At 63.9% G+C, this 56000-nt stretch carries 55 protein-coding genes (2 of these 55 only partly in view); 37 read left to right on the forward strand and 18 right to left on the reverse strand.

Translation table 11 applies throughout. The features are described from left to right. From AC0L20_RS27355 to AC0L20_RS27370, 4 genes are all read left to right on the forward strand, one after another. A protein-coding gene (locus AC0L20_RS27355) for a YciI family protein (RefSeq protein WP_473293838.1) crosses the window boundary here: on the forward strand, positions 1–314 show its 3' portion. 133 nt of this gene lie to the left of the window's left edge; the window shows 314 of its 447 coding nt (coding positions 134–447); the start codon falls outside the window, past its left edge; its stop codon occupies positions 312–314. Beyond that, positions 311–673 carry a hypothetical protein gene (locus AC0L20_RS27360; protein ID WP_473293839.1) on the forward strand — a complete coding sequence of 121 codons (363 nt, stop codon included), beginning with the start codon at positions 311–313 and terminating at the stop codon, positions 671–673. The genes AC0L20_RS27355 and AC0L20_RS27360 overlap by 4 nt, the downstream gene beginning before the upstream one ends. Positions 674–767: 94 nt before the next feature. Next, positions 768–1508, forward strand: coding sequence for a TetR/AcrR family transcriptional regulator (locus AC0L20_RS27365; protein WP_473293840.1), 741 nt, complete (start codon positions 768–770; stop codon positions 1506–1508). Between the two features lie 120 nt (positions 1509–1628). After that, entirely contained in the window at positions 1629–2114 is a 486-nt protein-coding gene (locus AC0L20_RS27370; protein WP_473293841.1) for a DUF2852 domain-containing protein, read from the forward strand. Positions 2115–2320: 206 nt separating this feature from the next. Here the strand turns inward: AC0L20_RS27370 and AC0L20_RS27375 are convergent, their stop codons facing one another. After that, positions 2321–3484 carry an acyl-CoA desaturase gene (locus tag AC0L20_RS27375; protein WP_247431731.1) on the reverse strand — a complete coding sequence of 388 codons (1164 nt, stop codon included), beginning with the start codon at positions 3482–3484 and terminating at the stop codon, positions 2321–2323. 314 nt (positions 3485–3798) lie between these two features. Between AC0L20_RS27375 and AC0L20_RS27380 the strand changes: the two genes are divergently transcribed. Continuing rightward, a complete protein-coding gene (locus AC0L20_RS27380) occupies positions 3799–4566 on the forward strand; it encodes a serine acetyltransferase domain-containing protein (protein ID WP_473293842.1) in 768 nt (255 codons plus the stop codon). A 35-nt stretch (positions 4567–4601) separates the two neighbouring features. Here AC0L20_RS27380 and AC0L20_RS27385 read toward each other — a convergent pair whose 3' ends face one another. After that, positions 4602–5120, reverse strand: a complete 519-nt coding sequence (locus AC0L20_RS27385) for a DUF2231 domain-containing protein (protein WP_027570338.1) — start codon at positions 5118–5120, stop codon at positions 4602–4604. Beyond that, positions 5117–5275, reverse strand: a complete 159-nt coding sequence (locus AC0L20_RS27390; RefSeq protein ID WP_473293844.1) for a hypothetical protein — start codon at positions 5273–5275, stop codon at positions 5117–5119. Before AC0L20_RS27390 ends, AC0L20_RS27385 begins: the two co-directional genes overlap by 4 nt. 267 nt (positions 5276–5542) lie before the next feature. Between AC0L20_RS27390 and tolQ the strand changes: the two genes are divergently transcribed. From tolQ to AC0L20_RS27450, 12 genes are all read left to right on the forward strand, one after another. Next, complete coding sequence (tolQ, locus tag AC0L20_RS27395) at positions 5543–6259, forward strand: protein TolQ (RefSeq protein WP_007596319.1); 717 nt, start codon at positions 5543–5545, stop codon at positions 6257–6259. Positions 6260–6302: 43 nt separating this feature from the next. Next, positions 6303–6752, forward strand: coding sequence for a protein TolR (tolR, locus tag AC0L20_RS27400; protein ID WP_018453789.1), 450 nt, complete (start codon positions 6303–6305; stop codon positions 6750–6752). Between the two features lie 3 nt (positions 6753–6755). Continuing rightward, entirely contained in the window at positions 6756–7715 is a 960-nt protein-coding gene (locus AC0L20_RS27405; protein WP_473293845.1) for a protein TolA, read from the forward strand. Positions 7716–7756: 41 nt separating this feature from the next. Further along, positions 7757–9103 carry a Tol-Pal system beta propeller repeat protein TolB gene (tolB, locus tag AC0L20_RS27410; RefSeq protein ID WP_007596313.1) on the forward strand — a complete coding sequence of 449 codons (1347 nt, stop codon included), beginning with the start codon at positions 7757–7759 and terminating at the stop codon, positions 9101–9103. A gap of 242 nt (positions 9104–9345) precedes the next feature. Then, positions 9346–11676 carry a putative bifunctional diguanylate cyclase/phosphodiesterase gene (locus AC0L20_RS27415; RefSeq protein ID WP_456768023.1) on the forward strand — a complete coding sequence of 777 codons (2331 nt, stop codon included), beginning with the start codon at positions 9346–9348 and terminating at the stop codon, positions 11674–11676. 163 nt (positions 11677–11839) lie between these two features. Beyond that, on the forward strand, positions 11840–12604 hold the full coding sequence (locus tag AC0L20_RS27420; RefSeq protein ID WP_247465093.1) for an N-acyl amino acid synthase FeeM domain-containing protein: 765 nt from the start codon (positions 11840–11842) through the stop codon (positions 12602–12604). Between the two features lie 283 nt (positions 12605–12887). Next, the gene (gene pal / locus AC0L20_RS27425) at positions 12888–13376 is read left to right on the forward strand and encodes a peptidoglycan-associated lipoprotein Pal (protein WP_007596304.1); all 489 of its coding nucleotides are present in this window, start codon (positions 12888–12890) and stop codon (positions 13374–13376) included. A gap of 183 nt (positions 13377–13559) precedes the next feature. Beyond that, positions 13560–14618: a tol-pal system protein YbgF gene (ybgF, locus tag AC0L20_RS27430; protein WP_473293846.1), complete on the forward strand. Its 1059-nt coding sequence runs from the start codon at positions 13560–13562 to the stop codon at positions 14616–14618. Between the two features lie 73 nt (positions 14619–14691). Then, complete coding sequence (gene tilS / locus AC0L20_RS27435) at positions 14692–15744, forward strand: tRNA lysidine(34) synthetase TilS (protein WP_473293880.1); 1053 nt, start codon at positions 14692–14694, stop codon at positions 15742–15744. A 280-nt stretch (positions 15745–16024) separates the two neighbouring features. Continuing rightward, positions 16025–17947 (forward strand): ATP-dependent zinc metalloprotease FtsH, encoded by a 1923-nt coding sequence (gene ftsH, locus AC0L20_RS27440; protein ID WP_007596301.1) that lies wholly within the window; start codon positions 16025–16027, stop codon positions 17945–17947. Between the two features lie 289 nt (positions 17948–18236). After that, positions 18237–19451, forward strand: coding sequence for an ABC transporter substrate-binding protein (locus tag AC0L20_RS27445; protein ID WP_473293881.1), 1215 nt, complete (start codon positions 18237–18239; stop codon positions 19449–19451). Positions 19452–19602: 151 nt separating this feature from the next. Next, the gene (locus tag AC0L20_RS27450; protein WP_473293847.1) at positions 19603–20256 is read left to right on the forward strand and encodes an Imm21 family immunity protein; all 654 of its coding nucleotides are present in this window, start codon (positions 19603–19605) and stop codon (positions 20254–20256) included. Positions 20257–20338: 82 nt separating this feature from the next. On the opposite strand, the gene AC0L20_RS27455 is transcribed toward AC0L20_RS27450, so the two are convergent. Beyond that, entirely contained in the window at positions 20339–21820 is a 1482-nt protein-coding gene (locus tag AC0L20_RS27455) for a hypothetical protein (RefSeq protein WP_473293848.1), read from the reverse strand. A gap of 298 nt (positions 21821–22118) precedes the next feature. Between AC0L20_RS27455 and AC0L20_RS27460 the strand changes: the two genes are divergently transcribed. Beyond that, the gene (locus AC0L20_RS27460) at positions 22119–22283 is read left to right on the forward strand and encodes a Flp family type IVb pilin (RefSeq protein ID WP_456768028.1); all 165 of its coding nucleotides are present in this window, start codon (positions 22119–22121) and stop codon (positions 22281–22283) included. Between the two features lie 190 nt (positions 22284–22473). On the opposite strand, the gene AC0L20_RS27465 is transcribed toward AC0L20_RS27460, so the two are convergent. Beyond that, entirely contained in the window at positions 22474–23964 is a 1491-nt protein-coding gene (locus tag AC0L20_RS27465) for a hypothetical protein (RefSeq protein WP_473293849.1), read from the reverse strand. Between the two features lie 294 nt (positions 23965–24258). Between AC0L20_RS27465 and AC0L20_RS27470 the strand changes: the two genes are divergently transcribed. Next, the gene (locus AC0L20_RS27470; RefSeq protein ID WP_027520003.1) at positions 24259–24939 is read left to right on the forward strand and encodes a TetR/AcrR family transcriptional regulator; all 681 of its coding nucleotides are present in this window, start codon (positions 24259–24261) and stop codon (positions 24937–24939) included. A gap of 150 nt (positions 24940–25089) precedes the next feature. Here AC0L20_RS27470 and pyk read toward each other — a convergent pair whose 3' ends face one another. After that, positions 25090–26526 (reverse strand): pyruvate kinase, encoded by a 1437-nt coding sequence (gene pyk, locus AC0L20_RS27475; RefSeq protein ID WP_456768030.1) that lies wholly within the window; start codon positions 26524–26526, stop codon positions 25090–25092. Beyond that, entirely contained in the window at positions 26523–27116 is a 594-nt protein-coding gene (locus tag AC0L20_RS27480; protein WP_027570349.1) for a DUF1036 domain-containing protein, read from the reverse strand. The genes pyk and AC0L20_RS27480 overlap by 4 nt, the downstream gene beginning before the upstream one ends. A gap of 179 nt (positions 27117–27295) precedes the next feature. On the opposite strand from AC0L20_RS27480, the gene AC0L20_RS27485 reads away from it, so the two are divergent. The 3 genes from AC0L20_RS27485 (at position 27296) to AC0L20_RS27495 (ending at position 28553) form a co-directional block, all read left to right on the forward strand. After that, a complete protein-coding gene (locus tag AC0L20_RS27485) occupies positions 27296–27598 on the forward strand; it encodes a DUF1244 domain-containing protein (RefSeq protein ID WP_007596287.1) in 303 nt (100 codons plus the stop codon). 209 nt (positions 27599–27807) lie between these two features. Further along, on the forward strand, positions 27808–28080 hold the full coding sequence (locus tag AC0L20_RS27490; protein ID WP_007596286.1) for a DUF2312 domain-containing protein: 273 nt from the start codon (positions 27808–27810) through the stop codon (positions 28078–28080). 59 nt (positions 28081–28139) lie between these two features. After that, a complete protein-coding gene (locus tag AC0L20_RS27495) occupies positions 28140–28553 on the forward strand; it encodes a DUF1801 domain-containing protein (protein ID WP_473293850.1) in 414 nt (137 codons plus the stop codon). Between the two features lie 15 nt (positions 28554–28568). On the opposite strand, the gene AC0L20_RS27500 is transcribed toward AC0L20_RS27495, so the two are convergent. From AC0L20_RS27500 to AC0L20_RS27510, 3 genes are all read right to left on the reverse strand, one after another. Beyond that, positions 28569–30191 (reverse strand): peptidoglycan L,D-endopeptidase MepK, encoded by a 1623-nt coding sequence (locus AC0L20_RS27500; protein WP_473293851.1) that lies wholly within the window; start codon positions 30189–30191, stop codon positions 28569–28571. Between the two features lie 289 nt (positions 30192–30480). After that, positions 30481–32658 (reverse strand): L,D-transpeptidase family protein, encoded by a 2178-nt coding sequence (locus AC0L20_RS27505; protein WP_473293852.1) that lies wholly within the window; start codon positions 32656–32658, stop codon positions 30481–30483. Positions 32659–33005: 347 nt separating this feature from the next. Next, a complete protein-coding gene (locus AC0L20_RS27510; RefSeq protein WP_473293853.1) occupies positions 33006–34499 on the reverse strand; it encodes a sigma-54-dependent transcriptional regulator in 1494 nt (497 codons plus the stop codon). A gap of 127 nt (positions 34500–34626) precedes the next feature. On the opposite strand from AC0L20_RS27510, the gene AC0L20_RS27515 reads away from it, so the two are divergent. From AC0L20_RS27515 to AC0L20_RS27565, 11 genes are all read left to right on the forward strand, one after another. Further along, positions 34627–36564: a M3 family oligoendopeptidase gene (locus AC0L20_RS27515; RefSeq protein WP_473293854.1), complete on the forward strand. Its 1938-nt coding sequence runs from the start codon at positions 34627–34629 to the stop codon at positions 36562–36564. Between the two features lie 253 nt (positions 36565–36817). Further along, a complete protein-coding gene (locus AC0L20_RS27520; protein ID WP_473293855.1) occupies positions 36818–39847 on the forward strand; it encodes a patatin-like phospholipase family protein in 3030 nt (1009 codons plus the stop codon). Between the two features lie 142 nt (positions 39848–39989). Next, positions 39990–40142, forward strand: a complete 153-nt coding sequence (locus AC0L20_RS27525) for an aa3-type cytochrome c oxidase subunit IV (protein WP_007596280.1) — start codon at positions 39990–39992, stop codon at positions 40140–40142. Positions 40143–40279: 137 nt separating this feature from the next. Then, entirely contained in the window at positions 40280–41407 is a 1128-nt protein-coding gene (locus AC0L20_RS27530; RefSeq protein WP_473293856.1) for a Re/Si-specific NAD(P)(+) transhydrogenase subunit alpha, read from the forward strand. A gap of 11 nt (positions 41408–41418) precedes the next feature. Then, positions 41419–41736 carry a proton-translocating transhydrogenase family protein gene (locus tag AC0L20_RS27535; protein WP_007596278.1) on the forward strand — a complete coding sequence of 106 codons (318 nt, stop codon included), beginning with the start codon at positions 41419–41421 and terminating at the stop codon, positions 41734–41736. A gap of 42 nt (positions 41737–41778) precedes the next feature. After that, positions 41779–43176, forward strand: coding sequence for an NAD(P)(+) transhydrogenase (Re/Si-specific) subunit beta (locus tag AC0L20_RS27540; RefSeq protein WP_473293857.1), 1398 nt, complete (start codon positions 41779–41781; stop codon positions 43174–43176). Positions 43177–43333: 157 nt separating this feature from the next. Next, the gene (locus AC0L20_RS27545) at positions 43334–44131 is read left to right on the forward strand and encodes an alpha/beta hydrolase (RefSeq protein ID WP_473293858.1); all 798 of its coding nucleotides are present in this window, start codon (positions 43334–43336) and stop codon (positions 44129–44131) included. Then, positions 44085–45566, forward strand: coding sequence for a sodium:proton antiporter (locus AC0L20_RS27550; protein WP_473293860.1), 1482 nt, complete (start codon positions 44085–44087; stop codon positions 45564–45566). The genes AC0L20_RS27545 and AC0L20_RS27550 overlap by 47 nt, the downstream gene beginning before the upstream one ends. Positions 45567–45616: 50 nt before the next feature. Continuing rightward, positions 45617–46714 (forward strand): calcium:cation antiporter, encoded by a 1098-nt coding sequence (locus AC0L20_RS27555; RefSeq protein WP_473293861.1) that lies wholly within the window; start codon positions 45617–45619, stop codon positions 46712–46714. A gap of 34 nt (positions 46715–46748) precedes the next feature. Next, positions 46749–47033 carry a cupin domain-containing protein gene (locus AC0L20_RS27560; RefSeq protein WP_473293862.1) on the forward strand — a complete coding sequence of 95 codons (285 nt, stop codon included), beginning with the start codon at positions 46749–46751 and terminating at the stop codon, positions 47031–47033. A gap of 92 nt (positions 47034–47125) precedes the next feature. After that, positions 47126–48082 (forward strand): hypothetical protein, encoded by a 957-nt coding sequence (locus AC0L20_RS27565; protein WP_473293863.1) that lies wholly within the window; start codon positions 47126–47128, stop codon positions 48080–48082. A 27-nt stretch (positions 48083–48109) separates the two neighbouring features. Here the strand turns inward: AC0L20_RS27565 and AC0L20_RS27570 are convergent, their stop codons facing one another. Further along, complete coding sequence (locus AC0L20_RS27570; RefSeq protein ID WP_473293864.1) at positions 48110–48760, reverse strand: tetratricopeptide repeat protein; 651 nt, start codon at positions 48758–48760, stop codon at positions 48110–48112. Positions 48761–48885: 125 nt separating this feature from the next. After that, entirely contained in the window at positions 48886–49200 is a 315-nt protein-coding gene (rpsU, locus tag AC0L20_RS27575) for a 30S ribosomal protein S21 (RefSeq protein WP_007614218.1), read from the reverse strand. Between the two features lie 260 nt (positions 49201–49460). On the opposite strand from rpsU, the gene aqpZ reads away from it, so the two are divergent. Further along, positions 49461–50183, forward strand: coding sequence for an aquaporin Z (gene aqpZ, locus AC0L20_RS27580; RefSeq protein WP_247401078.1), 723 nt, complete (start codon positions 49461–49463; stop codon positions 50181–50183). 37 nt (positions 50184–50220) lie between these two features. Here aqpZ and AC0L20_RS27585 read toward each other — a convergent pair whose 3' ends face one another. Both AC0L20_RS27585 and purE read right to left on the reverse strand, forming a co-directional pair. Beyond that, positions 50221–51327 (reverse strand): 5-(carboxyamino)imidazole ribonucleotide synthase, encoded by a 1107-nt coding sequence (locus tag AC0L20_RS27585; RefSeq protein ID WP_473293865.1) that lies wholly within the window; start codon positions 51325–51327, stop codon positions 50221–50223. Beyond that, positions 51324–51812 carry a 5-(carboxyamino)imidazole ribonucleotide mutase gene (purE, locus tag AC0L20_RS27590; RefSeq protein ID WP_473293866.1) on the reverse strand — a complete coding sequence of 163 codons (489 nt, stop codon included), beginning with the start codon at positions 51810–51812 and terminating at the stop codon, positions 51324–51326. The genes AC0L20_RS27585 and purE overlap by 4 nt, the downstream gene beginning before the upstream one ends. Before the next feature lie 141 nt (positions 51813–51953). Here purE and AC0L20_RS27595 point away from each other — a divergent pair, with 141 nt between their 5' ends. Continuing rightward, complete coding sequence (locus tag AC0L20_RS27595; protein ID WP_473293867.1) at positions 51954–52718, forward strand: GGDEF domain-containing protein; 765 nt, start codon at positions 51954–51956, stop codon at positions 52716–52718. Here AC0L20_RS27595 and AC0L20_RS27600 read toward each other — a convergent pair whose 3' ends face one another. The 3 genes from AC0L20_RS27600 to AC0L20_RS27610 form a co-directional block, all read right to left on the reverse strand. After that, on the reverse strand, positions 52719–52970 hold the full coding sequence (locus AC0L20_RS27600; protein WP_027570367.1) for a hypothetical protein: 252 nt from the start codon (positions 52968–52970) through the stop codon (positions 52719–52721). Between the two features lie 22 nt (positions 52971–52992). Next, a complete protein-coding gene (locus AC0L20_RS27605; RefSeq protein ID WP_027519981.1) occupies positions 52993–53199 on the reverse strand; it encodes a hypothetical protein in 207 nt (68 codons plus the stop codon). A gap of 118 nt (positions 53200–53317) precedes the next feature. Next, positions 53318–53524 carry a YdcH family protein gene (locus tag AC0L20_RS27610; protein WP_027519980.1) on the reverse strand — a complete coding sequence of 69 codons (207 nt, stop codon included), beginning with the start codon at positions 53522–53524 and terminating at the stop codon, positions 53318–53320. A 327-nt stretch (positions 53525–53851) separates the two neighbouring features. Here AC0L20_RS27610 and AC0L20_RS27615 point away from each other — a divergent pair, with 327 nt between their 5' ends. Further along, a complete protein-coding gene (locus AC0L20_RS27615) occupies positions 53852–54031 on the forward strand; it encodes a YdcH family protein (protein ID WP_007596254.1) in 180 nt (59 codons plus the stop codon). Between the two features lie 165 nt (positions 54032–54196). On the opposite strand, the gene AC0L20_RS27620 is transcribed toward AC0L20_RS27615, so the two are convergent. Beyond that, positions 54197–55300, reverse strand: coding sequence for an NAD(P)/FAD-dependent oxidoreductase (locus tag AC0L20_RS27620; protein WP_473293868.1), 1104 nt, complete (start codon positions 55298–55300; stop codon positions 54197–54199). Positions 55301–55502: 202 nt separating this feature from the next. On the opposite strand from AC0L20_RS27620, the gene AC0L20_RS27625 reads away from it, so the two are divergent. Next, positions 55503–56000: the beginning of a sensor domain-containing protein gene (locus AC0L20_RS27625; RefSeq protein ID WP_473293869.1), read on the forward strand. The gene runs 2187 nt beyond the window's last position; only the first 498 of its 2685 coding nucleotides appear in the window; its start codon is at positions 55503–55505; its stop codon lies beyond the right edge, outside the window.

The raw sequence follows: 56000 nt of genomic DNA on the forward strand, positions 1-56000 counted from the left end.
TCGACGGCCTGCACCCGCCCTCGATGGGCGCGCGCGTCTCGTTTGCGGCCGGCAAGCCGATCGTGACCGATGGTCCCTTCGCCGAGGCCAAGGAGGTGCTGGGCGGCTACTGGATGATCGAGGTTACCTCGCGTGCCGAGGCGATCGCCTGGGCCAAGCGGTGTCCGGCCGCACCGAACGAAATCATCGAGATCCGTCAGGTGCAGGAGATGAGCGACTTTCCGCCTGACGTGCAGGAGGCCGCCGCCGGTTTCGGCGACCTCAAGAAATGGCCGCAGCTTCGTCCATCCATCATCAAGGGAGAGAACCGATGAGCACCGACACCTATCTCGCCGTTTTCCTCGGCAGCAAGACCAGCTCCAAATGGGCCGCATGGGATGCGATGCCCGAGGCCGAGCGCAAGGCGAAGGAGCGGGAGGGCATGGCGGCCTGGAAGGGCTGGGTCGAAAAGCACCAGGGCGCGATCCAGGCCATGGGCGGGCCGCTCGGCAAGACCAAGAAGGTCGACGGCAAGGGCCTTGCCGACATCGCCAACGAGATGGGCGCCTTCACCGTGGTGCGCGCGGCATCCCATGAAGCCGCGGCGAAGATGTTCGAGAACCACCCGCACTTCGCGATTTTCCCCGGCGAACGCGTCGAGATCATGCCGGTGCTGCCGATCCCTGGCGGCTAGACTTCGGCGGCCGTGCCGGACCCGGAAGAATACGGCCGATCAACCCGGCCGCCGCTAGTGACGTTCACCGCCGGCTCATGTAAAGGTCGTTCACATGAGCTGGCGCAAGGAGACGCGCCGCGCCGAGCGCGGCTATCACCACGGCAATCTGAAGGAAGCCCTGTTGCAGGCCGCCCTTGGATTGATCGCCGAGAAGGGCGCGGCCGGCTTCACCTTTGCCGATGCCGCGCGCATGGCCGGCGTCAGCGCGGCGGCACCGTACCGGCATTTTCGCGACCGTGAAGAACTGCTGTCCTCGATCGCGCAGCGTGGCTTCGAGCAGTTCGAAGCGCGCCTGACCGCGGCCTGGGACGACGGACGGCCCGACACCGTCACGGCGTTCGAGCGTGTCGGCAGGGCCTATCTGGCCTTCGCCCGCGAGGAGCCGGCGTTCTACAATGCGATGTTCGAATCGGGCGTGCCGGTGGATTCCAATCCGGCGCTCCAGACTGCCAGCGAACGTGCTTTCAACATCATTCGTGCCGCGGCGGAGCGGCTTGCCGCGCTGGCGCCGCCGGGCACCCCGCGGCCGCCGGCGATGATGATGGCGCTGCACATCTGGTCGATGGCGCATGGCGTGGCCTCGCTGTTCTCCCGCGGCGATGCTGCGCGTCGAAAGCTGCCGATGTCGCCGGACGAGCTGCTCGAAGCCGAGGTGCTGATCTATCTGCGCGGTCTCGGCTTCCCGACCGATCGCCGTCCCCCGGCGAAAAGCGCCGAGCCGCCGCCGGTGCCACCGGAGGCATCCTCCGGTTCGGGCGTGCCCCCCGGTGGTCCCTGGGGCAAGCCGAAATAAAGTTACCCAAATAATTCCCCCGCCCTGTCAGGCGGTCGGCTTGACAAAATCGCGGGATGATCTACCTATGTAAATGTTATTTACATTCACAACGGCGCTGATGCCGTCATGGAGAGGGAAATGGCCTACACCGCTGATGTCAATCGATGGCGCGGCCCTTCGGACCAACACTACGAGCGCCCCCACATGCTCAATACGCCCTGGCATCCCGGCTGGATCGCCGTGACCATCCTCGGCTTCATCATCTGGTGGCCGATCGGACTTGCCCTTCTCTTTTTCACACTCGGGAGCAGAAGAATGTCGTGCTGGAGCAACCAGGATCGCTGGCAGAACAAGATGGAGCGGATGCAGTACAAGATGGACCGTATGCGCGGCCGCACGGAGCGCCACGGTTTCGGCTTTGGCTTCGGCCCGCCCTCGAGCGGCAACCGCGCCTTCGACGAGTACCGCACCGAGACATTGCAGCGGCTGGAGGAAGAGCAGGTCGAGTTCAAGAACTTCCTCGACCGTCTGCGTCACGCCAAGGACAAGGAAGAGTTCGACCAGTTCATGGCGCAACACAAGACGCGCCCGACCCCGCCGCCGACCGACCAGCAGCAAGGTTGATCTCAAGGTTGATCTCGGGACTGACGCCTCTCAAAGCCGTCAGGCGCATGCCCCCAAAGTCCTGATGGCCCCGAGCCGCCCGCCTGCGCAACCCGCAGGCGGGCGGTTTGGTTTTGGGAATGCGCCTCAGGCTGCCGCGACCGTCCGGATTGCCTTGGTTTGGAAAAGTCTTGGTCTGGAAGTCTGGTCCAGAGAGAGAGACTTGGTCAGCGCGCCGTGGCGAGCTGCGCGCGAACCGACTCCAGGAAGTGTTCGTAGGCGTAGTCCACGATCTCGTTGAGTGATCGCGTTCGCGCGAACATCGCCTTGGCCTCGGCGAGAAACTCCTCGCGGGTCGGAATCTTCGGCAAATGCAGATGCGTCAGTGCATCGACGCCTTCATGCGCGCGACCGAGGATGTCATGCAGCGTCGGCAGTTGCAGCTGGGCCAAATCGGCTCGGCGGAGCGCCGACGAGATCGCATGCGCCAGTGTCTGCGCATCGAACCGTCCGGCAAGCTCACGGGCCGCCCGGTTGATGACGCGTGCGCCAAGCGGCTGCTCGTTGCGCAGCACCTGCTCGGGCGGCGACTTCATGTTCCAGACGATGCCGAACCAGGACAGCACCTTCAGGATGTAATAGGTGACGTCGATTTCCCACCAGCGAAAACCTTGCCGCACGCTGCTTTGGTAGGCATGGTGATTGTTGTGCCAGCCCTCACCGAGGGTGAACAAGGCCAGCAGCCAATTGTTGCGAGAATCATCGCCGGTCACGTACCGCTTGCGTCCATGCACATGGGCGAGGGAGTTGATGCAGAAGGTCGCGTGATAAACCAGCACGGTGCTCCACAGGAAGCCGACGACGAGGCCGGACCACCCGCCAACCAGGAAGCAGAGCGCAGCCAGCGTAATGGCCGGCAGCAGTTCCAGGCGATGCAGCCACATCAACTCCGGATAGGCAGCGAAATCGCCGACCTTCACGAGGTCGGTGCCATCGTGCTCCCGGTAAAAAATCCAGCCGAGATGGCTATAGAGGAAGCCTCGATGACGCGGTGAATGCACGTCGTCTTCGGTATCGGAATGCAGATGATGATGTCGATGCTTGGCCGCCCACCACAAAACGCTTTTCTGCGCGGTGCTTTGCGCAAGCCAGGCCAGGATGAACTGAAACACCCGGCCGGTCGCGAAAGCCCGATGGGAGAAATAGCGGTGGTAGCCCGCTCCGATTGCAAACATGCGGACGACATACAGCGAGGCGCAGATCGCGATGGCCTGCCAGGTCACGCCGGTCCAGATGGCTGCAACGCAGCCGAGATGGACCAGCAGGAACGGCAGGGCGGAGGGATACATGATGTCGTCGTGTTGGTCGTCGGCGGAAGCGTTGGGCGACATGGATTGGCGTGACCTTGGATGACGGGGATCCGGAGTCGCTTCGGCAGCACTGAGGGCCGCTGTGTACGACAAACCCGGGGGTGGCGGACCGCTGCGGGGCTTCGAACGAGATACTTTGCCTGAACAACCCGGGCCAGCGCGGCAGCATGATCCTGAGACCATAGCTTCGGCCGGGAACTCGACTTCGTCCATATATATGATCCCGGGCGCCTGGCATGCAAGCTCGTAGCCTCACGGGGAGCGTGGCGCGCGCGCGGCCGACGCTCTATATCCGACAGCGAAAAGGAAGCGTCAAAACATCGCAGGCGGCAACGATGACGGAAGCTGCGATCACGCCGAGCGAGACCCTCTGGCAGAAGATCCGCGACGAGGCGCAACGCGCAGCGGCAGCCGACCCCATATTCGGCCGGACTCTTGGCGGTCTCATCTTCGCCCATGACGATTTTACCGCCGCACTGTCGGACCTGATCGGACGCCGGCTTGGCGACAGCGCGGCTGAACGCGAGCGCTTCACGACATTTTCCCGCGACGCCTTCAATGGCCAGCCGAATCTGATCGAGGCGGCCGGCCGCGACTTGCAGGCCATCGTGCTCCGCGATCCCGCCATCACCGGACTGTTGGCGCCGCTGCTGCATTTCAAGGGCTACGTCGCCTTGCAGGCCTGGCGCGTCTCGAACTGGCTCTGGCATCACGACCACCGCGACGCGGCGCTGCTGTTTCAGAACGAGGCGTCTAACGTCCTGCAGGTCAGCATTCATCCGGCGGCGAGCTTGGGATCGTCGGTGTATCTCGACCACGCCACCGGCATCGTGATCGGTGCCGATGTGGCGATCGGCGACGAGGCCACCATCCTTCAGAACGTCAGCATCGGTCGCGGCACGGAACTGCCGGCGCGCTCGCCTCGCGTTGGTCGCGGCGTGTTCATGGGCTCCGGCGCGACGATTCTCGGCAACGTCAGAATCGGCGATTTTGCAAAGATCGGCGCCGACACCGTCGTGACGAGCGACGTGCCCCCGGGCTGCACCGCAGTCGGCAATCCGGCGCGGCTGACCAATTGCCCCGAACCCGCTTCTGCGGCCTGACTCGCCCTCAAGTCATCAGGCGACGTGCTCCTCGTTCAGGCGGCGCGGCGGTGGCGCTCGCCGCCATGATGCGGCGTGACCGGCTCCGAACTGGTCTGGCCCGGCGCGTCCAGCACCGCGACATGATGCCGGTAGACCATTTCCCAGCCCTTCCATCCCGTGAACAGGAGGATGCCGACCACGATCAGCGAGAGCGCCACGCCCCACGGCTTGACCGCAGCCTCCGCGCCTTGCGCATAACGGAGGTAGAAATTGATCAGGGCCAGCACGACCGCCGCCAGATTGCCGACCATGTGATACCAGGCATCGTTGAGGCTGCGGATACGGGCGTCGCTGAAGAAGTCGGTGAAGCCGGCCACGGCGGCAACGAGCGCCATGACGATGCCGGCGCCGATCAGCCATATGGCGGCTCTGGCCCAGAAGCCGTCGCCGGTTCCGATGAAGGCGAGATCGGCGATGGGCGCGCCGACCAGGAAGGCGACGGGGAACGGGATGATCATGGGGTGGAGCGGATGATCGCCGATGGCGGCAGTCGACTTGGGGTTGATACTCATGGCAAAACCTCGCGAAAAGTGATTTTCCAGACAATTTTTCGGGCGAGGGCTGGTTCCTCCAACGTGATGTCAGCAACAGCCGGGGCCGGCAGCTTGCCAACCGCCTGCGCCCGCTCGCTTTCCGGCAGCCAAATCCGCCTGCGGTAACCCAGCATTAACCATCGCCGGGCTCTGGTAATTGCGGACAATCGCGCCCAGAGCCCGAAGTCTGAGCCTTGGGGTCGGGCCCATAGTTTTGACATCTTGGCAGGGAATGCAGGCGGCTGGCTTTGGACGAGCCCTGCACCCCAGAAAGACAAGGCTTTGAGCGGGCTTGCCGGCCGCGCCGGTTCTAGCGCGGCTATTGGGGAACCGGCGGCCATTTGCTGCCGGGACATTAGGTCGGGACATCAGGTAACGATCGCCTTGAGAGGATACTGCTTATGAATCCGGCCGACGTGGCTCAGTCAGCCCTTCCGGTTGCCGCTTCCGCGGACGTGTCGCTGATCGCGCTGTTCTGGCAGGCTCACTGGATCGTGAAAGCCGTGATGCTGGGGCTTCTCGCCTGCTCGGTGTGGGTCTGGGCGATCGCCATCGACAAGATCTTCCTGTTTGCCCGCACCCGTCGCTCGATGGACCGTTTCGAGCAGGCTTTCTGGTCCGGCGAGTCGATCGAAGATCTCTATCGCACGCTCTCTGCCAAGCCGACGCATTCCATGGCGGCCTGCTTCGTCGCCGCGATGCGCGAGTGGAAGCGTTCGTTCGAGAGCCAGGCCCGCTCGGTCGCAGGCCTTCAGATGCGCATCGACAAGGTCATGAATGTCTCGATCGCCCGCGAGGTCGAGCGGCTGGAACGCCGGCTGCTGGTGCTCGCCACCGTTGGCTCGGCAGGCCCGTTCGTCGGCCTGTTCGGCACCGTCTGGGGCATCATGTCGAGCTTCCAGTCGATCGCGGCGTCGAAAAATACCTCTCTGGCGGTGGTGGCCCCCGGCATCGCGGAGGCGCTGTTTGCGACCGCCGTCGGCCTTATCGCCGCCATTCCTGCCACTATTTTCTACAATAAGTTCACCTCCGAGGTGAACCGGCAGGCCCAGCGGCTCGAAGGCTTCGCCGATGAATTTTCAGCCATCCTGTCGCGCCAGATCGACGAGCGGGGCTGACGGACGGCATGTATAGTGTGAAGGGCAATTTGGGCACCAGACCATGGGCATGAACGTTGCGAGTTCGTCCGGAGGCGGTGGACGCCGTGGCCGGCGCAAGCCGGTCGTGGCCGAAATCAACGTCACGCCGATGGTGGACGTGATGCTGGTGCTGCTCATCATCTTCATGGTGTCGGCGCCGATGCTGACGGTCGGCGTGCCGCTCGACCTGCCGCAGACCCAGGCCAAGAGCCTCGAAAACAACGACCAGAAGCCGATCCAGATGTCGGTCGACATCAAGGGCAAGGTGTTCATCAACGACGCCGAGATCGCGATCAACGAACTGATCCCGAAGCTGAAGGCGATCACGGACGCGCGCGGCGGCCTCGAGGAACGGATCTATCTGCGTGCCGACAAGAAGGCGGATTACGGGACGGTGGCCAAGGTGATGGGCCAGTTGTCCGGCGCAGGCTTCAAGAAGCTGGCCCTCGTCACGGAAGCGGATCAGGGGTAAGCGGTGAAGGTGAAGGTCGACAAGACACTCGTTGCGTCGATTGCCCTCCACGTCCTCGTGCTGGGATGGGGGCTCGTCACCTTCAGCAGCAGGGCTTTCGTGCCGGCCGAAGAGTCGCTGCCGATCGACATCATCTCCACCGACCAGCTCGCGCAGATGATGTCGGGGCAGAAGACCGGCGACAAGAAGGAGCCGAAGCCAAAGGTCGAGAAGATTGCGGAAGCCAAGCCCGAGGAAGACGCCGTCGGCAAGGTCACCGAGAAGAAAGAGCTGATCAAGACCAACTCGACGCCCGAACCGCCGCCAAAACCCGTCGAAAAACCGGTCGAGAAGAAGCCCGAGCCGCCCAAGCCCGTGGCTGAGGCGAAGCCGAAGGAAGAGCCGAAGCCACAGGAAAAGAAGCCTGATCCGGCCAAGGAAGATCCGATCGCCGAGCTGCAGAAAAAGCTCGAAACCAAGAAGCCGCCGCCCAAGCCGCCGGAGCAAAAGGTCGCGGCCGTGCAGCCGCAGCAGCTGCCCAAGCCCAAGGAGCGCAGCTTCGATCCCGCGCAGATCCAGCGCGATCTCGACAAGCGCGCGGCGACCCGGCACGAACTCGCCGGCTCGACGCTGAATGCGTCGGCCTCGCTGGGATCGACGAGCGGAACGGCCGCCAACAACATTGCGACCTGGCGGGGGGCATTCCAGGGGGCGGTGAAGCGCTGCTTCACGCCGACCTATAACGGGCAGGATGCAGATCAATACGAAGCCGACATCGACATCCCCATGAAGATCGACGGATCGCTCGCGTCCGAGCCGATCGTCGTCGCGGTGAGGGGACCGTCGCGGTCGATCGCACAGGCGGTGGCGGAGAGTGCCAGACGCGCCATCGTGCAGTGTCAGGTCTATTCGTTCATGCCGAAGCAGCAATACGAGAGCTGGAAGCTCATTCCGATGACTTTCGGCCTGAAAGACATGTTGTGACATCCGAACAAAAGAATTTTGCGATGAATGACGTTCGATCGATGAACCGCCGCCGCTTCATGACCCTGACCGGATCGACGCTCGCAATGCTGGGGGGCGGACAGGCCTTCGCTCAGCAGCCGCAGGGACGGCTCCGCATCGATCCCACCGAGTTTCGGCCGATCCCGATCGCGATCACCAATTTTGTGCCGGGCTCGCCGGCCGATGGCGACGTCGGCAACGGCGTCACCCAGGTCATCACCAACAATCTGAAGCGCTCGGGCCTGTTCGCGCCGGTCGACCAGGCCGCTTTCATCGAGCGCATCAGCAACATCGACGTCGCGCCGCAATTCGAGAACTGGAAAACCCTCAACGCGCAGGCCCTCGTCACCGGCCGCATGACGCGGCAGCCGGACGGACGCCTCAAGGCCGAATTCCGCTTGTGGGACGTGGTCACCGGCCAGCAGCTCGCCGGCCAGCAATATTTCACCTCGCCGGAATATTGGCGCCGGATCGCCCACATCATCTCCGACCAGATCTATGAGAAGCTGACTGGCGAGAAGGGCTATTTCGACAGCCGCGTGGTGTTCGTCGACGAGACCGGGCCGAAAGAGCGCCGCGTCAAGCGGCTCGCGATGATGGACCAGGACGGCGCCAATGTGCGCTATCTGACCCGCGGCTCCGACCTCGTGCTGACGCCGCGCTTCTCGCCCAATTCGCAAGAGATCACCTACATGGAGTTCGGCCAGGGCGATCCGAAGGTCTACCTGTTCAACATCGAGACCGGCCAGCGCGAGATTGTCGGCAACTTCCCGGGCATGACCTTTGCCCCGAGGTTCTCGCCGGACGGCCAGCGCGTCATCATGAGCCTGCAGCAGGGCGGCAATTCCAACCTGTTCGTGATGGATCTGCGCTCGCGCTCGACCACGCGCCTCACCGACACGCCCGCGATCGACACCTCTCCGTCCTACTCCCCGGACGGCGCCCGCATCTGCTTCGAGTCCGATCGCGGCGGCAGATCGCAGATCTATGTCATGGCAGCGGGCGGCGGAGCGGCGCAGCGCATCTCCTTCTCCAAGGACGACAACAACGCCACCTATTCGACGCCGGTGTGGTCGCCGCGCGGCGATTACATCGCCTTCACCAGGCAAGGCGGCGGGCAGTTCTCGATCGGCGTGATGAAGCCGGACGGCTCCGGCGAACGGCTTCTCACCTCCGGCTACCACAACGAAGGTCCGACCTTCTCGCCGAACGGCCGTGTGCTGATGTTCTTCCGCGATCCCGGCGGCAGCGGCGGGCCGTCGCTGTTCTCCGTCGACATCTCGGGGCGCAACGAGCTGAAGGTGCCGACGCCGGGCTTCGCTTCCGACCCGGCATGGTCGCCGCTATTGTCCTCGACATCGGGCTAGCCGCTGCCCGCGGCGCGCGATGATTTGACCGCGCGCCTTTTCCGAAAACTTTGCCAGATGTTTCCCCGCGATAATTGTTCTTTAAGGTTGCACTCGGCAAACTTTTCCCATGAGTTTGTTTCTATTGATGTATTTCGACTATTGGTCACTCAAAACAACTCGACTTTAACGATGTTCCCTCAGAAAGACTTCATACCGGATCGGTAAAACTGCGCTCCAGACAGGACGCGCGTAAACACCAGATGCAGTTTGCAAGTCAGAGCGGAGAGCCGGAACAGCGGCCGCCGAAAACTTCGGCGGCGCAAATCGATTCGCTGTTCGAAGCGCCGGGCCCCTTGCTGGCCGGACTCATTTTCGTGTCGATCGGTGCGGCCCTCACCGCCCTGAGGACGGGCGAGCCGCTGATCTGGGCGTGCGTCGCACTTCTTGTGCTGGCCGGGTCCGCGCGCGCGATCGACCTGCGCCTCTATCAGGCACGTCAGGCGGTCATGACCGTCGAGGCGGCCGCACGCTGGCAGAAGCGCTATCAGATCGGGGCAAAGATCCAGGCGGCTGCGATCGGCATCTGGTGCGCCACCGCCCTGTTGGCTACGGACGACGCCGTGGCCCACATGATCGCCTTGTCGGTCACCACCGGAATCGCGGCGGGCGGCGCGGGCAGGGCATATGGCCGGCCTGCAATCTTTCACCTCCAGGCCGTGCTGATTTTCGGTCCGGCCGTGCTTGCCTTGGCGCTGCGTGGAACGCCCTATTACATCGCGATGGCGCTGGTCAGCGGCGCGTTCCTGATGGCGATCATGCAGCTCTCGGTGAATCTGCACCGAATCTTCATGGGTGCGGTCGTGGCTCGGGAACGCGAAGCCGCGCTCGCCGGCCAGTTCGATACGGCGCTGAACAACATGCCGCACGGCCTCTGCATGTTCCGCGTCGACGGACAGCTGGCGGTCATGAACCACCGCTTCGGCGCAATGATGAACCTGCCGGAAGGTCTCGCGCAGCGCGGCATCAACGCGCGTGACATCGTCGCGGCGTGCGTCAGCGCCGGATCCATCTCGGCTGGGAGCGGCGAGCGGATCGTCGCGGACATCGAGAGTTCGCAGGCCAAGGAGATCATCACCGCCGATCCCGATACGCAGCGAAACCGGTCGTTGTCCTGGACTGTGCAGCCGATGGCTGACGGCGGCGCGGTGGTGCTGCTCGAGGACATTACCGACCGTCGCAGCGCCGAAGCCAAGATTACGCATCTGGCGCGCTACGACGACCTCACCGCGCTCCCCAACCGCGTTCATTTCCGCGATGAGATCGAAAGGCTGCTGGCGATCTCGCACGACGCCGAGCGCCTGTCCGCGCTGCTGTTCGTCGACCTTGACCAGTTCAAGCAGGTCAACGACACGCTCGGCCATCCCTGCGGCGACCAGCTGCTGTGCGCGGTCGCCAACCGTCTGCGCGAGATGCTGCGCCCTGAGGATTTCGTCGCCCGCTTCGGCGGTGACGAATTCGTCGTGTTCCAGGAGAACATCTCCTCGCCCGAGGACGCCGCCGCGCTGGCGCGCCGGATCGTCGAACGGCTGAGCGAGCGCTACCGCATCGACAATCATCTGGTCGAGATCGGCGCCAGCGTCGGCATCGCGTTGACCTCGCCGGAGGGCGTCAGCGCGGACACGCTGCTCAAGAACGCCGACATGGCGCTGTACCGGGCCAAGGCCGACGGCCGCGGCACCTTCTGCTTCTTCCGCGACGAGATGGCGGCGACCGTCGAGGCGCGCCGCATCCTCGAGCTCGATCTGCGCAAGGCGCTCGCCAACGAGGAATTCGAGCTGTTCTACCAGCCGCTGGTCAATCTGAAGTCCGGCAAGATCACGACGTGCGAGGCGCTGCTGCGCTGGAATCATCCGGTGCGCGGCACGGTCTCGCCGGTCGACATCATCCCGGTCGCCGAGGACATGGGGCTGATCGTCGATCTCGGCCGCTGGATCCTGCGCCGCGCCTGCATGGAATGCATGAAATGGCCGGAGGGCGTCAACGTCGCCGTCAACTTCTCGCCGCAGCAATTCCACCAGCGCGACGTCTTGAGCGAAATCCGCTACGCACTCGAGGTTTCGGGGCTCCCGGCGCATCGGCTGGAGATCGAGATCACCGAATCCTCGCTGTTGCGCAATACCCAGCTCACGCACGACATCCTGTCGCAATTGCATGCGATCGGCGTGCGCATCTCGCTGGATGATTTCGGCACCGGCTATTCGAGCCTCAGCTACCTGCACAATTTCCCGATGCAGAAGGTGAAGATCGACCGCTCTTTCCTCGAAGGCATCGATGCCGACCGGCCGCTGACGCTGTTGCGCGGCGTGGCGCGGCTGTCGGCCGATCTCGGCATGGCGGTCGTGGTCGAGGGCATCGAGACCAATGATCAGCTCGAGCTGATCAGCGCCGACGGCACCGTGACCGAAGGGCAGGGCTATCTGTTCAGCCGGCCGGTGCCGGCAGTCCGGATTCGCCAATTGCTCAATGCCTCGCATGGCCGGCGCGGGGCTGAGGACCAGATCGTCATGGTGTCCTCGCGATCGATCGCCTGATCTTTCACTGCCTGCTCCTTCAACGTCTTGGCTCTTGTGCGCGCCCCGTGTTTTTGCGGGCCGCAAAGGTTAACCCTAACGTTTCTAAGCCTTTGCAATTCCGTTAATGAACCATTAATCTCGTCACACTCGCAGAAGTTGCTTTGGAGTGTAGGGGTACTGGATGACGTCTGGAGCTGAACCGCAAACGGTGCTCCTTCCGCGGGGAGCCGCTCTGTTTGACCGCATCGATTACCGCCTGATCGAAACTCCCGAGGACCGAGACAACCTCTATCTGATGCGGTACCGGGCCTATCTGCACGCCGGACTGATCGAGCCGTCGGAGTCGCGGCGCGTGACCGATCGCTTCGACGATGCGCCCAACACCTGGAATTTCGGGGTCTATGTCGATGGAGAGCTCTGCAGCTCCGTTCGCATTCACGTCCTGACGTCGGACTGGCGGATGTCCTACACGACCGAAGTGTTTGGCGACGTCCTGCATCCCCGCCTCGACCGCGGCGAAGTTCTCATCGATCCATGCCGGTTTGTTGCCGATCCCGAAAAGCACCAGCGTTTTCCGGAGCTGCCCTATCTGACGGTGCGGCTGGCTTTTGTGGCTTGCGATCATTTCAACGCCGACACCGGGCTGGCCATGATCCGGACCGACCATCAGGCGTTTTATCGTCGCGTCTTCCTGCACGAGACCATTTCACCGGAGCCCCGCGGGTTTCCGGGCTGGCCCACCAAGAAGGCCGTGCTGATGGCGTCCGATTTCCGGAACCTGCGGGAAAAGGTCCTGACGCGCTTTCCGATCATGCGCTCCAGCGCTTTTGAGCGGCGCATGTTGTTTCAACGCAGCAGCCCGCGCCAGGCGGCCCCGCGGCCGGTGTCGCTGGCCACTCAGCGGACCCCGGACGTAGCCGCCTCGGCGACGGGTTCTGCCCGCTAGGCCCAGGGTCTGGCCCAAGGGGCTGGCCCCAAGGGACTGGCCCCAGCGTCTCCACGTGAGAGCCTAAAATTCCAGCAAAGGCCGCGGTTTTTGCCGCTCGGCGCGGCTTGCCTTCACCATCGCGCCACATTTACAACCCATTAACCATGACGGTTGCTTTTCGCTGGTTGGGGGCATTTGACCGGCTGTGGCAAGGTTCCATCAAGGTTGACGGAACGTTCGCTTAACCAACCCCCTGTAGACCGGACAGCAGTGGACGAAACGTGAGCGTGGAGGCTCCGGAATGAAACATCCTATGCGCATCCTCCAGGGATTGAAGCTGGCCGCGGTGCTTGCCGTCGCGTTGTCGATGGGTGCCTGCGCCAACAAGAATGCTGCCACGGATGCGATGGCCAACGCGGCGACGCCGGGCAGCCAGCAAGACTTCGTCGTCAATGTCGGCGACCGCGTGTTCTTCGAAAGCGACCAGACCGATCTGACCCCGCAGGCGATCGTGACCCTGGAGAAGCAGGCGCAGTGGCTCCAGAGCTATCCGCGCTACAGCTTCACCGTCGAAGGTCATGCCGACGAACGCGGCACCCGCGAATACAACATCGCGCTCGGCGCCCGCCGCGCCCAGTCGGTGCGTTCGTTCCTCGCCTCGCGCGGCATCGATCCGAACCGCATGCGCACGATCTCCTACGGCAAGGAGCGGCCGGTGGCCGTTTGCAACGACATCTCCTGCTGGTCGCAGAACCGGCGCGCCGTCACCGTGCTGAACGCGAGCTCCTGACACTCAGGCGCCGTTCATCTTCAGAAACCGATTATGCCGGCGCCCTCTCGGGCGCCGGTTTCGTTTCAGCGATCTGTGACGGAAACCCCTTTGTTTCAGTCACAGTTTTGGCGTACTCCCCTTCAATGTGTGGCGCGTCGAATGTTCGGTCGCAGGCCATTTCGCTTTCGTCGTCAGGGCAAGATGTCATCCAGATTTAAGGTCTTCACCGGCACCGTGGCGATCGCCGCGCTGCTCTCTTTGTGCTCGCCCGCCCTCGCACAGTCGGACGATGCAGATCCCGAGATGCGGATCGAGCGGCTGGAGAACCAGTTGCGCCAGCTCACCGGCCAGAACGAAGAGCTGCAGTATCGCAACCGCCAGCTCGAAGAGCGGCTGCGAGCGCTCGAGGGCGGCGCGCAAGCTGCGCCCGGCCAGACTCCGGTCCAGCCCAATGTCGCGGCCATGCCGCCCGCGCAAGCCGCGCCGGCCTATCGCCAGCAGCCGCCGCACCAGCAAGCGGCCCAGCCGAATTACGAGCAGCCGCAGATCGCCTCTCCGGCGCCGATCGTTCAGGAGCAGCCTGCGCCCGGCGCCCCGGGCATGCGCCGCCGCGGCGATGCCTTCGACCCGAACCAGAGCCCGAATGCGCCGGGTGCGCCGCGCGCGCTCGGCGGCGGGCAGCAACCGATGCCCGCAGGTGCCCCGAGCGGCAGCCCCGGCGGCCGTGGCGCCGGCGAACCGCTTGATCTCGGCAACAGCGGCGCTCGCTATCCGCAGGCGACCGCCCCCCAAGCTGCGCAGCCCGGCTATCCGCCGGCCCCATCCGGCTCTCCCGCGCCGGCAGGCGCCCGGGCGCTGACGACGCTGCCGCCCTCGGCAACGCCGCGCGACGAATTCGACCTCGGCATCGGCTACATGCAGCGCAAGGACTATGCGCTGGCCGAACAGACCATGAAGAACTTCTCGCAGAAATATCCGAGCGACCCGTTGCTCGGCGACGCGCAATACTGGCTCGGCGAGAGCTATTTCCAGCGCCAGCAATATCGCGACTCCGCGGAAGCCTTCCTCGCCGTCACCACCAAATACGACAAATCCGCCAAGGCGCCGGACGCCCTGCTGCGGCTCGGCCAGTCGCTGGCGGCGCTGAAGGAGAAGGAGGCCGCGTGCGCCGCCTTCGGCGAAGTCGGCCGCAAATATCCGCGCGCTTCCGCCGGCGTCAAAGCCGCGGTCGACCGCGAGCAGAAGCGGGTGAAGTGCTGACGCGCGGCGATTGATCCTGACAAGATTGATGGCGCTGCGCTAAACATTCGGTCCATCCGCGGACGATTGCAGCATCATGTCAGAGGACAATTCCCCGATCACGGCGCGTGAGGCCAGGCGCCTCTTCGCAGGCCTGAAGGGCGCGCAGGGACTGTTGCTCGCGGTCTCCGGCGGGCCCGACTCGGTCGCGCTGATGTGGCTTGCGGCGCGCTGGCACCGCAGCCTCGCGTGCGGCCCGCGTCTCACCGTCGTCACCATCGACCACGGCTTGCGGCCGGAGGCGGCGCGCGAGGCGCGCGAGGTCAAGCGTCTGGCGACCGGGCTTGGCTTGCCGCATCGGACCCTGCGCTGGCGCGGCGCCAAGCCGAAAACGGGATTGCCGGCCGCCGCGCGCGAAGCCCGCTACCGCCTGCTCGTGCAGGCTGCACGCAAAGCGGGTGCGAGCCACGTGCTGACCGCCCACACCCGCGACGACCAGGCCGAGACCCTGTTGATGCGGCTTGTCCGCGGCAGCGGATTGGCCGGGCTGTCGGCGATGGCCCGTCTCACCGAGCGCGACGGCGTCGTTCTGGCGCGTCCGCTGCTCGATGTTCCGAAGTCGCAGCTGATCGCGACCTTGAAGCGGGCGAAGATCGGCTTTGCCGACGATCCCACCAACCACGACGCTGCCTTTACCCGGCCGCGGCTGCGTGCGCTGCTGCCGCAGCTCGCGGCGGAGGGCGGTGATGCCCGCAGCCTGGCCCGGCTCGCGGCAAGGTTGGCGCGCGCCAATGCGGCCGTCGAGGTGCTGACCGATGGAGCCGAGCGCTTCCTCCGTTTGCGGGATCGCGGCGATGCGCCGCAGGCGGGTGGTCGAAGCTTCGAGGCCCCCGTGTTTGCCGCCCTGCCGGAGGAGGTCCGGCTGCGGATCCTGCTGCGGGCCATCAACGCGTTCGGGCATGAGGGACCGGCGGAACTCGGCAAGGTCGAATCCCTCCTGGCCGTGCTCGATCAGGCCATTGCCGCAAGTCCCCGCGCACCCGCAAATGGCCGGCCGGCCCTGAAGCAGACGCTTGCGGGAGCCTTGATCAGCCTTGTCGGGGGACATATCCGCATCGGGCCGGCGCCGGCCCGGCGCAAGGGTTGATCGAGGGTGGATAGGGGCGGATCATCGCACCGGCCGTTTCGAGACCGCGCCGTGAGGACACCTTAACCAGGCAGGAAAAAGCGGGATCCGGGTGCCATTATTTCAGCGGGAATCGGACTAAGATGGGCTAAATAGTCCCATCTCGTTCCCTTGGCAGCGACCGGAGCGACACCTAGATTGTATCCGTCTAACCGAGAGGATTCCTTGGGGATTTCCTCGCGCTGCCCAAATCACTGCCCAAGGCTCAGGCCGCGATCCGCGCGACCACGAAGGAAGATCGATGAACGCCAATCTGCGCAATTTCGCCCTCTGGGTCATCATTGTCCTGCTGCTGTTGGCGTTGTTCACGCTCTTCCAGAATCCGGGTCAGCGCGCCTCCTCGCAGGACATCGCCTTCTCCCAGCTCCTGAGCGAGGTTGACCGCGGCAATGTGCGCGACGTCGTGATCCAGGGGCCGGACATTCACGGCACCTTCACCAACGGCTCGAGCTTCCAGACCTATGCGCCGAGCGATCCGACGCTCGTGAAGCGCCTCTATGACAGCAAGGTGCAGATCACCGCGAAGCCGCCCGGCGACAACGTGCCGTGGTTCGTCTCGCTGCTGGTCTCCTGGCTGCCCTTCATCGCGCTGATCGGCGTGTGGATCTTCCTGTCGCGGCAGATGCAGGGCGGCGCCGGCAAGGCGATGGGCTTCGGCAAGTCGCGCGCAAAAATGCTGACTGAAGCGCATGGCCGCGTCACCTTCGAGGACGTTGCGGGCGTCGACGAGGCCAAGCAGGACCTGCAGGAGATCGTCGAATTCCTGCGCGACCCCGGCAAATTCCAGCGCCTCGGCGGTCGCATTCCGCGCGGCGTGCTGCTGGTCGGCCCTCCCGGCACCGGCAAGACCCTGATCGCGCGTGCGGTCGCGGGCGAAGCCAACGTGCCGTTCTTCACCATTTCGGGTTCTGACTTCGTCGAGATGTTCGTCGGCGTCGGCGCCAGCCGCGTCCGCGACATGTTCGAGCAGGCCAAGAAGAACGCGCCCTGCATCATCTTCATCGACGAAATCGACGCCGTCGGTCGTCACCGTGGCGCCGGCCTCGGCGGCGGCAATGACGAGCGCGAGCAGACGCTGAACCAGTTGCTGGTCGAGATGGACGGCTTCGAGGCCAATGAGGGCGTGATCCTGATCGCCGCGACCAACCGTCCCGACGTGCTCGATCCCGCGCTGCTGCGTCCCGGCCGCTTCGACCGTCAGGTCGTGGTGCCCAACCCGGACGTCGTCGGCCGCGAGCAAATCCTCAAGGTCCACGTCCGCAAGGTGCCGCTGGCGCCGGATATCAACCTCAAGACCATCGCGCGCGGCACCCCGGGTTTCTCCGGTGCCGACCTGATGAACCTCGTCAACGAAGCCGCGCTCACCGCCGCCCGCCGCAACAAGCGGATGGTGACCCAGGCCGAGTTCGAGGAAGCCAAGGACAAGGTGATGATGGGCGCCGAGCGCAAGTCGCTCGTCATGACCGAGGAAGAGAAGCTACTGACGGCCTATCACGAGGGCGGCCACGCCATCGTCGGCCTCAACGTCGTCGCGACCGACCCGATCCACAAGGCGACCATCATTCCGCGCGGTCGTGCGCTGGGTATGGTCATGCAGCTGCCCGAGCGCGACAAGCTGTCGATGTCGCTGGAGCAGATGACCTCGCGCCTTGCCATCATGATGGGCGGCCGCGTCGCCGAAGAGCTGATCTTCGGCCGCGAGAAGGTGACTTCGGGTGCGTCGTCCGACATCGAGCAGGCGACGCGTCTGGCGCGCATGATGGTGACGCGCTGGGGCCTGTCCGAGGCGCTCGGCACCGTGTCCTATGGCGAGAATCAGGACGAGGTTTTCCTGGGCATGTCGGTGTCGCGCACCCAAAACGCATCGGAAGCGACGGTTCAGAAGATCGACACCGAGATCCGACGTTTCGTCGAAGAAGGCTACAACGAAGCGACGCGTATTCTCACCGAGAAGCGCGCCGATCTCGAAGCTCTCGCCAAGGGCCTGCTCGAATTCGAGACGCTCTCCGGCGACGAGATCATCGACCTGCTCAAGGGCAAGAAGCCGAACCGCGAATCGGTGCTCGAGCCGACCACGCCGCGTGCCTCCGCCGTGCCTCCGGCCGGCAAGTCGCGCCCGCGGCCCGATCCGGATCCCGGCCTGGAGCCGCAGCCGCAGGCGTAATCGCGTACGGCAGATTGGATTGAAAAACGCGGCGGAAACGCCGCGTTTTTTGTTGGGTGGTGCTTTTCAAACGTGGGCAACTGAGCGTCTCACGACGAACAGGTAGGTGCGCAAAGCCGCCCTTGCGCAGTGCCGCCCATCCATGGGGCGCCGCCGTTGGTGGCACCCTTACCTTGCTCGCTCTCCGATCCTCGCGACTCATAGCGATTGGAGTCTGCGGTGATGTCGTGGCATGCTCTCCTCAATGAAGGTGCGGCTCGACCGCGCAGATAAAGGGGAGGGCAAGCCGATGCGCTTTGCGAGGGCATTGGGCGCGCTTGGCGCCGTATCGTTCGTGACATTCTCGTTCCTGTCCGCTCCATCCGCCGCCGCCGAAATGCGCGGCGTCACCGCGACCGAGATCAGAATCGGCCAGACCATGCCCTACAGCGGGCCGGTGTCGGCCTTTGGGGCGCTCGGCAAGGGCGAGGTCGGCTATTTCAAGATGCTGAACGAGAAGGGCGGCATCAACGGCCGCAACGTCAATCTGATCTCGCTCGACGACAGCTACGCGCCGCCGAAATCGGTCGAGCAGACCCGCAGGCTGGTGGAGAGCGACGAGGTGGCGCTGATCTTCTCCTCGATCGGTACCGCCCACAACACGGCGATCGCGAAATACCTCCAGTCCAAGAACGTGCCGCAGCTCTTCATCGGCTCCGGCGCCTCGAAATTCGCCGACGTCGCGCAATATCCGCAGGCGACGATGGGCGTGCAGGCGCCGTTCCGCTATGAAGCGCGGCTCTATGCGCGTTACGCGCTGGCGAAGAATCCGAACGCGAAGTTCGCCGTTATCTCGCAGAACGACGATTACGGCCGAGACTATCTCGCCGGGCTGAAGGACGTGCTCGGCGAGAAATACGATAGCGTCGTCACGGGCGCGACCTACGAGATCCAGGACCCGACCATCGATTCCCAGATCGTGAAGCTCAAGGCCTCGGGCGCCGATGTATTCGTGATCGCGGCGACGCCGAAATTCGCGGCGCAAGCGATCCGCAAATCCTTCGAGATCGGCTGGCGGCCCATGACGTTCCTGTCTAACGTTGCGGTGTGGGTTTCGACGGTGATGGAGCCTGCGGGACTGGAAGCCGGCACCGGCATCCTCTCCACCGCTTACGTGAAAGACCCCGACGATCCCGCCTGGAAGGACGATGCCGGCGTCAGGGGCTGGCGCGAGTTCATGACCAGATATTTGCCGGAGGCCGACCAGCACGACACCAATTACGTCAACGCCTACAACAGCGCGATGGCGCTGGAGGCGGTGCTGAAAGCCTGCGGCAATGATCTGTCGACCGAGAACATCCTCAAGCAGGCGTTTGCGATCCGCGATCTCGAATTGCCGATGCTGCTGCCCGGCATCAAGGTCAGCACCGGCACCACCGACCATGTCCCGGTCGACCAGATGCAGTTCATGCGCTTCAATGGCAAGAGCTGGGAGCGCTTCGGCGAACTGCAAACGGGCAATTGATGATTGATGAGGGATCGGCTTTTTGGTCGAACCAATGCGAGTCCGGAACTCGGATCATCTCTCTCGATCGGGGAAGGTTTGACTTCCTGGACGCCCAATTCAAAGCGCCGAGACGGATACTGAAACCCCGATCAGCCCGCGAACGCTTGCTATGTCCGCTACGCCCTCGGAAGCGAAGAGCGGCAACTCGCCTTGGCGCGTCGACTACGGGCCAACACTAGAAATACCTGCTATCGTTCGACGTATGTTGCGAACACACAATTGGATAACGACAACCGGCGGTCCTCACCTGCTGATTGCTGACGAACAACTCCCGCATTGGCGGGGTATCGAAGGATGGCGCGATCATGAAGATCCGGCCGACCAAAGCGACTATGCCCGTGCATGTAGAGTGAGAACTTGGCTGGGATCAATTGCCTGCTACCAAGGCAGCGCTGTTGTGCTATCTGGCGATGCCGGCGACATCGCGTGGTGCTCCAGTGGTCACCGTGACAGGGGCTTTCTGGTTCAATGGCTTGGGATTGATGACGAAAGACTCATCGAACCTGCGTTGCAAAGTCCACAACTGCGGAACCTTCTGAAAAGTTCAAACGCTGAACGCCTGGAATTCGGCACAGGTGGGTCCGGTGCAATGTGGTTGCTAGATGCATCGGATAGAGGAGACGATTTGCGCAGTAAACATCAGGTTCTGGCGTTACGACCAGGAAACTATCTCGCGAGAGCCGCTTACTACCGATCTTCCGGGCTTGCGATCGTCGTTCGCGAAATTTGCTGGATCGGTCCACTTTCTGACGAAGTCGGCTAAGGAGCAGACGGCGAAGTGGCCCGAGCGCCTCAGGTCTGCTTCACCCTTTGAAGCGGACGTCCCATTCACGGGAGCTACGTCTTCACTTCGGCGGCGTCGCAGCCGCATCGTCCCGAACATGGATTACTGCGATATCGTCTGTATAGATCCGCTTCCAGCCCTTGACCATGTCCAGGATCTGCGGTCCGGCCGCATCGGCGGCCAATAGCGTTGCGTCGATCTTGTATTCGTCGAGCAGGTGCGGAAGCAGCTCGGGCTTCTTGCCCTCGGTCGCCTTGAAGAAGTCCATGACGAATTTCTCGCCATAGAGCTCGGCGCGGCCGTCGACGTAAACAGGGACGTCGCGCGAGATCAGATAGCCGCCGAATTGGTAGGCGTTGAAGACGCGCTGGACCTTGCGTTGTTCGAGCAAGTCGACTGCCGCGACCGGAGTCTGCGTCATGGTGAAGGTGAAGTGGTGATGCTGCATGTAAAGCGAGGTCGAGGTCCAGCTCGCGGCGACGATCATCAGCGCGCCAAGCGCGGTGACATAGCGGGCCGGCCAGCGGTCGGTACCGGTTACGTCCGGCTGCGGGCGCGAGGCTAGCTGGCCCAGCGGTTTCGCCAATACCAGCGGCACCAGGAACGCGAACGCCTCGATGCTCCTGACGTGGGTCAGCGCGCTCCAGGTCAAGAATAGGATCAGGAAGATCCTGGGCGCCGAGAGCACGAGGCCGCGATAATAGCCGAACGCGATCAGGCCGAGCAGGGCGCCTTCGAACGAGGAGAAGGTGGCAAAGTTCGCCGGCATCCATTCGAAGATCAGCGAGAGCAACTCGCCCAGGCCCAAGATATTGGTGGCGCCCAGCAGCGTTCTCCAGCCGTACGGCGTACAGCAGCTCGCGACCAATGCGCCGATGCCGAAGAGCACCCAGCGCAGGAACAGCTGCAGCCGCCGTCCTTTCTCGGCGTGCTCGACGGCCTCGAGCGAAATCGGGCCGATCAGCGCCAGACCGAGCACGAAGCCGCCATGCAAGTTCGCCCACAGCGCCATCAGCGGCAGCCAGTACCAGGACGGTGCGCTCCTGCGGTCGGCGGCCGCTATCAACAGGCCGACCCACGCCACCATGACAGGCAACGCCAGGATATGCGGACGCGCCAGGACATGATGCAGCGACAGCAGCAGGGCCAGCATCGCAAACAGCACTGCGCGCGGTGCCTCGATCTGCAGGTCGAGCAGATAGACGAAGATCGCGGCCGTGAGCGCGACTCCCGTCGCGGTGAGGATGACGGGACCTGCCCAGCCCAATTGCGCATAGGAGAGAGCGAACAGTACCTGGGACAGCCACGACGTCGAAATCCACGGCGCGCCCGTCCGCGTGAAGGAATAGATGTCCGTGTACGGCATAGCGCCGTGATCGAGGATCCATTGTCCGATCTTGATCTGCCAGAACGAGTCGGAGTCCTGAAGCAGCGTGTCGCCGACATACATGAAGAAGAGATAGGCGCCCGCACCGACGCACAGCGGCACCAGGGCTCGCGCACGACCCTGCACCGTGATGCTGTTCACAAAGGAAAGGGACATGCCGCCTCGTCGTCCTGTTGTTTTTGTCGGGGTGCCGAGCGATCGACATTGGACCACGGCGGGCATAATTCCGGGTAAACCGGAGATGCCGGGCTGGCTTGATGTCTCGACAATTTAACGGATCGTTTTAGATTTCGGTTTACCATCGGCGAATACACGCAAACCGCTCTGTGTTTCCGCAGTCGAATTAACTGCGGCGCAATTCTTTGCCACTACGTTCGGTTCATGGTCGAGCGGCGCTGGGAAGCCCAAACAGACCAGATCAGTTGTAGCCTCGTGTACTCATTTGGAGCTCTTTATGAAGAACCTCGTTGCGAATTTCGCGAAAGATGAATCCGGCGCCACCGCCATTGAATACGGTCTGATCGCCGCCGGTATCGCGCTGGCGATCATCACTGTCGTCAATAACCTGGGCTCCACGTTGAACGCCAAGTTCAACTCGATCTCGTCCAGCCTCAAGTAAGACTGAACGGACCAAGAGTAAAAAGAGCCTTGTCCCGGACAAGGCTCTTTTCTTTTGTGCCAAGCCTTTTGTGCCAAGTCTTTCGTGCCAAGTCTTGTTCTAGCGAAGACTTGTTCCAGCGAAGTCTTTTTCTTCGCCGAAGCCGTCTCGTCCATGCGAGGCCGCGAGAGTTTAACGCCTGATCCGTGGCTCACGGTGATGAGGATAGCTTCGCCGGTGCGTCATCGCGGATGTGGATGACGGCGAGGTCATCCGAGTAGAGCCGCTTCCAGCCCGGCACGTGGTCCATGATCCTTGCGGCGGGAGTCGATCCGTTCAGCAGTGTGGCGTCGATCTGGTAGGTATCAAGCAGACGCAGCAGAGTCTCCGCGTTCTTGCCCTCGATGGCGTCGAAATAGTCAAGCACGAACTGCTCTCCATACAGCTCGGCACGGCCATCGATGAAGGTCTTGATATTGCGGAAGATCAGATAGCTCCCGATCGGAGCGGTGCTGAAGATGCGTTGCGCGTGCCGCTGCTCGAGCAGGTCGACTGCAGCCCGAGGGGTCGGATTGCCGATAAAGGCATACCGCGTCGGCGTGGCATAGGACCGCGTGATACTCCAGCTGGTCGCAACGATCACGAGCGCGGCGATCGCGGTCACTACAAAGGACGGCCGTGCTTCAGCCCGTGCGAGCACGACCGCTCTGGCCGCGCCCAATTGTTCGCTCAACGGTTTCGCCAGCACGAGCGGGGTCAGCAACGCAAAGACCTCGATGTTTCTGACGTGGTTGAGTGCCGCCCAGACCAGGCCGAGCAGCAGAAGAATGCGGGTCCACGGCAGCACCAATCCTTTGTAGTAGCCGAGGGCGATCAATCCGAGCAGGCTGGCACCAAACAAGTCGAACGAGCTGAAATCAGCGGGCATCCACTCCGAGATCTGCGAGAGCAACTTGCCTAGGCTGAGGATTTTCGCCGATGCGAGCGGCGTATTCCAGCCATAGGGCGTGCAGCAGCTTGCGGCAAGCGCAGCAAGCCCGAACAAGGCCCAGCGCGACGCCAGTGCAAAGCGGTCCTTGCGATCGGTGGACGCGATCGCATCGAGGCCGATGGGTCCAATCAGCGCCAGCCCCATGACGAAGCCGCCGTGAAGATTGGCCCATAGCGCCATCAAGGGAAGCAATAGCCACGAGGGCGCGGTGCGCCGATCGGCGGCCGCCAGCAGCCCGCCGACGAAGGCCAGCATGACAGGCAGTGCCAGCATGTGCGGGCGGGCGAGAAAGTGGCCCATCGACATGAAGAGGAGCGGGGTGACGAGCAGAAAGGCGCGCACAGGCTCCAGATAGGGCTCAAGCAAGTAGACGAAAATCGCCGCCGTCGCTCCGATCGCGAGCGACGTCAGGATAACTGCCCCCGACCAGTTCGACGGCTCGTAAGCCAGCGCGAACAGGACTTGCGATAGCCAGGAGCTCGAGATCCAGGGCTCGCCGGCTCGCGTGAAGGAATAGATGTCGGTGTAGGGCAGGGCGCGGTGTTCGAGAATCCACTGCCCGATCTTGATCTGCCACAGCGTATCGGTATCCCGCAGCATGATGTCGCCGATGCCCAGGAAGAACAGGTAGACGCCGGCGGCGATGCAGAACGGCAGAAGCCAGCGCGCAACACCGCGGACGGGTACGCTGCTTGTCATGGAAATCGACATCGGACTCTCGGGGCTGAAACGACAGCACGCAGCAGCGCGCAAGCATCGGCAACCTGAGCATGATCGCTTTTAAGTTGAGGTAAACCGGATCGTCATACCGCGGCCGCGCCAAGCAAGAATGCGTTTACCTGCTCTCCTCGCGTCGAAGTTTGCGTCGCGCGCATATGCTCATTTGCGTCTTGTGTTCCGCCCTGAATAGTTGTTCAGTTCTTGAGGGCGATTTGGGCGAAGATCAGCGAAAAGCATGCGGTCGAGCTTTGCGCCGGACCGGATGCTGGGGACAGGAAGCGCGCCATGGTTTATCGGCGGACGCATCAAGTGGTGAAGCGCCTTGCGGCCCGGCGCAGTGCGATACTGGCGGCGGCGCGGGAGGCGGCGGCGGAAGGCGGGATGGCGGCGGTGCAGATTGCGCCGGTCGCGCTTCGCGCAAGCGTCGCTGCGGGTACGGTCTACCGCTACTTCCCATCCAAGGCCGATTTGATCTCCGAATTGATCGCCGAAGTCTCCCGCGACGAGCTCACGGCGATCCGGCGAGCCGCCGATGCGGCGCCGGGGCCGTCTTCGGCGCTGGCGGCGGCGGTGACCACCGTGGCGGTGCATACCCTGTCACAGCGCAGGCTCGCCTGGGGCATCCTGGCCGAGCCGGTTGATGTCGATGTCAGCGCTTCACGCCTCGCCAGCCGGCGCGAGATCGCAGGCGAGATGGCCTCGCGGATCGACGCCGCCGTGCGCGCCGGCCACCTGCCGGCGCAGGACACCGCGCTCGCCGCCACCGCGCTGCTCGGCGCCCTGCACGAGGCCCTGGTCGGACCGCTTGCGCCGGACAATCTCGACGATCCCGCCAGGATGCGCGATGCCGTGCAGACCGTGACGCTGCTGGCGCTCCGCGCGGTCGGCGTCATGGACGCTCGCGCCAGGGGTCTCGTCGTACAGCAGACGCTGCTGCCGGCGGCGAAAGCGCTGGTTGGGGCCTAAAACGTCAGCCTGATCGACCGGCGGACCTGATCGCGCCCAGGCCATTGCCAGAGCTCGCCTTTGCGAAAAACCCCAGCACATGCGCCGGACCCGCCGGCTACTGTGCATGGGGTTGTTTTCGACATTTTTGTTTGCCGCGTGTTAGCGGGCCTAGATATTCGCTTCGCCCTCGGGGCCGACCGAGGCGATGCGCACCATGTTGGTGGTGCCGGGGATGCCGAGCGGCACGCCGGCGACGATGATCACGCGCTGGCCCGCCCGGACGAAGCCGTCGCGGAACGCGATCTGGCCGGCGCGGCTCACCATGTCGTCCTGGTCGCGCGCATCTTCCGCCACCACACAATGTATGCCCCAGACGACCGACAGCCGGCGTCCCGCCGCGACGTTCGGCGTGATCGCCACGATCGGCGGCTTCGGCCGCTCCCGCGCCACGCGCACGGCGGTCGATCCCGAGCTGGTCCAGCAGATCAGGGCCGGCAGGTCGAGCGTCTCGGCGATCTGCCGCGCGGCGTCAGCGATGGCATCGCCGGCGGTGGCTTCCGGGGCGGGCCGCTGTGCCGTGATGACGGAGCGATAGATCGGGTCGCGCTCGACCTCCTCGCCGATGCGGTTCATGGTGGAGACAGCCTCGACCGGGAATTTGCCGGCCGCCGATTCCGCCGACAGCATGATGGCGTCGGCACCTTCGTAGACGGCTGTGGCGACGTCGGAGACTTCGGCGCGGGTCGGCACCGGCGACTGGATCATCGATTCCAGCATCTGGGTCGCGATCACCACCGGCTTGCCGGCGCGCCGCGCCATGCGCGTCATCTGCTTCTGAAGGCTCGGCACGCGTTCCAGCGGCAGCTCGACGCCGAGGTCGCCGCGCGCCACCATCAGGGCGTCGGAGGCGTCGATGATGTCGGCGAGGCGATCGATCGCCTGCGGCTTCTCGATCTTGGCCATCACCGCGGCGCGGCCGCGGATCATCTTCTTGGCCTCGAGCACGTCGTCGGCGCGCTGCACGAAGGACAGCGCGATCCAGTCGACGCCGGTGACCAGCGCCGCCTCGAGGTCGGCGCGGTCCTTCGGCGTCATTGCCGAGACCGGCAGGTCGGTGTCCGGCAGACTGACGCCCTTGCGGTCGGACATCCGGCCGCCGACCACCACGCGCGTCACCGCGTGATCTTTCGAGGTCTCCTCGGCGATCAGCCGCACCTTGCCGTCGTCGAGCAGCAGCGAATGGCCCGGCCGCAGCGCGGCCAGGATCTCCGGATGCGGGAGCTGGACGCGGGTGGTGTCACCCGGCGTCTTGTCTGAATCGAGCGTGAAGGTCTGCCCGTTCTGGAGCTGGACCGCGCCTTCGGCGAAGGCACCGAGCCGGAGCTTTGGCCCCTGGAGATCGACCAGAATGCCGATCGGCCTGCCATAGCTGCTCTCGACGTTGCGGATCGTCGCCACCAGCTCGCGCATCTTGTCATGCGGGGTGTGGCTCATGTTGATGCGGAACAGGTCGGCGCCGGCCTCGAACAGGCGGCGGATCATCGCGAGGTCCGAAGAGGCGGGTCCCAGGGTCGCGAGAATCTTGATACGGCGAAGACGCCTCATGGCTTATTTCCAGACGGGGGCGAGGGAGCTGGCGGGAGGCCAGGCGCGGCGGGGGGCGTACCACCGGGCGGGCCATTGGGCAAACCTGGAACCCCCGGGCCAACTGGGCCGGGGAGACCGGGCACGCGCTGCTGTTTTGACGGCTGCTCGTTGGCATCGGTGAGCTGCACGGTCCAGGCCCGCTGCTCGCCGGTATCGACCTCGAAATAGCCGGTCCGGTCATAGCCGCGCGCGAGGCAATCCTCGGTGCCGCGGATGGTGAACTCCTTGTCGCGCGAGCACATGAAGGCCTGGCCCGACCATTCGCCGCCGCGGTCATAGTCGATGGCGTAGATGTAATAGAAACGGGCGACCAACGTTCCCCGCAGCAGGGTCTCGCAGGAACGGGACGAGATGTTCCACCAGCCCTCGGTGGTCCAGCCCTCGGCATCCTTGTAGCCGAGCGCGATGCCGACCCGGCTCGATGTGTTGTTGCAGAGCCGGAAATCGGCCGAGGCCGGGCTGGCCCAAAAGCACAGCAGGCCAACCACCAGCACCGGGACCAACCGGGCGAGCAGGCGAAGGGGGGAGCGGGGAGATTCGGCGATCATTGTCGCGGAAGCTATATCAGATCATTGACGATTTGGCGTAGGGCCCGGGAACTGCCCGAAGCCGGCTTCGCGCCCGTTTGCGCCGCGATATGGCAAAATCTGTGACAGGCCCCACCTGATCTCGTAAGGGTGACCCATCCAGGTCACAGCAAATTTCCGCAAAGCCGAGGGATCCAGCCATGGCAATCGACGACAAAACCAGAACGGAACTCGAGGCTGCCGCTTTCCGGCGCCTGGTCGATCATTTGAAGACGCGGACAGACGTCCAGAACATCGACCTGATGAATCTCGCAGGCTTCTGCCGCAACTGCCTGTCCAACTGGCTCAAGGACGCCGCCGACGCCCAAGGCGTCGCCTTGAGCAAGGACGAGAGCCGGGAAGCCGTCTATGGCATGCCTTACGAGGCGTGGAAGTCGAAATACCAGGGCGCGGCCACGCCTGAGCAGCTCGATGCCATGAAGAAGGTTCATCCCGGGCACTGAACGGCCTCGTCGGCAGCCCGATGTGCGGTGCCCTTGAGTCGCATCACACAACAGCTTTCTTCGACGCGCCGTAGGAAGGTGTGGGCGCGCTGTGGACGAGCGCGATGCTGCCTTGAACCCGAGAGGTCCGAACCCTAAGGGTCTAACCAGCACGCGCGGTGAGGATGCCGGCGTCACCTCGTTTTGCCAGTTCCATTGGGAGTACCAAGATGGCCACCTCCGCCGCCGTCCGCGACGACGAGCCCGCGACGAAATTTGCCAAGGACCAGCTCAAGTCCATCATCGAGCGGATCGAGCGGCTGGAGGAAGAGAAGAAGGCGATCTCCGACGACATCCGCGACGTCTTCGCCGAGGCCAAGGGCAATGGCTACGACGTCAAGGCGCTGCGCACCATCGTGCGCATGCGCAAGCAGGACCCGAACGAGCGCGCCGAGGCCGAGACGATCCTCGAGACCTACATGCAGGCACTGGGAATGATCTGAGCTATCGGTGTCGTCCTGGCTTTGCCAGGGCGACACCATGTCGATCGAAGGAGACCGCGGTGACTGCGCCGCCGCTGCCGCGCGAGGTAAGCCGTGCCTACGACGCTTTTCCGGCGTCGATCGGCAAGCGGCTGCTTTGGGTACGCGAGCTGATCTTCGCGACCGCTGCGGCGAATGAAGGCATCGGCCGTCTCACCGAAACGTTGAAATGGGGCGAGCCTGCTTATCTGACCGAAGAGACCGGCAGTGGCAGCACGATCCGGCTCGGCCGCCTGAAGGACTCCGCGCACGCTGCGATTCTGTTCAACTGCAAGACGACGCTGGTCGATACCTTTCGCGAACGCTTTCCCGATCAGTTCGAATATCGGCAGACCAGGGCGTTGCCGGTGTCGGGCAAGCTGCCGAAGCAGGACCTATCGGTCTGCCTGTCGCTGGCGTTGACGTATCATCTGGATCGACGGAGGAAGCGTTAGCGGCACGCGAAGACGTCAGCGCAGCGAAGCCGTCCGCATGACGAAGGACGTCGTCTCGAGCTTGGCGGTGGCGGTGCCTGAGAAACTGTCGCAGGACAGGCCCTGCATCGGATCGTCGGCAAAACCCATGGCGATCACGGACTGCGGCTTGACGAAGTAGGCGCGCATTGCGGCCGTGTCGAGCTCGCCCATCAGCGTGACCGACATCGCGCGGCTGGCGCTCGGCGACAGCATCACGATCTTGAGCCAGATGCTTTCGCCCTTGGCTGCGGAGAGCCGGGTCGCGGTTGCGACCATGCCGTCGACGCGCTTGCCAACCACCGTGTTGATCTCGGTCGCGGGCGCAACGTTGCGCGACGCGGCGGTCGGGCGGGCGGAGCGCGGGATCGGCGCGGAGGCGGCGACGACATTGGCGCGGTCGACCGGGGAAGCGGACGCCGGCGCGTAGGCCAGCGCCTGATAGGCGGCGCTGGATAGGCTCGCGGTCGGCTGCGGATCGGCAGCGGCGGCAAGCGCCTGGCGGGCCTTCAGCGCAGCCACTTGAGCTGGCGTCGCCTGCTGCGGCGTAGCCGGCGCGTCCCAGAAGCCGCGGGCATTGATGATATCGGCGGGCGTCTCGGGCTTGGCGTCAGCAGATTTGCCGGCGGCCGGCTTGTCAGCCACGGGCGCCGGCTTCGGCTTGGGCAGCGCGACGACCTGCGCATCAGCCGAGGCGAGCTGGATCGTCGCCGCGACCGACGGCTTGGCGCGCGGCGTCGGCACCGGCTCGGCCGGCTTGGTCGCGGCGGCGACCATGGTCGGCGCGACAGTCTTCGCGGACGGGGCGGGCGCGCCCTCGTCATCCTCGTCGTTGCTCGCGGCGGCCGGAGCCGACTTGCCCTTGAACAGAGCGGCAAAGAAATTCGACTTGCTGCCGGAATCCTCGCCGCTGCCGCGCCGCTCGATCTCGGCCTTGGCGAGCTCATAGCCCTTCAGCGGCGTGCCGTCGGTCGGGACATGGACGGTGCGTCCGTCCGGGAAGACCCGCGCGAGCTGGTCATGCGTCATGCGCGGCCAATGCCGGATGCTGCCGGTGTCCAGATGTACGAACGGCGAGCCTGAGGTCGGATAGAAGCCGACGCCGCCGCGCTGGAGGCGCAGGCCGGCGAAGCGGATCTGCTCCAGCGGCACGTTCGGGATGTAGAAGTCCATCGCATGCCCCAGCATGTGCTGGCTGAAGCGCGCCACGCCGGAGGAGCGGCGGCGGAGCATGGAGTTGGTGGCGGGCGAGCGGTAGGCGGAGATGATCTGGATCGGCTGCTTGCCGTCGACGTCGCGATAGACTTCCCAGAGGATGTCGAAGAGGTGACGGTCCATGACCGTCTCGTCCTGGCTGCGCCAGTCGCGCAGGAAGTGGTTGAGCTGCTTCAGCGCGGCCTCGTCATAGCGCCCGTCGCGCTTGAAGGTGACGGTGAGGTCTTCGCCGGAATGGGTGTGGTGGAACGAGAGCGTCTTGGTCTCGTTGAGCGCGGCGGCGTTATGAACTGAACCCGCGGCAGCAAGCAGCAATACGGCAGCGAGGCCGATCCGTGATCCGGCCTTCACTCCCGCATGGGACAACGACAGCACAGCAAATTGGCGTGCGATACCAGTCAGCACGTTAGAGCCCACCCAGTCGACGAGCGTTCAAAATGGACTCTCCCGCTAACCCCGTTAGCGCGCGAAAGAGGATGAACGCTTTGTTAAAGCGAGAAGGTTAATTCGAGGTTGACCTTCCCGCCCCCAAACCAAGTCAGATCGCGAACCTAACCGGGTGAGTGTGGCAAAAAAACGCCCGCTGCCGGAGGTCAGGTGGAGAATGGTTAACGTTAAGCGACCCCATCCACAGGATGAGGTCGCTGATTTTATTGCAGAATTTCAGGAAATTAGGTCTTGGGGCGGGCTTGGCTCAGCGGGTGAACACCCGCTGCTGCTGCGGCCGGCGGCCAACCGGTGCCGGCGGTGGGGTCGGGGCTCCGAACAACCGCTCGAAGAAATTCGGGCCGGACGAGCCGCCATTGTTGGCCGCCAACACGCCGTTCGGCAGCGTCGTTGCCGGGCGTGAATAGCTCGGCTGGGAGTGCGCGACGACGTTCTCGAGATCTTTGCCGCGAACGTTCTTCAGGATGTTGATCATGGTCGCGTCGCGGCCATAGACGTCCTTGCGGAATTGCAGCTTGCCGCCATCGTCCACGAATGCGGTCTGATAGGTGATGTTGACCGGGATCGGTGTCGGGAATTTCAGGTCGATCTCGCTCTTGCCGTACATGCTGCGGATGCGTTCCGGCGTGTACTTCTCGTTCGGCATCGCGATGTTGAGCAGGACCGAGGCGTACTGATCCGGGTTCTGCACGCGCATGCAGCCGTGGCTGAAGGCGCGTTCGTCCCGGGCGAACAGGTTCTTGTCCGGCGTGTCGTGCTGATAGACCAGGAACTTGTTCGGGAAATTGAAGCGGATGCGGCCGAGTGCATTGGCTTCACCGGGCGGCTGCGAGATGTGCACGGAGCCGTCGCGGTTCTGCTCGAGCTTGAGGCCCATGCGCTGGAGCACGGTCGGGTCCTGCTGAAGCGCCGGCAGATATTCGTTGTAGACGATCGACGGCGGCACGTTCCAGGTCGGATTGACCGTGATGTACTTCATCGTCTCGGTGAGCAACGGGGTCGCATGCGTACCGGGCTTGCCGGTGACGACGCGGGTGGTCCAGACCTGCTGGCCGCGCTGCATCACCTTCAGCGTGTAGTCGGGAATGTTGAGGATGACGTAGGCGTCGCCGAGCGAGGGCGCGCCCAGGTCGCGCGGCAGCCAGCGCCAGCGCTCCATGTTCACCAGCACCACGTCGATCTGCTTGTCGCGCTTCGGGGTGTTGATCGCCTTGACCGTCTTGTCGTCGAGGATGCCGGTCGCCTTGAGCTCGGCGCTGTTCTGGAACTTGCGCACGGCTTCGGCGACCGCCGCGTCATAGCGGGTGTCGTTGGCGTTCTCCGCGATGCCGAGCTTGGCGCGCAGCTGCGGCACGCGCGGATCTTCAACGACGATTTCAGCCTGCTTCTTGCCGGCCGGGGTGTATTTCAGCGTCGGACCATCGGCGATCTCGATCGCCGGGCCGTTGCCCTGGCCGCGGAGCTCCGCGAGCTTCGCCTTCAGCTCCTTGTAGAGCTTCTGCGGCGGATTGTAGCTGTCGAGCGCCGCGGAGGCGTCCGCCGCCGTCGTGACCTTGGCGAGCACCTCGTTCGGATCAACCGGATGCTCGGGATAGAGGATGTCGCCGCTGACCTGCGACCAGTGCATGCGGCCGCTCTGAGCCTGGCGCGCATAGTCGAACATGCTGGCGGTGAGCTTGAGCTCGGCATCGGCGAGCGTATCAGGTGTCGTGGCTGCCGCGAAGTCCGGCAGCGGGTAATCGGCGGGATTGAGACCGTCGGACGCTGCGTCCTTCAGCCGTGCGATCACGCCCTTGGCCGCAGCGGTCAGGCTGCCGGCCTGGGTCCAGACCGGCGCGAAGTCGCGTGCACCGTAAAACTTCTCGATCGCCGCGCGCTCGTTCTTGCGGTCGAAATAGCGCGAAGTCTTGGCGCCGATGATGTCCTTGAGCTTGTCGGCGACCGGCTGGTCGGCGGCGGGAACGTTGCTCGCGGCCTTCACCGGCTCCGAGGCCGGAGCCGCAGCGGTGGCGGGCGCGGCCGGCGTTGTCGCCGTGTCGGCCTTGGCAGGTTCGGCCTTGGCAGGTTCCGTCTTCGCCGTCTCGCTCTTCGGCGCCTCGGTCGCCGGCGTGGTGGCGACGTCGGAAGGCTTGGTCTCGACCTTGTCCGGCGCGGGAGCGGCTTCGGCCTTCACGGGTTCCTTGACCGGCTCCTTTGCCGAGTCCTGAACCGTGGCGGTGGCGTCGAGCTTGATGTCGGATGCGGTCGGGGGCGGGACGTTTGCGGGTTCGGGGCGCGGGATCGCGGCTTCGATCGCGAGCTCGGCAGCGCTGCTGCGCGCCTGATCCTGCGCCAGGGCCGAGCTGGCCGATACCGTGAGGAAGGTCGCCGCGACCGTCATCAAGACACGGTCAAAGCCTGCACGGTGGTTCAAACAGTCACGCATTGTGTCGCACCCCTCGGGTGAACTGTCCCCCGTGGAACAGCTTCGTTATCGCCTATTGAGCTTCGGCTAAACCGCGCCGGCCTCTCGAAAGTTGCACGCCTGCACGCAACGAATCCTACGCAGACGATATACAGGCCCCGATTTCGCAGCCAGCGCTACCCGGGACAACTCACGACAAACTGACTTCAAGCAAGCCTCTTGGCAACGGATTGTGCGCTTCTGCCACGCGCTTTTCCCTGTGTCTGTCACTTCCAAGTCACGGTTCAAATCGCAGTCGAATTCCGTCGTCGTACGAACGGCTTACAGTCGTATCGCTCCGCCCGGACGAACCTCCGTTCGCGTCAGGCTCAGTGCGTCTCCTCACCGCTTTTGCCGCCATGGCCGGGAACCCCGGCCTCATCGAGTTTGCGGTAGAGGGTGGACCGGCCGATTTTGAGGCGGCGGGCGACCTCGGACATCTGCCCGCGGTAATGCGAGATCGCGAAACGGATGATCTCGTTCTCGATGTCCTCCAGCGGCCGGACGTCGCCGGTCGCGGTCAGCATGGAGAGAGCACCCGCTTGCGGCAGCGGTGCGATCGGTATGTCATTACCCGACACGACGGAGGGGGCCGCGATTGGCTCCAGCATCAGCGGCGCGGTCGGAATGTCTGTTCCCGGATGCGGCTGCGAGGCGATCAGGGGGAAGTCGTCGAGGCCAAGCTGGTCGCCGTCGCTCATCACCACGGCGCGATAGACCGCGTTTTCGAGCTGGCGGATGTTGCCGGGCCAATCGAGCTGGGCAAGGTGCGCAACGGCCTCGCCGCTGATGCCGGTGATGGGGCGGTTCTCCTCGGCGGCAAAGCGCGCCAGGAAATGCCTGAGCAGATGCGGAATGTCCTCGCGCCGGGCGCGCAGCGATGGGATCGTGAGCGGCAGCACATGCAGGCGATAGAACAAGTCTTCCCGGAAGTGGCCCTGCTTGACCCGCTCAAGCAGCCTGCGGTTGGTCGCCGAGATGATGCGGACGTCGACCTTCACGGGTTTGCGGCCGCCGACCGCCTCGACCGCGCCTTCCTGGAGCGCGCGAAGCAGCTTGACCTGCGCGCTCAGCGGCAGCTCGCTGACCTCATCCAGGAACAGCGTGCCGCCATGGGCTTCGACGAACTTGCCGGTGTGGCGTTCGGTGGCGCCGGTGAAGGCACCCTTCTCGTGACCGAACAGGATGGACTCGACGAGGTTGTCGGGGATCGCGCCGCAATTGACCGCGACGAACGGCTTTGCCTTGCGCTCGCCGCTACCATGGATGGCGCGCGCGAACATCTCCTTGCCGACCCCGGACTCGCCCTCGATCAGCACCGGGATCGATGAGTTTGTTGCTTTCTGCGCCGCGCGCATCACGCCCGCCATCGCCTCGGCGCGGGTGATGATGTCGGAGAAGGTCAGCCGGCCCTCGCGGCTGTGACGGATGCGCTGCAATTCGCCCTTGAGCGCGGACGAATTGAGCGCGTTGCGAAGGGAGACCTGGAGCCGCTCGAGGCCGACCGGCTTGACCACGAAATCGGCCGCGCCCGCGCGCATCGCCGAGATCACATTGTCGATGCCGCCATGGGCCGTCTGCACGATGACGGGGATGCTGAGACCCGCTTCGCGGATTTTCGCCAGCACGCCCATGCCGTCGAGGCCGGGCATCACGAGATCGAGGATGACGCCGTCGATGGCCGCGTCAGGGGCGGTGAGGGCGGCAATCGCCGCGTCGCCGGAGTCCACCACGATCGTCTCATAGCCGCATTTCTGCACCATGTTTTCGACCAGCCGGCGGGCTACAGCGTCGTCGTCGGCGATCAAAATACTGGCAGCCATGGTGTTCCCCGCACGCTACTACTATCTGTCTCGAATCGGGGCACTCTGGCCGAAGCCGATTAACGCACTGTTAAATCCTGATGCCCCCGCCCGCCGTCGCGATTGTTGAACACAGGTTTCCCACACAATGAATTCGCGCTCCAAGTCTGCAGTTAAGAAGTCCGCCGCTAGCAAGCCCGCTCTCCGCAAGCCGAACACCAAGACATCCGCAGCCAAGGCAAAACCCTCCAAGCGTTCACCCGCCAAGCCTTCGCTTGCCAAGCCTTCATCCGCAAAGCCTGCGAGCAAGACCGGCAAGCTTCCGGAGTGGAACCTCGCCGACCTCTATTCCGGGATCGATGCGCCGGAAGTGGCGCGCGATCTCGCAAAGATGGATGCCGATTGCGTCGCGTTCGAGACGGACTACAAGGGCAAGCTCGCAACAGGAACAGCAAAGGAAGATGGCGGAAAATGGCTCGCTGAAGCCGTGCGACGCTATGAGGCGATCGACGACCTCGCCGGCCGTCTCGGCTCCTTTGCCGGTCTCGTCCATGCCGGCGACAGCGTGGACCCCAAGATTTCAAAGTTTTACGGCGACGTTTCCGAGCGCCTGACGGCGGCATCGACGCATCTGCTGTTCTTCGCGCTCGAGCTCAATCGCGTCGATGACGATATTTTGAACCGCGCGATGCAGGCCACCGAGCTCGCGCACTACCGTCCCTGGATCGAGGATCTGCGCAAGGAGAAGCCGTACCAGCTCGACGACAAGCTCGAGCAGCTCTTCCTGGAGAAGGCGCAGACCGGATATTCCGCCTTCAACCGGCTGTTCGACCAGACCATCTCGGGCTTGCGCTTCAAGGTCGGGCCCAAGGAGCTCGCGATCGAGCCGACGCTCAATCTGTTGCAGGACCGCGAGGGCGCCAAGCGCAAGGCCGCGGCAGAGGCGCTCGCAAAGACCTTCAAGGCCAATGAGCGCACCTTTGCGCTGATTACTAACACTCTGGCCAAGGACAAGGACATCTCCGACAGCTGGCGCGGCTTCAAGGACGTCGCGGATTCCCGGCATCTGAACAACCGCGTCGAGCGCGAGGTGGTGGATGCGCTGGTCGCCTCGGTCCGCGCGGCCTATCCAAAATTGTCACATCGCTACTACGCGCTGAAGGCACGCTGGTTCGGCAGGAAGCGCCTGGCCTATTGGGACCGCAACGCGCCGCTGCCTTTTGCGGCGACCGACGTGATCGGCTGGGGCGACGCGCGAAACATGGTGCTCACCGCCTATCGCGGCTTCTCGCCAAAGATGGCTGACATCGCCGAGCGCTTCTTCACCGACCGCTGGATCGACGCGCCGGTGCGCCCGGGCAAGGCGCCGGGTGCCTTCTCGCATCCGACCACGCCGTCCGCGCACCCCTACGTGCTGATGAACTACCAGGGCAAGCCGCGCGACGTGATGACGCTCGCCCATGAGCTCGGCCACGGCGTGCATCAGGTGCTGGCGGCCAGGAACGGCGCGTTGATGGCGCCGACGCCGCTCACGCTGGCGGAGACCGCGAGCGTGTTCGGCGAGATGCTGACCTTCCGGCGGCTGCTGGCGCAGACCAGGAGCCCAAAGCAGCGCCAGGCGCTGCTCGCCGGCAAGGTCGAGGACATGATCAACACCGTGGTGCGGCAGATCGCGTTCTATTCCTTCGAGCGCGCGGTCCACACCGAACGCAAGAACGGCGAGCTCACCGCGACGCGGCTCGGCGAGATCTGGCTCTCTGTTCAGGGCGAGAGCCTGGGGCCGGCAATCGAGATCAAAGCGGGCTACGAGAACTACTGGATGTACATCCCGCACTTCATCCATTCGCCGTTCTACGTCTACGCTTATGCGTTCGGCGATTGTCTCGTGAACTCGCTCTACGCCGTCTACGAGAATGCGGCCGAAGGCTTTGCCGAGCGTTATCTCGACATGCTCGCCGCCGGCGGCACCAAGCATTATTCCGAACTGTTGCGGCCGTTCGGACTCGACGCCAAGGATCCAAAGTTCTGGGACGGCGGCCTGAGCGTCATCGCCGGCATGATCGACGAGCTGGAAGCGATGGGCTGAGGCGGCGCTGTCGATCCTACGTCGGAGCGGTGCGGATGGGACCTCGCGAAGGGTCCGTCAACGGAAGCGGGTCTCCGACGGAACTGTAGCGGCTCATTCGGCCATCTCGCAGCCGCAGCATGCCAGGCTGGTGGCCTCGAAATGCTTCGGGAGGAAGTTGAACGTTCGCCTGCGCCCGTAGACTAATCTTCTGCGTACTAATTCCTTCGTATGCAATTTTTAATTGATTGTGCGAGGCGCTGGGGAGGCGGACGTGGCCAGCGAAAGCGATCTTCGGCAGACGGAAGTCTTTGAGCCGAACTTGACGGCGGCAAACGATGAAACGGGGTGGTCCACCCAGTTCAGCCGGATCATCGAGACCGAATTCGCGGCCATCAACAGCCGGCGCGCGGCGTTGGAAGCCGACCGCATCAAGGGGCTCGACGCAGGCCCTCGCGAGGGTTCTTCGCCCGATTCCGGGAAACCATTCGTTCCCGTCATCCCGGCAAAGCGCGACGTCAACGACGTCGTCGGGCTCGCGCTGTCCGGCGGCGGCATCCGTTCGTCCGCCATATGTCTTGGCGTATTGCAGGCCCTCAATCATTACGAACTGATCAAGCGCATCGACTATCTGTCGACGGTCTCTGGCGGCGGCTATATCGGCAGCTCGCTCAGCGCGACGATGACTGCGGCGAACAGGTTCGTCTTTGGCGAGCAGCCGCTTCCCGGCTCGACTGACCGTGCAAGCGAAATCAGCGACACGCAGGCCGTGGGCCATATCAGGAACTATTCCAACTATCTGATTCCGGCCGGTGCGCGCGACCTGCTGACCGGCATTGCCATCGTCGTCCGCGGGCTTGTCGCTAATGTTGGCTTCGTGCTGCCGGTGGTTCTTCTGCTCGTCGCGCTGACAATCATCTCGAATCCGGCAAGGTCGTGCCTCTATGCGCCCAATCTGTTCGGGGTCAACGTTCTTGACGGACAAGTCTTTTCCTTCATCGGCAATTATCCGGTCATAAAGACGTTCGGATTCTCTCTGGCCGGTGCCTTTCTCGCAGTTGTCTTTCTGATCGTCGGCGTGATTCATCGCATGATTTGGCCGGTCAATCGCCGCGAGTTCTTTACTTATCTCGTCGGCATCTCGCTCGTCATGGGCCTGATCTGCAACGCCGCGCACTACTTTCCGATCGCGCATTTTGCGCTCACGCTTTCCTCGACGCTGTTGGGCCTCTTGCTGTTCCTGCTGTGGGCGCTGCGGCGCTCGTTCCTGCCGGACGATCGTCTCCAGGAGTTCCGTGGCCATCTGCCGACCATGGGTGCGACCTATCTGGTGCTGGTCGGTGCGATCGCCTTCTTCGAATTCCAGCCCTTCATGATTGCGCAGATGTTTGGCGTGGCGGAGGGGAGCGGGACCGATCAGGCGGCGGGACTGGTTGCCGGTGTTGTGGTTGGGTGGGTCAAGTCACTTGCAGCGGTCACCACGCCGATTGCAGCTCTCGTGACGGTGTTCCGGCAGCAACTGGGCGGTCTTTTGAAGGGCGCGGGTGCGTCGGATCTCACCTCCCGCATCCTTGCCTATGTCGCCAAGGCGGCAGTCTGGATCGCAGGGTTGGCGCTGCCGCTGCTGATCTGGATCGGCTATCTCTATCTTTGCTTCTGGGGCATCGCGAACGACAAGGCGGTTGGCGCCAATAGCCGGCAGTGCGATGTCAGCGGTTGGAGCGCGGATCCCATGACCGCGCCGGTCGAAGCCGCGCCTGCCAGCCTGTCCGGCAAGGTTCAGTTCAACTCGGAAGCCAAGACATTGTCGGCCGAGATTGCCAGCAAGGACGGCGCAATCGTTGCGGCTCCGGCGAAGGTCGACGTGGCCTCGCACATCCCGCATTGGCTGCTGGCCGCAGCGAAGCCGTTCGGCGATCCCAATCCCGACCATTGGTCGATGACGCTGCTCGGCTATTACAGGATTTCCAACAACATCAACCTGCCGATGGGGGTATTGTATTTTACCGTCGCGCTCGTCTTATTGATCGTATCGCTCATCATGCGGCCGAATGCCAATTCGTTGCACAGGCTGTATCGAGACCGGCTGAGCAAGGCCTTTCTTTTCCGCCCTGATATGCCCAAGCGGCGTATGGCCAAGGACGTCCCGAGCCTCGATCAGGGGCGCGATTTCCCCGAACTCGACCTCAAGCTGAGCGATTTGTGCCCGAGAGAGACCGCACAGGACGGGACAAGGACCTATCAGCTGGCGGCGCCCTACCATCTGATCAATGCCGCGCTCAACATCCAGGGCTCGGATTATGCCAACCGGCGCGGCCGCAATGCGGATTTCTTTCTGTTCTCGCCGGTATGGTCCGGCAGCGAGGCGACCGGCTATTGCGACACCGCCAAGCTCGAGCAGAAAGAAAGCGGACTCGATCTTGCGACCGCGATGGCCATTTCAGGAGCCGCCGCCTCGTCCAATATGGGATCGAACTCGATCAGGCCGCTGACGCCGACGCTCGCGCTCTTGAATGTACGGCTCGGCTATTGGCTGAAGAATCCACAATATGTCGATGATCGGGAGCGGCCGCAGCATCGCTCGACGCTGTATCTATGGTCGGAAATCTCGGGTCGGCTCTACGAGAATGCGGACGCGGTCTACCTGACCGACGGGGGGCATATCGAGAATCTCGGTGTCTACGAATTATTGCGCCGGCGCTGCAAGGTGATCATCGCGGTCGATGCGGAAGCCGATGCGCCGATGAATTTCGGCTCCCTGATGACATTACAGCGTTACGCCCGCATCGATCTCGGCGTCCGGATCAACCTGCCATGGCAACCTATTCGCGATCGCACGCGCGCGCTGATGGCGCGCAATGCCGACCGGAAGACCGAGTTGACGGCGCAGGACAAGGCGGACGACGCTTCGCAGGATCACGTCCACGTCGCCATCGGCGTCATCGATTACGGAGCCGAGCAGAACGGCTATCTCATCTACATCAAATCCTCGCTCACCGGCGACGAGAACGACTACATCTGCGACTTTGCCCGACGCAACGACACCTTCCCGCATGAAGCGACGGGCGATCAGTTCTTCTCGGAGGAACAGTTCGAGGTCTACCGCGCGCTCGGTTTCCACATGACCCATGGTTTCCTCAACGGCGAGCTTCCGGTGTCCGTCGGCTCGGGAACAGGACGACGGACCGCGAACTTCACCAAGGGAGGAGATCCGGTGGTCGATGCGGTCCGCGAGGCGCTCGGCCTTCCGGCGTTGCCGCGACAGGCCGCGACCGCCACGGGCACCATGATTGATCAAGGCTGAGCGGCTCTCGCGCCGAGCTTTCCCGCCAATCGGAATTCCAAATGACCTGATTTGCCGGGAAACCGCGCCTGCCTGCCGTTGCCCTGCCCGAAAGTTTGCGGTATCCCAGCCATGAAATTCGACTTTCGACTGGGGACAATTCATGGCCGACCATAGCGAAGTGGCGTACAGCACCGCCGACGGCAACGACTACGTTGCCCACGAGCAGACCTACGAGGGCTTCATCAAGCTGGTGAAGTACGGCACGGTCTCGGTCGCGCTTATCGTGATCCTGATGGCGATCTTCCTGACCTGATCCATCGTCTGCAGCACCGCCAGCGTCGTCGGTGCCCATAAAATTTGCAATCAAGCCGGATTGAAAACCGGTATCCAACGTTGCGGGAGTAACGCTAAGTTCGCGTGCGCGCTTCTTCCCGCGTCGCCGGAGGGCCTATGAAGATCGCCGTTGCCAAGGAAATCGATCCGTCGGAGCCGCGGGTCGCCGCTTCGCCGGATACGGTGAAGAAGTTCAAGGCGTTAGGCGCCGAGATCGCCATCGAGCCGGGCGCCGGCCTCAAGTCGGGTCTGCCGGACTCCGAATTCACCGCCGTGGGCGCCACCGTCAGCGCCGACGCGCTGAAGGACGCCGACATCATCATCAAGGTGAAGCGCCCCGAAGCCTCCGAGTTGGCGCAGTACAAGCGCGGCGCGCTCGTCATCGCTATCATGGACCCCTACGGCAACGAGGCCGCGCTGAAGACGATCGCCGATGCCGGCGTCTCCGCCTTCGCGATGGAATTGATGCCGCGCATCACGCGCGCGCAGGTGATGGACGTGCTGTCCTCGCAGGCCAACCTTGCCGGCTACCGCGCCGTGATCGAGGGCGCGGAGGCCTTCGGACGCGCCTTCCCGATGATGATGACCGCGGCCGGCACGGTGCCCGCCGCCAAAGTGTTCGTGATGGGCGTCGGCGTCGCCGGCCTTCAGGCGATCGCGACCGCGCGCCGTCTCGGCGCCGTCGTCACCGCGACCGACGTCCGGCCCGCCACCAAGGAGCAGGTCGAATCGCTCGGCGCAAAATTCCTCGCCGTCGAGGACGAGGAATTCAAGAACGCGCAGACCGCCGGCGGCTACGCCAAGGAAATGTCCAAGGAGTACCAGGCCAAGCAGGCCGCGCTCACCGCCGAGCACATCAAGAAGCAGGACATCGTGATCACCACCGCGCTGATTCCGGGCCGGCCGGCGCCGAGGCTCGTCACCGCCGACATGGTCAAGTCGATGAAGCCGGGGTCGGTGCTGGTCGATCTCGCCGTCGAGCGCGGCGGCAATGTCGAAGGCGTCAGGGCGGGCGAGGTCGCCGATGTCGATGGCATCAAGATCGTCGGCTACACCAACGTCGCCGGCCGCGTCGCGGCGTCGGCCTCCAGCCTCTACGCGCGCAATTTGTTCAACTTCATCGAGACGATGGTCGACAAGACCAGCAAGGCGCTGGCCGTGAACTGGGACGACGAGCTCGTCAAGGCGACCGCGCTGACCAGGGACGGCGCCGTCATCCACCCGAATTTCCAGCCGAAAGCATAAGGAGAGCCGTCATGGAGCATATTGCACAAGTCGTCGATCCCTTCGTCTTCCGGCTGTCGATCTTCGTTCTCGCCGTCTTCGTCGGCTATTTCGTGGTGTGGTCGGTGACCCCGGCGTTGCACACGCCGCTGATGAGCGTGACCAATGCGATCTCCTCGGTGATCGTGGTCGGCGCGCTGCTCGCGGTCGGCGTCGGCATGATTTCGAGCGGCTCAGGCTGGGCGCGCGGCTTCGGCTTCATCGCGCTCATTTTTGCCTGCGTGAATATCTTCGGCGGCTTCCTTGTCACCCAGCGCATGCTGGCGATGTACAAGAAGAAGGTGAAGTGAGCGGCGTGCACCTCGGGGTGACAAAGACAAAGGGGACCTGAGATGAACGCCAATCTGGCTGCAGTTCTGTATCTCGTGGCGGGTGTGCTGTTCATCCTGTCACTGCGCGGGCTGTCCAGCCCCGCCTCATCGCGGCAGGGCAATTTCTTCGGCATGATCGGCATGGCGATCGCGGTCGCCACCACACTGGCCAGCCATCCGCCGGCGGACGGCCTCGCCTGGATCCTCGTGATCCTTGGCATCGCGATCGGCGGCAGCGTCGGCGCGGTGATCGCGCGCCGCGTGCCGATGACCTCGATGCCGGAACTGGTCGCCGCGTTCCATTCGTTGGTCGGCATGGCCGCGGTGCTGGTCGCCGCCGGTGCGTTCTACGCGCCGGAGGCCTTCGACATCGGCAGCCCCGGCAGCATCCATCCGCAGAGCCTGGTCGAGATGTCGCTCGGCGTCGCCATCGGCGCGCTGACCTTCACCGGCTCGGTGATCGCGTTCCTGAAGCTGTCCGCGCGGATGAGCGGTGCGCCGATCATCCTGCCGTTCCGCCACATCATCAACATCGCACTCGCGATCGCGCTCGTCGTCTTTATCGTCGGGCTGGTAATGACGGGCAGCGCGCTCGACTTCTGGCTGATCGTCATCATCGCGCTGGCGCTCGGCGTCCTCATGATCATCCCGATCGGCGGCGCCGACATGCCGGTCGTGATTTCGATGCTGAACTCGTACTCGGGCTGGGCCGCGGCCGGCATCGGCTTCACGCTCGGCAACTCCGCGCTGATCATCACCGGCGCGCTGGTAGGATCAAGCGGCGCGATCCTGTCCTACATCATGTGCCACGCGATGAACCGCTCCTTCATCTCGGTCATCCTCGGCGGCTTCGGCGGCGAGACCGCGGCGGCCGGCGGTGGCGGCGGCGAGCAGAAGCCGGCCAAGCTCGGCTCGGCCGACGATGCGGCCTTCATCATGAAGAACGCGCAGAAGGTCATCATCGTGCCCGGCTACGGCATGGCGGTGGCGCAGGCCCAGCATGCGCTGCGCGAAATGGGCGACATCCTGAAGAAGGAAGGCGTCGAGGTGAAATACGCCATTCACCCGGTCGCGGGCCGCATGCCCGGCCACATGAACGTGCTGCTGGCCGAAGCCAACGTGCCCTATGACGAGGTGTTCGAGCTCGAGGACATCAACTCCGAATTCGCGCAGGCCGACATCGCCTTCGTGATCGGCGCCAACGACGTCACCAATCCAGCGGCCGAAGAGGACAAGACCTCGCCGATCTACGGCATGCCGGTGCTCCAGGTCTGGAAGGCCGGCACCGTGATGTTCATCAAGCGCTCGCTCGCTTCGGGCTATGCCGGCATCGATAATCCGCTGTTCTATCGCGACAACACCATGATGCTGCTCGGCGACGCCAAGAAGGTCACCGAGAACATCGTCAAGGCGATGTAGCGCGGAGGCAAACGGGCCATTGCCAAAGTGACGCGCGAGCAGCGCGTCGCATGGCAGACCGCTCATTGGGCGGCGTGCGGCCGGCGCGCCTCCCGCGATGTCATGAAATTGCTGCGGAGCCGGTGCAAGCCCTGAACCGGGGCCAAGCCGCGTCATCATGACCATCGTCAAGTGGATCGCCATCCTGTTCGTGACCGTCTATTGCGCCGGTCTCCTCGTGCTGTATGTCAGGCAGCGCGAGATGCTGTTTCCGATCCCGCCCGTCGGCCGCACCGCGCCGGATGCCGCAGGCCTCCCTGAGGCCGAAGAGCATGTCCTGACCACCTCCGATGGCGAGAAGGTCATCGTCTGGCACGTGCCGGCGAAGCCCGGTCGTCCCGTGATCCTGTATTTTCCGGGCAATGGCGATTATCTCGCCGGTCGCATCAGCCGTTTCAAGGCCATGACGGCGGACGGCACCGGCCTCGTCGCGCTGTCCTATCGCGGCTATGCCGGCTCGAGCGGGGCGCCGAGTGAGGCCGGCCTGCTGCGCGATGCCGCGGCAGCCTACGCCTTCACCACCGCGCGCTACGCGGCGGAACGAATCGCCGCCTGGGGCTTTTCGATCGGGACCGGCGTCGCTGTCGCGATCGCCTCGGAGCATCGTGTTGGAAAACTCATCCTGGAAGCGCCCTATACATCGACGGCCGACATTGCAGCTTCATCGTTCTGGTACGTTCCGGTGCGCCTGCTGATGCGCGATCCATTTCATTCCGACGAGCGTATCCCGCGCGTCACTGTGCCGCTATTGGTGATGCATGGCACCGATGACCTTGCCATTTCGATCGTGTTCGGAGAGCGTCTGTTCGCGCTTGCGCACGAACCCAAGCAGTTCGTTCGCTTTCCAGGCGGTGGACACGATAATCTCGATGCATTCGGTGCGATTGAAACGGCGAGGCGCTTCATTGCTTTGTAGACGACTTGTCGTTCGGCGCGCGAGCGGGTTCATTGCCGCGATCCTCGTCGTGTTGTTGCCACAGCACGCATGGGCTGCGACCGGGCTCGACGGCGCGGCGATGGGCTGGCCCTATGCGCTGCCCTTTGCCAGCCTCCTGCTGTCGATCGCGCTTGGCCCGCTGCTCTTTGCAAAAATCTGGCACCATCATTACGGCAAGATCGCCGCGGCCTGGTCGCTGCTGGCACTCGCCTCGCTGGTCATCCTTGCCGGGAGCATGGCGACGTTGGCTGCGCTGGTTCACGCAATGCTCGCCGAGTATCTCGGCTTCATCGTGCTGCTGTTCTCGCTCTATGTCGTGGCGGGGGGCATTCTCGTGACGGGCGACATCAAGGCGACGCCGGCGGCCAACGCCGGCATCCTCGCGCTCGGTACGGTGATGGCGAGCGTGGTCGGCACCACGGGGGCGGCCATGATCCTGATCCGCCCTCTGATCCGCGCCAACCGGCCGCGGCGCTACAACGCTCACGTCGTCATCTTCTTCATCATCCTGGTCGCCAATGTCGGCGGCGCGCTGAGCCCGCTCGGCGATCCCCCGCTGTTCGTCGGCTTCCTGCACGGTGTCGACTTCTTCTGGACCACGCGGACCATCTGGCTGCAGACCGCGATCGTTGCCGGACTGCTGCTCGGGATCTTCATCGTCATCGACGTCTGGCGCTTCCGTAGTGAACCCTTGCCCGGCGCTGCCGGCGCCGCGAAGCCGGTCCGCATCCGCGGCCTCGTCAACCTGGTGCTGATCGCAGCCATCGTCGGGAGCCTGCTGGCCTCGGCGATGTGGAAGTCCGGCATCGCCTTCGACATTCTCGGAACAAGGCTGGAGCTGGAAGATATCGCTCGCAACGCGGCGCTGCTGGCGATAGCGGGCCTGTCGGTGTGGTTGACGCCGGACGAGCACAGGCAGGCCAACGGCTTCACCTGGGAGCCGATCCGCGAAGTCGCAAAGCTGTTCGCCGGCATTTTTATCGCGATCATCCCGGTCATCGCCATGCTCAATGCCGGCCATCACGGCGCGTTCGCCTGGCTGCTGTCGGCCGTGACGACGCCGGACGGCACGCCGCGCGAGGTTGCCTATTTCTGGTTTACCGGCCTGATGTCGGCGTTCCTCGACAATGCGCCGACCTATCTGTTGTTCTTCGAGTTGGCCGGTGGGGACCCGCAGGTGATGATGCACGAGCTCTCGGGTACGCTCGCCTCCATCTCCATGGGCGCAGTCTACATGGGCGCGCTCACCTATATCGGTAACGCGCCGAATTTCATGGTGAGCAGCATCGCTCGCGAGAACGGCATCGAGATGCCGAGCTTCTTCGGCTATTTCGTGCGCGCCAGCGCGGTGCTGATCCCGCTGTTCGTGCTGCTGACGCTGCTGCCGTTCGCTCCGATCCTGCGCTGGCATTGAATCCGCCAGCCGATTTGCTACTGCTCGACCGAGACAATTGGAGCCGATGGATGAGCGCGCACAATCCGATGCCTCGGTCGGCCTGGATCTTTCCGGCGCTGGCCGTGCTGCTGTTTGCGGCCGTCAGCGCGACGGGGTATGTGTTCACGCTGTCGTTCGGCGGGCTCGTCTTCGCCCTCGTGCTCCTCGTCATCCTGTTCGGCACGGTGTTTGCCGCGGTCCATCATGCCGAAGTGATCGCCGAGCGGGTCGGCGAACCCTACGGCACGCTGGTGCTGACGCTCGCGGTGACCATCATCGAGGTGGCGCTGATCACCACCATCATGCTGGGCGAGAAGCCGGCCCCGGAATTGGCGCGCGACACCGTGTTCGCCGTGGTCATGATCGTCTGCAATGGCCTCGTCGGGCTCTGCATCTTCATCGGCGGCTTGCGCTATCGCGAGCAGGGCTTTCAGCTCTCCGGCGCCAACGTTTATCTCAGCGTGCTGTTCGCGCTCGCGACCATCACCCTGATCATGCCGAACTACACCACCACCACGCCGGGCCCGGTCTATTCGGCAGTTCAACTCGGCTTCGTCGACGTGGTCACGCTCGCGCTGTATGGGGTGTTTCTCTACACCCAGACCGTACTGCACAAGGATTACTTCGTTCACGAACGGGCGGGTGGCGGCAGCGGCGAGGCGCATCTGTCGGGAAGGACCCTGGTGCTCAGCATCGTGCTGCTGCTGATCGCGCTGCTGGCGGTCGTGCTGCTGTCCAAGAAATTCTCGCTGGTGGTCGACGCCGTCGGGGCCAGGATCGGTGCGCCGCCTGCCTTTGCCGGACTTCTGGTCGCGCTCCTGATCCTGCTGCCGGAAGGCGTCGCGGCGGTGTCGGCTGCCCGCAAGAACGACCTCCAGAAGAGCATCAATCTCGCGCTCGGCTCGTCGCTCGCCACAATCGGGCTGACCATCCCGGCCGTCGGTGTCGCCACCTATGCACTGGACAAGGAGCTCACGCTCGGCCTCAGCGAGCAGGGCAGCGTGCTTTTGCTCCTGACCTTCTTCCTGAGCATGCTGACCTTCGGTACGGGCAGGACCAATGTCCTGTTCGGGCTGGTCCATATGGTGGTATTTGCCGTCTACGTGTTCATGGTTTTCGTGCCCTGAACCGGTTTTCCGGATATGCCCCAGGAGAGTTCCAATGCTTGCCGCGAAGTCCGAAGTTCAGGTCGACAATGACAAGGTTCGGGTGACCGAGTGGCGGCTCGCTCCAAACAGCGCCACCGGGCATCACACCCACGGCATGGACTACGTCATTGTTCCCGTGGTCGCAGGGGAAATGACCATCGTGGCCCCCAGTGGCGAGCGGTCCAAAGCACAGCTTGCGGCTGGGAAATCCTATTTTCGCAAGGCCGGCGTCCAGCACGACGTGCTTAACGAAACCGCAACCGAGATCGTGTTCCTTGAGGTCGAGCTGAAGCCGTAATTCCGGCGTACCCCTTTGCCATTGATCTGTCGCAGTTGATCCCTCACTATGCCTCAAAGTTCCCGCATCAGATCGCGCGGGGAGTGGCCGGAATGCTGAAATACATCGCTAAAATCTCGATGGACATCTTCCCCTCGGTGCTCGCAACGATCATCGGGGCGTACATCGTTAATCATTACATCAACGCCAAGCCGGCGGCGGATGCACCCGCGGCCGTGACGGCGCCGGCCGAGGCTGGCAAGAACGGCAAGCCCGCCGATGTGGCCAACCTCCCCGCGCCCGGCGTCAAGGCCAAGGGCATTTCCGAGAAGAAGGTGACGGACAAGCCGGCGACCGAGAAGGCTGCCGATCAGCCCGCTGCGGAGCCGAAGACCTCGACGGCGGACGTGGCACCGGCCGAGGCCGCGCCGCGCGGCAAGCCGTCCGCGCGCGAGAAGGCGGTTGCCAAGTCCACCCCGGCCGTCAGTGCACCCGCTCCCGTCACCCCGGTGGTGGAGGCCAATTCGGCGCCGGCTGCTGCCGCGCCGGCCGCAACCCCCGATGCCAACGATCTCGTGCGCGCCGCGATCGAGCGCCTGCGCAAGTCGCCTGAGAGCAAAGCGGCTGAGGCCAAATCTTCCGACGCAAAGTCTTCCGACACAAAGGCTTCCGACAATAAGTCTTCCGAGACCAAGTCGCCCGAGAAGACCCAGGAGCCTGCGGTGCGTGAAGCCGCCCGCACCCCGGAGGCCCCGCGTGTCATTCCCGTGGATACGTCATCGGTGCGTCCGTTGCCGCCGCCGATCACGGTCTCGACACCCGCAGCCGAGGCCTATGGCGGCCCGTCGCAGCCGAGCCCGCCCTACACGGCCTCGGTCGGCAACGAGAACCCGAATCGGCTGACGCCGCCGGCTGATATTCCGGTCCCGATGATCGCGCCCCCGCTCGATCTGCGCGCCGATGCCGGCGCCTCCATGCCGCGGCCGAAGACCAATGTCGCCGACGACATGCTGTCGGGCGTCAAGTCCATGTTCCATTCCGTTCTGCCGAAGAGCGTCACCCCGGATTAAGACGGCGCCTGCGCTGCGCCAGAATCGTCAGCCGCCGACGCGGGCGAGGCCGCTGCGGGCGACGTCGTCGCGTGGACGAAGCGAGACCGCCTTGGTGTAGGACGCCGCCGCCTTGGTCCTGTCGCCCAGTCGTTCATAGGCTTGCCCGCGTATGGTCCAGACCTGGGCATTGTGGGGATCGGCCTCGGAAGCCTCATCCAGGTCGGCCGCGGCCTCCTTGACCTTGCCGAGGGCGAGATAGCTGATGGCGCGGCCGAGCAGCGGGTCGACCTTCTGCGGGTTTAGGCCGCTCGCGGCGCTGAAATCGGCGATCGCGAAATCGTGCTGGTTCTTGCCCTGGTAGATCAGGGCGCGGCCATAGAGCGCCTGCGCATTGTAGGGATCGAGGTCGACCGCGTGATTGAATTCATCGAGCGCAGCCGCCGTCTCGCCGGACTTTGCCAGGGCCTGGGCCTTTGCCGTATGGGCCTGGGCTTCACTGACATTGCCGGCGCTGACCACGTTTTCGGCGGTCGCAGCTCCCTTGGGTGCCTCCTGCGGCTTCTCCTTCTCCGGCGTCAGCGATCCCAGGTCGAAGGAGCAGCCGCACAGCGAAATCCCCATCAAGGCCAGCGCAAACGGCTGCAGCAAGATCCGGCGTAACCGCGCCAAGCCGCGCTTGGGGAAAGGGGAGGCCATCTACGGTTCGCTCGCGCTGGTGCCGCATCGGTAGTGCCCCATCCCAGGAAGGCACCGTTCACAAAACAATAACGCGGGCCAGGGGCCCGCGTTATCGAAAACTGAAGTCTCTCAAATTCGGTAAATCAGCGCGGTCCGCGCGGACCAGCACTTGCGCCGGCACCAGCACCGGGGCCACCGCGACCGCCACGATCACCGCCGGGGCCGGCGCCGAACACCGGCTTTGGCTTCATCGGCAGCAGGCCTTCGCGCTGCAGCTTCTTGCGGGCCAGCTTGCGTGCGCGACGCACGGCTTCGGCCTTTTCGCGGGCCTTCTTCTCGGAGGGCTTTTCGTAGTGACCGCGGAGCTTCATCTCGCGGAAAATACCCTCGCGCTGCATCTTCTTCTTCAGCGCCTTGAGGGCTTGGTCGACATTGTTATCGCGAACGAGAACCTGCACGCGGCATCCTCTTCAGTGGATCGGATTTGAATTCTGGTAAGTCAAAGGGGATGGCGAAACGCACAAGCCCTTAACCTTGAGGGCGCGGATGTATCAGACAAAACTTGGGATGTCCACCGGCCAAGCGGGGTTTCGGGCCAAGTTCAGCCATTAAATGAGGCGAAATACCTCTGTGCGGCCCTGATTTGGGAGATTTGACGCCAAGGGTGGGGCCGTTTCCGGAGCTTTGGTCCGGAATCTTTGAAAGCAGGGGACGACACATGGATATGAAGAAATACGCGGCCGAGGCTATCGGCACCTTTTGGCTCACATTCGCAGGTTGCGGGAGCGCGGTGATCGCAGCCGGCTTTCCGCAGGTTGGCATCGGCCTGGTCGGTGTCTCCCTCGCGTTCGGGCTCAGCGTGGTCACCATGGCCTACGCGATCGGCCACATCTCAGGCTGCCACCTCAATCCGGCCGTCACCGTCGGTCTTGCCGCCGGCGGACGTTTTCCGGCCGGACAGATCCTGCCTTATGTGATCGCACAGGTGGCCGGCGCGATCGTGGCCGCGTGGCTTCTCTACGTCATCGCAAGCGGAGCTCCCGGCTTCGACGTCAGCAAAGGATTCGCGTCCAACGGCTACGACGCCCATTCTCCCGGCCAGTACAGCATGATCGTGTGCTTCCTCACGGAGGTGGTGATGACCATGATGTTCCTGTTCATCATCATGGGCGCCACCCACGGCCGTGCGCCCGCGGGTTTTGCGCCGCTGGCGATCGGACTCGCGCTCGTGATGATCCATCTCGTCAGCATCCCCGTCACCAACACCTCGGTGAACCCGGCGCGCAGCACGGGGCCTGCATTGTTCGTCGGCGGCTGGGCGCTGTCGCAGCTCTGGCTGTTCTGGGTCGCGCCGCTGATCGGCGGCGCGCTGGGCGGGGTGATCTATCGCTGGCTCAGCGACGAACCCACCGGCGTCGTCGCTGGCGCAAAGACGGCGTAATCGAAAAAGCGGGATCGCGGCATGCGCCGCGGTCCCGTCAATCGCCGGTCGTGGGTCGCACTTCGGTGACGTGCCCCATCTTGCGGCCGGGGCGCGGCGCGCCCTTGCCGTAGATGTGCACGGTCGCGCCCGGCACGCTCAGCCACTTGCCATATTCGTTGATCTCGTCGCCGATCAGATTGGTCATGGTGACGACCTCGCCGTGGCGCACGGGCTTGCCGAGGGGCCAGCCGGCAATGGCGCGGATGTGCTGCTCGAACTGCGAGACGGAGGCGCCGTCGAGCGTCCAGTGTCCGGAATTGTGCACGCGCGGAGCGATCTCGTTGACCAGCACCTTGGGTCCGGTGCCGTTGGCGAGCACGAACATCTCGACGGCAAGCACGCCGACATAATCGAGCGCGCCCGCGATCTTGCCGGCAATGCTGCGCGCTTCCTCGGCGAGCACGTCCGGGATTCGGGCGGGCGCTCGGGAGATCTTCAGGATGTGGTCGCGGTGCTCGTTTTCGGTGACGTCGAAACACTCGACCTGGCCTGTCGCGGAGCGGGCAGCGATCACGGAAATCTCACGTTCGTACGGCACGAAGGCTTCCAGGATGGCCGATTTGGTGGCGAGACTGGTCCACACTTTCGCGACGTCGTCGCCCTCGCGAATGATGGCCTGGCCCTTGCCGTCATAGCCGAAGCGGCGGGTCTTCAGCACTGCCGGAAGGCCGATCCTGGCGATAGCCTCGCGCAATGACGGGACCGAGGTGACGTCGGCATAGGCTGCGGTGCCGATGCCCAGCCGCGTCACGAAATCCTTCTCGGCGAGCCGGTCCTGGGTGGTCTCGAGGATCTTGCGGTTGGGCAGCACGGGACGGCGCGCATCCAGCACCATCGCGGCCGCGGACGGCACGTTCTCGAATTCGTAGGTGATGACATCGACGTCGTTGGCGAACAGCTCGAGTGCTTCGACATCGGCATATTCGGCGCAGGTCGCATTCAGGACGACGTCGAAGGCCGGTGAATCCGGATCGGGCGAGAACACCTGGCAGCGCAGGCCGAGCCGTGCCGCCGCCATAGCCAGCATCCGCCCTAATTGTCCGCCGCCGAGAATGCCAATGCTGTCGCCGGGCTTCAGCTTCACCTGCTTTGCGTCAGTCACGCCTTGTCCTCCGGGCGTTCGGCCACGGCCTCGGTCTGCGCCTTGCGCCAGGCGGTGAGGCGATCGGACAAGGGCGGGTCGGATAAGGCGAGCACGGCGGCCGCCAACAGCGCCGCATTGACGGCGCCGGCCTTGCCGATGGCGAGGGTGCCGACCGGGATGCCCGCGGGCATCTGGACGATCGAATAGAGCGAATCGATACCCTTGAGCGTCCTGGATTCGATGGGAACGCCGAACACGGGCAGTTCCGTCAGCGCTGCCGCCATGCCGGGCAGGTGCGCAGCGCCGCCCGCGCCGGCGATGATGACCTTGTAACCGGCCCCCTTGGCGCCCTTGGCGAACGCAAACAGCCGGTCGGGGGTGCGGTGTGCCGAAACGATGCGGGTGTCGGCGACAACGCCGAGCGCTGCAAGCGTGTCGGCGGTATGCCGCATCGTGTCCCAGTCCGACTGGCTTCCCATGATGATGGCGATTGGCGCTGTCATGACGTCAATTGTGCTCGAAAAACAGGAAGATAGGCCAGATTAGCGGTTCCGGCCGGTTGCTCGCAAGGCGGTGGCAAGGAGAAGGGAATGCACTATCCTGTCTTGGTGAATCCCCGCAAGCCTTCATTGAGCAGGATGCCCATGAAGAAACCAAAAAGGGCGAGCGCTGCGAAGGCCAAAAAGGGCCCGAAAACCAGCGCCGGTCGCTCCAAAGTTGCTCCCAAGCGTCTGGCCAAGGGTCGGGCCAAGAGTCCGACCAAGAGTCGGGCCAAGCTTCCGGCGCGGCGCGGGGCGTCGGCCGCTGGCGGCGCCAAAGGGGCTATGAAGCCGGCCGTCAACGCGACCATCCGCGACCTCCGGAGCAAGCTCAAGGGGGCGCTGCGGCGGGTCGCGGAGCTCGAGGCAGCCGCCGACACTGACTTCCTGTTGGAAATTCCGAACCGGCGCGGCTTCGAACGCGAGCTCGCTCGCGCCGTCGCCTACATGAAGCGCTACCGCGCCAGCGGCGCGCTGATCGTGCTCGACGTCGATCGGCTGAAGCCGATCAACGATTCCTTCGGCCATGCGGCCGGCGACGAGGTGCTGAAGGCGATTGCCACCACGCTGACGCGGCAGATCCGCGCCTCGGACGTGGTGGGCCGGCTCGGCGGCGACGAGTTCGCGCTGCTGCTCTGGAATCTCAGCGAGACCGACGCCAAGGCGAAGGCCGCGGCTTTCGAGCAGGCCGTCGACGAATTGTCCTTTGTCTTTCGCGGCCAGCACGTGAGCGCTGGCGCTTCCGCCGGCGTCGCCCTGCTTGGAGTGCAGTCCGACGCCACGCGGGCCCTGGAGGAGGCCGATGCCGCCATGTATGTGCGCAAGGCGCACCGGCGGCACGAGCCGCGCATCAGGCTCGTCAGCAGCTAGTTAAAGTGTGCCGAGGTCTTTCGGTACGTTGCCGAAGCTGCGGAGCAGTTTGGCGTCGCCAAATTCGCCGGTCATGGGATCGCCGCTGCGGCTGAACGCGACGGCGCCGGTGTGGCCGGCGCCGTGCGACATGATCTCGGCGCGCCGTAACGCGGCCGCCGCGCTCTGGCATTCCTCGGCCGCACCTGCGACCGGCGAGCCGTCCTCGTCGGTCAGGAAAGGTAATGCAACGTAATAGGTGACATCGGACATGGTCGGCTCCGATAGCTGACAGTCAGGCGGCGCTGCTCTTGCTGCGCGAGGTCTCCGGAATGCAACCTGCGGAAACCGCCGCCTGCAATTCCTCCAGCTCGGCCTCCAGATATTCATTGGCCATGATCAGCGCCTTGATGGTGCTGCGCAGATTGCCGTCGCACATCGCGATCGCCTGATCACAGGCTTGTTCATAATGGCCGTTGTCGAGAAGGGCGGCTGCCGACATCTGCGTTTTCCTTGGACGGTTTTCCCGGGGGCGTTGGTGCCCAAATGTTCTTATTTTGTTCCTTTCGAGTCAAGCGGATTCACATGCGGCGGGTCGCCGTGAGCTGTCCTCCTGTGGATCAGGCGATGATATCGGGCGTGATCTGGTCTTCGATGAACGCGATACGGTCACGCAACAACAGCTTGCGTTTCTTCAACCGCTGTAACCGCAACAGGTCGGGGGCGGGCGATTGATGCAGTGCATCGATCGCCGCATCAAGATCTCGGTGTTCCTGGTGCAACCGGGCGAGCTCGGATTCGAGTTCGCGCGCATCTTCATTGGTCATGTCTGCGGTGGCCGAAAAACCGATAGGCGTGAGATTAAGGCTGTGGATGCCCTGTGGAAACTATCGTCCTTGCGCGCCGTGATCGCAAGCGATCTCGGGCTGTCCCGCGTCGATCTCCCGCGGGATATTTCTGCGGTCGCTCCGACGTTGCGCAAGCGCATTGATATCACGGATTTTTCCCGCGTGGTTCCCTTACTCACGCTTCGTTACATATGAATTTTCAAAAATGACAGTGCGACGACGGATACCCATCGACAGAACGAATCGGTGATGTACACTTCGTCGTCCGGTCGAATCCAAGGTTCACCCCTACCGAGGAGGTTTCGAATGACAATTCAGGCACATCTGGTTGAATTGGAACGGAAGCATAAAACTCTCGAAAACGAATTGCACGAAGCTCTCGTGCACCTTTCAACAGACGACCTGCAAATTGTTGAGTTGAAGCGCCGGAAGTTGATGGTCAAGGACCAGATCGAGCGTCTAAGGCACGGCGACACGCTCCACTAGTAACCCCGTAACAGTGTAGAGTTGATCGCACCCTTCAAGCAGGGATGAGAGCCTTTGCGCTCATCCCTGCTGTAAGGTGCGCACCGTGCAAGGATTGCGCGGCTCTAGCTTCTTGTCTGGACGCGGTTCTTTACGCGCAACCGGAATCCAATTCGCTCTAAACCACTAGATGTTTGCGAGCTCCGCGACGTGATCCGCGATCGCGAGCGATGACGTCAGTCCGGGCGACTCGATGCCGAACAGATTGATCAGGCCGTCGACGCCGTGATCGCGCGGGCCCTGCATCAAGAAATCCTGCGTGGCCACCGCCGGCGGCACGATCTTCGGGCGGATGCCCGAATAGCTCGGCATGAGCGCACCGTCAGGCAGCGTCGGCCAGTATTTGCGAATGGCCGGGTAGAAGCGCTCAGCGCGTGACGGGTCGACCTCATAATCGATCGTCTCGATCCACTCGACGTCGGGGCCGAAACGTGCCTGCCCGGCCATGTCCAGCGTCAGATGCACCCCTAGCCCACCGGGCTCGGGCACCGGATAGATCAGGCGCGAGAACGGCGCCCTGGCATTGCAGCTGAAGTAGTTTCCCTTGGCGAGGTAGGCCGTTGGGATCCGTTCCAGCGGCATGCCCTCAATGTTGCGCGCCACATTGGTCGCCGAGAGCCCGGCGGCGTTGACGAGGAGGCTGCATTGCAGCGTCATCGGCGCTTCGCCGCCCGCCTCGATCTCGATCACGCCAGCGGTCGCCTTGGCACGGATCAGCGGGGTGTGGAACGCGAAGGCCGCGCCCGCGTCCTCGGCTTCGCCGCGCAGCGAGAGCATGTAGGCGTGGCTGTCGATGATGCCTGTCGACGGCGACAGCAGCGCGGCGTCGCAGGCGAGCGCCGGCTCCAACGCACGTGCCGCATCGCCCGTGAGCAACTGCATGTCGAGCACGCCATTGGCCTCGGCATGCGCCTTGATCGATTGCAGCTTCTCGGTCTCTTTCGGATTGGTCGCGACGATCAGCTTGCCGCAATTCCTGTGCGGGATGCCGCGCTCGGAACAGTAACGGTAGAGCGCGTGCTTGCCGTCGACGCACATGCGCGCCATCCAGCTTCCGGCGCGGTAGTAGATGCCGGCATGGATCACCTCGCTGTTGCGCGAGGAGGTGATGGTGCCGATGGCCTCGGCTTGCTCGAGCACGATCACCTCGCGCCCGGCTTGCGCCAGCTTTCGAGCCACCGCGAGCCCGATCACGCCGGCTCCGATGACGACGCAGTCGACCCTATCCATGGTTGTGCAGGACATCCGCTCGAAGCGACGAAGGCCTCACGCCTGGGAACGGCGGCGCGGGGGCGTTTTCCGTTAAGGAAGCATTTATCATGTCAGGGCAATTGCCGTATTTGATGCCACATTGTTCCGTTGCGCGTACAGGCGTTTACCCGATCCAAACCCGCCAGGCCAGACAATCCGACGTTGAAATCGCGGGTGGCTGATGGCTGAGAAGAACTGGCACGCGGGCAGCGCGCTTCCGATTGCGGTGCAGGCCGTCGTGTGCCTGGCCGCAGCGGTCGCGCCTGCGCGCGCCTTTGCCCTCTCCGACAGCTTCAGCCCTCCGAGCTATCTCGGCGAGCTTGATCCCAACGTGATCTGGGAAGCCCTGATCGCGGGCATTGTGATCTGTTCGTTCTTCGCCGCGATCGCGCTGTGGATCCATTCCTCGCTGCGCCGGACCAGGCGTCTGCAGCTGCGGCGCAATGCCTTCGTCTCCTCCGCCATGAACAACCTCAACCAGGGCGTGGTGATGACGGATGCGCAGCGGCGCATCATCTTCTGCAACGACCGCTATCTCGATATCTACGGCTTGACGCGGTCGGACATCTGGGCCGGAATGACCGGCCACGACATCCTCGAGCTGCGGCGCCAGCGGGGGGTGCTCGGTGCTTCCGACGACGAGTTCTACGAGAAGGCGGCAAGCCCGAACGGCTTGATC

The sequence above is a fragment of the Bradyrhizobium sp. Kon58 genome, from assembly GCF_055807455.1.

What these genes read in the sequence shown, in the direction of transcription:
- tolB (WP_007596313.1), top strand. Translation starts at nt 7,757, where the DNA reads ATGAACCGCCGCCGCTTCATGACCCTGACCGGATCGACGCTCGCAATG.
- AC0L20_RS27545 (WP_473293858.1), top strand. Translation starts at nt 43,334, where the DNA reads ATGACCATCGTCAAGTGGATCGCCATCCTGTTCGTGACCGTCTATTGC.
- AC0L20_RS27565 (WP_473293863.1), top strand. Translation starts at nt 47,126, where the DNA reads ATGCTGAAATACATCGCTAAAATCTCGATGGACATCTTCCCCTCGGTG.
- AC0L20_RS27535 (WP_007596278.1), top strand. Translation starts at nt 41,419, where the DNA reads ATGGAGCATATTGCACAAGTCGTCGATCCCTTCGTCTTCCGGCTGTCG.
- pyk (WP_456768030.1), bottom strand. Translation starts at nt 26,526, where the DNA reads ATGAGGCGTCTTCGCCGTATCAAGATTCTCGCGACCCTGGGACCCGCC.
- AC0L20_RS27615 (WP_007596254.1), top strand. Translation starts at nt 53,852, where the DNA reads ATGACAATTCAGGCACATCTGGTTGAATTGGAACGGAAGCATAAAACT.
- AC0L20_RS27415 (WP_456768023.1), top strand. Translation starts at nt 9,346, where the DNA reads ATGCAGTTTGCAAGTCAGAGCGGAGAGCCGGAACAGCGGCCGCCGAAA.
- AC0L20_RS27380 (WP_473293842.1), top strand. Translation starts at nt 3,799, where the DNA reads ATGACGGAAGCTGCGATCACGCCGAGCGAGACCCTCTGGCAGAAGATC.
- AC0L20_RS27540 (WP_473293857.1), top strand. Translation starts at nt 41,779, where the DNA reads ATGAACGCCAATCTGGCTGCAGTTCTGTATCTCGTGGCGGGTGTGCTG.
- ybgF (WP_473293846.1), top strand. Translation starts at nt 13,560, where the DNA reads ATGTCATCCAGATTTAAGGTCTTCACCGGCACCGTGGCGATCGCCGCG.
- AC0L20_RS27620 (WP_473293868.1), bottom strand. Translation starts at nt 55,300, where the DNA reads ATGGATAGGGTCGACTGCGTCGTCATCGGAGCCGGCGTGATCGGGCTC.
- AC0L20_RS27570 (WP_473293864.1), bottom strand. Translation starts at nt 48,760, where the DNA reads ATGGCCTCCCCTTTCCCCAAGCGCGGCTTGGCGCGGTTACGCCGGATC.
- AC0L20_RS27480 (WP_027570349.1), bottom strand. Translation starts at nt 27,116, where the DNA reads ATGATCGCCGAATCTCCCCGCTCCCCCCTTCGCCTGCTCGCCCGGTTG.
- AC0L20_RS27505 (WP_473293852.1), bottom strand. Translation starts at nt 32,658, where the DNA reads ATGCGTGACTGTTTGAACCACCGTGCAGGCTTTGACCGTGTCTTGATG.
- AC0L20_RS27470 (WP_027520003.1), top strand. Translation starts at nt 24,259, where the DNA reads ATGGTTTATCGGCGGACGCATCAAGTGGTGAAGCGCCTTGCGGCCCGG.
- AC0L20_RS27375 (WP_247431731.1), bottom strand. Translation starts at nt 3,484, where the DNA reads ATGTCGCCCAACGCTTCCGCCGACGACCAACACGACGACATCATGTAT.
- AC0L20_RS27600 (WP_027570367.1), bottom strand. Translation starts at nt 52,970, where the DNA reads ATGTCCGATGTCACCTATTACGTTGCATTACCTTTCCTGACCGACGAG.
- tolR (WP_018453789.1), top strand. Translation starts at nt 6,303, where the DNA reads ATGGGCATGAACGTTGCGAGTTCGTCCGGAGGCGGTGGACGCCGTGGC.
- pal (WP_007596304.1), top strand. Translation starts at nt 12,888, where the DNA reads ATGAAACATCCTATGCGCATCCTCCAGGGATTGAAGCTGGCCGCGGTG.
- AC0L20_RS27390 (WP_473293844.1), bottom strand. Translation starts at nt 5,275, where the DNA reads ATGCTGGGTTACCGCAGGCGGATTTGGCTGCCGGAAAGCGAGCGGGCG.
- ftsH (WP_007596301.1), top strand. Translation starts at nt 16,025, where the DNA reads ATGAACGCCAATCTGCGCAATTTCGCCCTCTGGGTCATCATTGTCCTG.
- AC0L20_RS27530 (WP_473293856.1), top strand. Translation starts at nt 40,280, where the DNA reads ATGAAGATCGCCGTTGCCAAGGAAATCGATCCGTCGGAGCCGCGGGTC.
- AC0L20_RS27370 (WP_473293841.1), top strand. Translation starts at nt 1,629, where the DNA reads ATGGCCTACACCGCTGATGTCAATCGATGGCGCGGCCCTTCGGACCAA.
- AC0L20_RS27490 (WP_007596286.1), top strand. Translation starts at nt 27,808, where the DNA reads ATGGCCACCTCCGCCGCCGTCCGCGACGACGAGCCCGCGACGAAATTT.
- AC0L20_RS27385 (WP_027570338.1), bottom strand. Translation starts at nt 5,120, where the DNA reads ATGAGTATCAACCCCAAGTCGACTGCCGCCATCGGCGATCATCCGCTC.
- AC0L20_RS27485 (WP_007596287.1), top strand. Translation starts at nt 27,296, where the DNA reads ATGGCAATCGACGACAAAACCAGAACGGAACTCGAGGCTGCCGCTTTC.
- AC0L20_RS27560 (WP_473293862.1), top strand. Translation starts at nt 46,749, where the DNA reads ATGCTTGCCGCGAAGTCCGAAGTTCAGGTCGACAATGACAAGGTTCGG.
- AC0L20_RS27360 (WP_473293839.1), top strand. Translation starts at nt 311, where the DNA reads ATGAGCACCGACACCTATCTCGCCGTTTTCCTCGGCAGCAAGACCAGC.
- AC0L20_RS27605 (WP_027519981.1), bottom strand. Translation starts at nt 53,199, where the DNA reads ATGTCGGCAGCCGCCCTTCTCGACAACGGCCATTATGAACAAGCCTGT.
- AC0L20_RS27445 (WP_473293881.1), top strand. Translation starts at nt 18,237, where the DNA reads ATGCGCTTTGCGAGGGCATTGGGCGCGCTTGGCGCCGTATCGTTCGTG.
- AC0L20_RS27365 (WP_473293840.1), top strand. Translation starts at nt 768, where the DNA reads ATGAGCTGGCGCAAGGAGACGCGCCGCGCCGAGCGCGGCTATCACCAC.
- AC0L20_RS27455 (WP_473293848.1), bottom strand. Translation starts at nt 21,820, where the DNA reads ATGTCCCTTTCCTTTGTGAACAGCATCACGGTGCAGGGTCGTGCGCGA.
- AC0L20_RS27420 (WP_247465093.1), top strand. Translation starts at nt 11,840, where the DNA reads ATGACGTCTGGAGCTGAACCGCAAACGGTGCTCCTTCCGCGGGGAGCC.
- aqpZ (WP_247401078.1), top strand. Translation starts at nt 49,461, where the DNA reads ATGGATATGAAGAAATACGCGGCCGAGGCTATCGGCACCTTTTGGCTC.
- AC0L20_RS27610 (WP_027519980.1), bottom strand. Translation starts at nt 53,524, where the DNA reads ATGACCAATGAAGATGCGCGCGAACTCGAATCCGAGCTCGCCCGGTTG.
- tolQ (WP_007596319.1), top strand. Translation starts at nt 5,543, where the DNA reads ATGAATCCGGCCGACGTGGCTCAGTCAGCCCTTCCGGTTGCCGCTTCC.
- AC0L20_RS27555 (WP_473293861.1), top strand. Translation starts at nt 45,617, where the DNA reads ATGAGCGCGCACAATCCGATGCCTCGGTCGGCCTGGATCTTTCCGGCG.
- AC0L20_RS27450 (WP_473293847.1), top strand. Translation starts at nt 19,603, where the DNA reads ATGTCCGCTACGCCCTCGGAAGCGAAGAGCGGCAACTCGCCTTGGCGC.
- AC0L20_RS27515 (WP_473293854.1), top strand. Translation starts at nt 34,627, where the DNA reads ATGAATTCGCGCTCCAAGTCTGCAGTTAAGAAGTCCGCCGCTAGCAAG.
- purE (WP_473293866.1), bottom strand. Translation starts at nt 51,812, where the DNA reads ATGACAGCGCCAATCGCCATCATCATGGGAAGCCAGTCGGACTGGGAC.
- AC0L20_RS27595 (WP_473293867.1), top strand. Translation starts at nt 51,954, where the DNA reads ATGAAGAAACCAAAAAGGGCGAGCGCTGCGAAGGCCAAAAAGGGCCCG.
- AC0L20_RS27510 (WP_473293853.1), bottom strand. Translation starts at nt 34,499, where the DNA reads ATGGCTGCCAGTATTTTGATCGCCGACGACGACGCTGTAGCCCGCCGG.
- AC0L20_RS27550 (WP_473293860.1), top strand. Translation starts at nt 44,085, where the DNA reads ATGCATTCGGTGCGATTGAAACGGCGAGGCGCTTCATTGCTTTGTAGA.
- AC0L20_RS27525 (WP_007596280.1), top strand. Translation starts at nt 39,990, where the DNA reads ATGGCCGACCATAGCGAAGTGGCGTACAGCACCGCCGACGGCAACGAC.
- AC0L20_RS27460 (WP_456768028.1), top strand. Translation starts at nt 22,119, where the DNA reads ATGAAGAACCTCGTTGCGAATTTCGCGAAAGATGAATCCGGCGCCACC.
- AC0L20_RS27465 (WP_473293849.1), bottom strand. Translation starts at nt 23,964, where the DNA reads ATGTCGATTTCCATGACAAGCAGCGTACCCGTCCGCGGTGTTGCGCGC.